This is a genomic window from Nannocystis punicea, assembly GCF_026965555.1.
GTDB lineage: Bacteria > Myxococcota_A > Polyangia > Nannocystales > Nannocystaceae > Nannocystis > Nannocystis punicea.
On the sequence record NZ_CP114040.1, the window covers coordinates 4,655,310 to 4,712,980 of the forward strand.

At 71.6% G+C, this 57,671-nt stretch carries 36 protein-coding genes and 3 tRNA genes (1 of these 39 only partly in view); 17 read left to right on the top strand and 22 right to left on the bottom strand.

Features of this window, described 5'->3' with window-relative positions; translation table 11 throughout:
• A protein-coding gene (locus tag O0S08_RS18045; protein WP_269040413.1) for a LysR family transcriptional regulator crosses the window boundary here: on the top strand, positions 1–744 show its 3' portion. 189 nt of this gene lie to the left of the window's left edge; 744 of the gene's 933 nt are visible here — the last part of the coding sequence; its start codon lies beyond the left edge, outside the window; it ends in the stop codon at positions 742–744.
• 99 nt (positions 745–843) lie between these two features.
• Here the strand turns inward: O0S08_RS18045 and O0S08_RS18050 are convergent, their stop codons facing one another.
• Positions 844–2,721: a serine/threonine protein kinase gene (locus O0S08_RS18050; RefSeq protein ID WP_269040414.1), complete on the bottom strand. Its 1,878-nt coding sequence runs from the start codon at positions 2,719–2,721 to the stop codon at positions 844–846.
• 217 nt (positions 2,722–2,938) lie between these two features.
• Here O0S08_RS18050 and O0S08_RS18055 point away from each other — a divergent pair, with 217 nt between their 5' ends.
• Entirely contained in the window at positions 2,939–3,511 is a 573-nt protein-coding gene (locus O0S08_RS18055; protein WP_269040415.1) for a DUF4269 domain-containing protein, read from the top strand.
• A 231-nt stretch (positions 3,512–3,742) separates the two neighbouring features.
• Complete coding sequence (locus O0S08_RS18060) at positions 3,743–3,928, top strand: DUF1918 domain-containing protein (RefSeq protein WP_269040416.1); 186 nt, start codon at positions 3,743–3,745, stop codon at positions 3,926–3,928.
• Positions 3,929–4,456: 528 nt separating this feature from the next.
• Here O0S08_RS18060 and O0S08_RS18065 read toward each other — a convergent pair.
• Both O0S08_RS18065 and O0S08_RS18070 read right to left on the bottom strand, forming a co-directional pair.
• A complete protein-coding gene (locus O0S08_RS18065; protein ID WP_269040417.1) occupies positions 4,457–5,830 on the bottom strand; it encodes an amidohydrolase family protein in 1,374 nt (457 codons plus the stop codon).
• A 103-nt stretch (positions 5,831–5,933) separates the two neighbouring features.
• Positions 5,934–10,964 (bottom strand): sensor histidine kinase, encoded by a 5,031-nt coding sequence (locus O0S08_RS18070; RefSeq protein WP_269040418.1) that lies wholly within the window; start codon positions 10,962–10,964, stop codon positions 5,934–5,936.
• 693 nt (positions 10,965–11,657) lie between these two features.
• Between O0S08_RS18070 and O0S08_RS18075 the strand changes: the two genes are divergently transcribed.
• Together O0S08_RS18075 and O0S08_RS18080 are read left to right on the top strand one after the other, a co-directional pair.
• Positions 11,658–12,068, top strand: coding sequence for a hypothetical protein (locus tag O0S08_RS18075; RefSeq protein ID WP_269040419.1), 411 nt, complete (start codon positions 11,658–11,660; stop codon positions 12,066–12,068).
• Between the two features lie 129 nt (positions 12,069–12,197).
• Positions 12,198–14,144 carry a serine hydrolase domain-containing protein gene (locus O0S08_RS18080; RefSeq protein WP_269040420.1) on the top strand — a complete coding sequence of 649 codons (1,947 nt, stop codon included), beginning with the start codon at positions 12,198–12,200 and terminating at the stop codon, positions 14,142–14,144.
• A 132-nt stretch (positions 14,145–14,276) separates the two neighbouring features.
• Here the strand turns inward: O0S08_RS18080 and O0S08_RS18085 are convergent, their stop codons facing one another.
• The 3 genes from O0S08_RS18085 to O0S08_RS18095 all read right to left on the bottom strand — a co-directional run bounded on the left by O0S08_RS18085 (position 14,277) and on the right by O0S08_RS18095 (position 19,322).
• Positions 14,277–15,767, bottom strand: coding sequence for an NHL repeat-containing protein (locus tag O0S08_RS18085; protein WP_269040421.1), 1,491 nt, complete (start codon positions 15,765–15,767; stop codon positions 14,277–14,279).
• Positions 15,768–16,253: 486 nt separating this feature from the next.
• Positions 16,254–17,672 carry a DUF4215 domain-containing protein gene (locus O0S08_RS18090; RefSeq protein ID WP_269040422.1) on the bottom strand — a complete coding sequence of 473 codons (1,419 nt, stop codon included), beginning with the start codon at positions 17,670–17,672 and terminating at the stop codon, positions 16,254–16,256.
• Between the two features lie 591 nt (positions 17,673–18,263).
• Positions 18,264–19,322, bottom strand: coding sequence for a hypothetical protein (locus tag O0S08_RS18095; protein ID WP_269040423.1), 1,059 nt, complete (start codon positions 19,320–19,322; stop codon positions 18,264–18,266).
• A 92-nt stretch (positions 19,323–19,414) separates the two neighbouring features.
• Between O0S08_RS18095 and O0S08_RS18100 the strand changes: the two genes are divergently transcribed.
• Complete coding sequence (locus O0S08_RS18100; RefSeq protein ID WP_269040424.1) at positions 19,415–20,389, top strand: polysaccharide deacetylase family protein; 975 nt, start codon at positions 19,415–19,417, stop codon at positions 20,387–20,389.
• A 145-nt stretch (positions 20,390–20,534) separates the two neighbouring features.
• Here the strand turns inward: O0S08_RS18100 and O0S08_RS18105 are convergent.
• The 3 genes from O0S08_RS18105 to O0S08_RS18115 form a co-directional block, all read right to left on the bottom strand.
• Positions 20,535–20,618 (bottom strand) — tRNA-Ser (locus O0S08_RS18105).
• Positions 20,619–20,625: 7 nt separating this feature from the next.
• A tRNA-Ser gene (locus tag O0S08_RS18110) sits at positions 20,626–20,709 on the bottom strand.
• 41 nt (positions 20,710–20,750) lie between these two features.
• Positions 20,751–20,837: transfer RNA gene (locus tag O0S08_RS18115), tRNA-Ser, on the bottom strand.
• 646 nt (positions 20,838–21,483) lie between these two features.
• On the opposite strand from O0S08_RS18115, the gene O0S08_RS18120 reads away from it, so the two are divergent.
• The 4 genes from O0S08_RS18120 to O0S08_RS18135 all read left to right on the top strand — a co-directional run bounded on the left by O0S08_RS18120 (position 21,484) and on the right by O0S08_RS18135 (position 31,023).
• Positions 21,484–25,383 (top strand): serine/threonine-protein kinase, encoded by a 3,900-nt coding sequence (locus O0S08_RS18120; RefSeq protein ID WP_269040425.1) that lies wholly within the window; start codon positions 21,484–21,486, stop codon positions 25,381–25,383.
• Between the two features lie 27 nt (positions 25,384–25,410).
• The gene (locus O0S08_RS18125) at positions 25,411–28,509 is read left to right on the top strand and encodes an NAD(P)-binding protein (protein ID WP_269040426.1); all 3,099 of its coding nucleotides are present in this window, start codon (positions 25,411–25,413) and stop codon (positions 28,507–28,509) included.
• A 23-nt stretch (positions 28,510–28,532) separates the two neighbouring features.
• The gene (locus tag O0S08_RS18130; protein ID WP_269040427.1) at positions 28,533–30,545 is read left to right on the top strand and encodes an FAD-binding protein; all 2,013 of its coding nucleotides are present in this window, start codon (positions 28,533–28,535) and stop codon (positions 30,543–30,545) included.
• Between the two features lie 169 nt (positions 30,546–30,714).
• A complete protein-coding gene (locus O0S08_RS18135) occupies positions 30,715–31,023 on the top strand; it encodes a hypothetical protein (RefSeq protein ID WP_269040428.1) in 309 nt (102 codons plus the stop codon).
• A gap of 27 nt (positions 31,024–31,050) precedes the next feature.
• On the opposite strand, the gene O0S08_RS18140 is transcribed toward O0S08_RS18135, so the two are convergent.
• Both O0S08_RS18140 and O0S08_RS18145 read right to left on the bottom strand, forming a co-directional pair.
• Entirely contained in the window at positions 31,051–31,542 is a 492-nt protein-coding gene (locus O0S08_RS18140) for a hypothetical protein (RefSeq protein ID WP_269040429.1), read from the bottom strand.
• A 59-nt stretch (positions 31,543–31,601) separates the two neighbouring features.
• Positions 31,602–32,489, bottom strand: a complete 888-nt coding sequence (locus tag O0S08_RS18145) for a LysR family transcriptional regulator (protein WP_269040430.1) — start codon at positions 32,487–32,489, stop codon at positions 31,602–31,604.
• Positions 32,490–32,618: 129 nt separating this feature from the next.
• Here O0S08_RS18145 and O0S08_RS18150 point away from each other — a divergent pair, with 129 nt between their 5' ends.
• The 5 genes from O0S08_RS18150 (at position 32,619) to O0S08_RS18170 (ending at position 38,945) form a co-directional block, all read left to right on the top strand.
• Entirely contained in the window at positions 32,619–33,581 is a 963-nt protein-coding gene (locus O0S08_RS18150; protein ID WP_269040431.1) for a carboxymuconolactone decarboxylase family protein, read from the top strand.
• Entirely contained in the window at positions 33,578–34,636 is a 1,059-nt protein-coding gene (locus O0S08_RS18155) for an SDR family oxidoreductase (protein ID WP_269040432.1), read from the top strand. Before O0S08_RS18150 ends, O0S08_RS18155 begins: the two co-directional genes overlap by 4 nt.
• 482 nt (positions 34,637–35,118) lie before the next feature.
• Positions 35,119–36,777, top strand: coding sequence for a metallophosphoesterase (locus O0S08_RS18160; RefSeq protein ID WP_269040433.1), 1,659 nt, complete (start codon positions 35,119–35,121; stop codon positions 36,775–36,777).
• 69 nt (positions 36,778–36,846) lie between these two features.
• Positions 36,847–37,749 carry a lamin tail domain-containing protein gene (locus O0S08_RS18165; RefSeq protein WP_269040434.1) on the top strand — a complete coding sequence of 301 codons (903 nt, stop codon included), beginning with the start codon at positions 36,847–36,849 and terminating at the stop codon, positions 37,747–37,749.
• A gap of 68 nt (positions 37,750–37,817) precedes the next feature.
• Positions 37,818–38,945 (top strand): hypothetical protein, encoded by a 1,128-nt coding sequence (locus O0S08_RS18170; protein WP_269040435.1) that lies wholly within the window; start codon positions 37,818–37,820, stop codon positions 38,943–38,945.
• 109 nt (positions 38,946–39,054) lie between these two features.
• Here O0S08_RS18170 and O0S08_RS18175 read toward each other — a convergent pair whose 3' ends face one another.
• The 8 genes from O0S08_RS18175 to ftsW form a co-directional block, all read right to left on the bottom strand.
• On the bottom strand, positions 39,055–40,428 hold the full coding sequence (locus O0S08_RS18175) for a serpin family protein (RefSeq protein WP_269040436.1): 1,374 nt from the start codon (positions 40,426–40,428) through the stop codon (positions 39,055–39,057).
• 411 nt (positions 40,429–40,839) lie between these two features.
• Positions 40,840–41,394, bottom strand: a complete 555-nt coding sequence (locus O0S08_RS18180; protein WP_269040437.1) for a hypothetical protein — start codon at positions 41,392–41,394, stop codon at positions 40,840–40,842.
• 254 nt (positions 41,395–41,648) lie between these two features.
• Complete coding sequence (locus tag O0S08_RS18185; protein WP_269040438.1) at positions 41,649–42,650, bottom strand: hypothetical protein; 1,002 nt, start codon at positions 42,648–42,650, stop codon at positions 41,649–41,651.
• Positions 42,651–43,378: 728 nt separating this feature from the next.
• A complete protein-coding gene (locus O0S08_RS18190; protein WP_269040439.1) occupies positions 43,379–43,966 on the bottom strand; it encodes a hypothetical protein in 588 nt (195 codons plus the stop codon).
• Positions 43,967–43,981: 15 nt separating this feature from the next.
• The gene (locus O0S08_RS18195) at positions 43,982–45,061 is read right to left on the bottom strand and encodes a hypothetical protein (protein ID WP_269040440.1); all 1,080 of its coding nucleotides are present in this window, start codon (positions 45,059–45,061) and stop codon (positions 43,982–43,984) included.
• A gap of 108 nt (positions 45,062–45,169) precedes the next feature.
• Entirely contained in the window at positions 45,170–46,144 is a 975-nt protein-coding gene (locus tag O0S08_RS18200) for a beta propeller repeat protein (protein WP_269040441.1), read from the bottom strand.
• A gap of 379 nt (positions 46,145–46,523) precedes the next feature.
• Entirely contained in the window at positions 46,524–47,105 is a 582-nt protein-coding gene (locus O0S08_RS18205) for a hypothetical protein (RefSeq protein WP_269040442.1), read from the bottom strand.
• A 92-nt stretch (positions 47,106–47,197) separates the two neighbouring features.
• The gene (gene ftsW, locus O0S08_RS18210; RefSeq protein ID WP_269040443.1) at positions 47,198–48,532 is read right to left on the bottom strand and encodes a putative lipid II flippase FtsW; all 1,335 of its coding nucleotides are present in this window, start codon (positions 48,530–48,532) and stop codon (positions 47,198–47,200) included.
• Positions 48,533–48,743: 211 nt separating this feature from the next.
• Here ftsW and O0S08_RS18215 point away from each other — a divergent pair, with 211 nt between their 5' ends.
• Positions 48,744–49,898 (top strand): hypothetical protein, encoded by a 1,155-nt coding sequence (locus O0S08_RS18215; RefSeq protein ID WP_269040444.1) that lies wholly within the window; start codon positions 48,744–48,746, stop codon positions 49,896–49,898.
• 377 nt (positions 49,899–50,275) lie between these two features.
• Entirely contained in the window at positions 50,276–51,121 is an 846-nt protein-coding gene (gene fghA / locus O0S08_RS18220; protein WP_276082606.1) for an S-formylglutathione hydrolase, read from the top strand.
• Between the two features lie 181 nt (positions 51,122–51,302).
• Here fghA and O0S08_RS18225 read toward each other — a convergent pair whose 3' ends face one another.
• The 3 genes from O0S08_RS18225 to O0S08_RS18235 all read right to left on the bottom strand — a co-directional run bounded on the left by O0S08_RS18225 (position 51,303) and on the right by O0S08_RS18235 (position 57,354).
• Entirely contained in the window at positions 51,303–53,837 is a 2,535-nt protein-coding gene (locus O0S08_RS18225) for a carboxypeptidase regulatory-like domain-containing protein (RefSeq protein ID WP_269040445.1), read from the bottom strand.
• A gap of 1,424 nt (positions 53,838–55,261) precedes the next feature.
• Complete coding sequence (locus tag O0S08_RS18230) at positions 55,262–56,134, bottom strand: hypothetical protein (RefSeq protein WP_269040446.1); 873 nt, start codon at positions 56,132–56,134, stop codon at positions 55,262–55,264.
• Between the two features lie 32 nt (positions 56,135–56,166).
• On the bottom strand, positions 56,167–57,354 hold the full coding sequence (locus tag O0S08_RS18235; RefSeq protein ID WP_269040447.1) for a fibrinogen-like YCDxxxxGGGW domain-containing protein: 1,188 nt from the start codon (positions 57,352–57,354) through the stop codon (positions 56,167–56,169).
• Positions 57,355–57,671 lie beyond the last annotated feature (317 nt).

Below are 57,671 nucleotides of genomic sequence, written 5' to 3' on the forward strand. Positions count from 1 at the left end.
GAGGCGCTGTTCGCAGTGGTCGCGCCGTTCGTCGCCGGGCTGCAGGAGCGGGTCGGGCAGATCCACCGCGCGCGCCACGAGCTGGCCGGGACGCTGCAGATCGGCGCACCGGTCGAGTTCGGGGCCCACCGCCTGCCCGAGGTGCTGGCCGCGTTCGCCCGCGTCCACCCGGCGGTGCGCTTCTCGCTACGCCTCGGCCACCCGTCGGAGATCGTGCCGCTGCTCGAGGAGGGCCGCCTCGACCTCGGGTTCGCCGACCTGTTCGAAGGGCCAGGTTCCGCGGAGCGCCGGCTGGCGGGCTTCGAGGTGACGGAGGTGATGGAGGAGGCGCTGGTGCTGGTGGCGGCCGCGAGCCACGAGGCGGCGGCGCTGCAGGGCAGCCGGGCGTTCTCCCGCCTGGCAGGCCAGCGCTTCGTCGACTACCACCCGAGCGCGCCGGCGGTGCGCGGGTGGTTCCGCCACCACTTCGGCCGGGTGCCGCCGCGGCTCGAGCCGGCCCTGGCGGTCGAGAGCGTGCAGGCAGTGATCGCGGCAACGAGCCACGGGATGGGCTTCGGGGTGGTGCCGGCCCACACCGTGGCGCGCGCGCTGGCCGAGGGCGAGCTGGTGGCGGTGACGACCCGCAAGCGAGCGGTGACCAACCGGATTTCGCTGGTGAGGTTGCTCGACCGGGTGCCGAGCCGGCTCGAGCGCGCGTTCGTGACGTTCGTGACGCAGGCGCTCGGGCGACCCTCGGCGGGGTGAGCTGCCACGGCTCGATTCGAGCTGAACGCGGTGCTCCCTTGGAGCTGCGAGGTGGTGGGGAGGATCGAGGCGCTTGTGCTTCGAGGGCGGCTCAAGAACTCACGTCGTTTCGGCTCGTCGTGATTCGGATTCGGCGCTCATGAGTTCGTAGCGAAGAATCGTCTTTAGTGTCGACAAGTCTCGGGGAGTGGACTGGAGGGTCATGATTCGAGAAAATGTCGCCTTGGCGTGGTGGCTGGCACTGGCCAATTCATCATGAGCCCAGACGATTCGGGACCTCAGTCGGCCGACCTTGGCTTCCATGATCGACCAGAGTTCCTCGGACTCGGGACGATTCTGGCAGGCGGCGATCTCCTGGACCAGGACCCACGACAGGGCCCGCAGACCCACGCCGCTCGTGAGTCGGGTCTTCCGCGGTGACTGAGCCCATGCCACAGGCCACGCGTTTTTCACGATGTTGAACGTTCTCGAGATCGTGTCCGCCAGACGGGCCGCGATGGGAGCCGCCTCCGACATACTCTTCAGCTCTGTTTGGAACAAGGCCTCGAGGAAGCTGCGAGCCACCTGAAACAGGGAGTTGTAGGCGATGGCATTCCGCTCGGCGATAACTCCGGGATAGGCCACGTAGTGGAAGAATGGAGAGTCTGCGAGCTCGAGCACGAGCGAGCGGACGGCGAGGACGACGACCCGTTCTTCGCTCGCAGGGGAGGACGTTCCACGCGATGGGTCCCAGGGCCAGGCGGCCAGCGCAGTCTGCAGCGCGGCCTTGAGCTCCGCGATGGACGAATAACGGCGCTCGAGACGGCGTGTGGTAGCTTTGTAGATCACTGGCGCAATTGCCGGCGGTATCGTCAGGTGCTCGTTCTGCGCAGCCAGGAAGTCCTCAAGATTCAGTTCACGGCCGAGCGCGAGGAACAGCAGCGTCATTCCGACGCTGTACACGTCGGCGCGGGCGTCGACGCGGCTGGCTCCATATAGCGATTCGGGCGCGGCGTAGAGCATGCTGCCGAGGCCAGCGCCCGTGCGGGTGCCGCCGGTCGTGTCGGGGCCGCGGATGAGGTCGAAGTCCGAGAGGTAGGCGCGGCCGTTGCGGTGGAGGAGGATGTTCGTCGGCTTGACGTCGCGGTGTACGTAGCCGCGCTCGTGCGCGAAGGAGAGGGCGTCGCAGATCTCGAGAAGCGCGCGGATGCCTGCGTCGAGCGCCAGCTTCTCGGTGAGCACTGCGCGGTGCAGGCAGGTACCATCGATCAGCTCCATCGCGTAGAATCGATGACCTTCGTCCTCGCAGGGCTCGCGGAACACGCGGACGATGTTGGGGTGGTTCAGCCGTATCATTACGCGTGCGCCGCGAGTGAAGCGATCGCAGTAGCTGCGGTCAGCCGCCCACTGGCCGTGCAGCACCTTCAGCGCGACGACTTGTCGGGTCTCGCGGTCGTGGGCTCGCCACACTGTGGCGAAGCCGCCGCTGCCGAGCGTGTCGAGCAGGCGATAGCGGCCGGCGAGCAGGGATTGACCCGCGCGCAGCTGCGGACCGCGGTACTCGATCCGGCGGAGCTCGAGGATCTCGCGGTCCAGCGCGCCGGTGTCCTCGCCGCGGACGATGCACTCTTCGCGTCGGAGATAGGCCTGCTCGAGCTGGTCGAGTGTGGGGCCAGACCGCAGGGGCACGAGGGGAACCTCGCGACCGAGGGGCCGCGCGTCGATCGAGGCCGCCTGGACGGTGCGAATATCTTTCGCGCGCTGCGGGAATTCGTGGCACAGGCGGTCAAACAGGGCGGCCTCGACCAGTCCACGCTTCAGGAGCAGGTCCACCGCGACATGGACGAGTTCGCTGAGGCTGCAGCTTTCGGGCAGCGACTCGACGAGCGAGTCACCGTCAGGGCCGAGATGCAGGTAGTGCCGCAGCGTCTTGGTGTCGAACAGGCTTCGAAGTAGTTGTTCGAGGGCCGCCCGCAAGAGGTTCGTCGGGGTCGTCATGGCAGACCTCGGTGGATTCTGCCACATCGCGCGAGGAGCGGTCGATCCGGTCCCCGCACGCAACGACTCCCCGTGGGGCACGGCCACCGCCTACGGCCGATGCTTCCGCGAGGGAATGCGGCGGTGCGTCGGCGGCTCGCCCGCCCTCTCGGCGGCGTGCGCGTGAAGGCGTTCGTCAGGCGCTCGTGGGGCGCCGCTTCGACTACACTCGCGAGCCATGCAGCGAGCGAAGACCGACCTCGAGGTGCTGCGGACGGGGGCGCCGCGGCAGCGGCGGGCCGACGCGGTGTTGCAGGAGCTGGCGCTGGACGTGCGGCTGGGCGAGTTTTACCCGGCCCTGGCGGGCACCTTGCCGCTGCCGATCCACACCGACGCGAGCGACCTCGACGTGCTGTGCGAGGTGTACGATCCCGCGGCGTTCGTGCGGGCGTGCTCGGCGTACGCGACGCGGCCAGGGTTCACGGCGGAGCAGGTCGAGGTGCGCGGGGCGCCGTCGACGATCGTGCGGTTCGACGCCGACGAGTTCGCGGTCGAGCTGTTCGGGCAGCCGCAGCCGGTGGCGCGGCAGCACGGCTGGCGGCACCTGCAGGTCGAGGCGCGGGTGCTGGCGCTCGCGGGCACGGCGGCGGTCGCGACGATCACGCAGTGGAAGCGCGAGGGCATGAAGACCGAGCCGGCGTTCGCTCGCTGGTTGCAGCTGCCCGGCGACGATCCGTACCTCGCAGTCCTCGCGCTCGAGGAGCTGGAGGACGAGGCGCTGCGGCGGCTGATGCCGTGGCCGGGAGAGTGACGCGTCGGCGTGCATCGCCAAGCGTGGTGCGCGGGGTGCGTTCGGGCCTCGCTTCGCCGGGCGCGCAATGATTCGTGACGGCCTCAGCAGTACGACGGCCGCTGTGGCCGCGTTCGGTCGCGGGCGCGGCGAAACTCGCGAGCGCGGGCTTGCCGATGGCGTGAACGGCGAAATACACGAAGAGCACGGTTCGCGCGGCGGACCGTCGCCGATTCTCGGAGGAAGAAGGCCATGAACGTACCATTGGGCACGCGTGTCACGACCCCGTCAGGCGAGGAAGGCGAAGTCATCGAAGCCCTGGGGAGGGGCGGCTCGGCGCCGTACCGGGTGAAGTACCCGGACGGACGCGAGTTCGTGTGGACCCCGCCGCCGGACTACTTCGACGACAAGCCGGCCCCGCAGAACGCGCCCGTGTAGGGCTCCTCGTCCATGTTCTGTAGGACATGCTCGATGGGGCATGTCCAAAAGTTCACTGGTTATTGTGCAATCGCTGCATAGCGAGACGCGCCGCGCCCCGGATCTCGGTGGCGCCGCTGCGGCTAGAGTTCGATGACAGGCCAGCGCGACATGTCCGATGGGTCATGCCCAATGAGACGTGTCCTCGAGTTCATCCAGTACGAGCCGCACTGCGAGCAACTTGCCGCCGCGCTGGAGAGTTTTCTTCGATCAGGCGCGGCCGGCCCCGGATCTCGGCTACGCCGACCGTTACCGCCCCAAGAAAGCTCCCGTGGACGGGGGCCGGGGCGCCCTGGGACCGAGTTGCGCAGACCGAGGCAATTTTTGTCGTGAAGCATTTCAGCCCTCACGAGGGTCGAGCACCTGTTTGAGGGCACAGGGCGCCCCGGACACCGGCCTCGCGACCTTCGCCGCGTCTCATCCGGGGCCGGCCGCGCCGTGCGACGTCCCGTGCACACACGTACTCCCAGGCCGTCGCGCTGCAGGAGCCTACTTGCCGGCGGGCGCCTCGAACACCACGGCGCCCTCCTTGACCACCGCGACCACGTTGTGGATGTGCTCGATCTGCGACAGGTCGCCGTCGATCACCACGAAGTCTGCGAGGTAGTCGGGGCGGATCGCGCCGATTCGGTCCTCCGCGCGCAGCAGCTTGGCGGCGTCGGTGGTGGCGGTGGCGAGGGCCTCCATCGGCGTCATGCCGACGTCGCGGACGAACACGTCGAGCTCGCGGGTGCTCTCGCCGAACGCGGTGTAGACCGCGTCGGAGCCCATCACGATGGTCACGCCGGCCGCGTGGGCGGCGCGGGCGGTGGCGATGTTGTCGGCGATGAACGCGTCGAACGCGGCGCGCTTGTCGGGGGAGAAGCGGAAGCGCTCGATGTTGTCGCGGTAGTAGCGGTTGTGATGGATGGTCGGCACGTAGGCGACGCCCTGGGCGCGCATGTGGGCCAGCGTGTCGGGGGACAGGGTGCGCGGGTGTTCGACGCTGTCGGCGCCGGCGCGGACGATGTCGTCGGTGACCGTGCCGAGGGTGTCGTGGACTGCGACGGGGATCCCGTGGGCGTGGGCGATGTCGACGGCGGTCTTGATCTCGTCGTACGAGTACGTGCGCTCGCCGCTTAGGTCGTCGTCGCTGCCGGTCGAGGCCCACAGCTTCACGACCTTGACGCCGGCGTCGATCTCTCGCCGCACCGTCGCGGCGACCTGCTCGACGCCGTCGGCCTGGCCGGGGCGGGTCGACTCCTTGGGCGCCAGCCGCGACGACCACACGCCGTCGCCGGCGCCGAAGATCCGCGGCCCCACCAGCTCGCCGGCCTCGACGCGGGCGGCGGTCTCGAGGTCGAGCTGGTTGTCGGAGCCGAGGTCGCGGATCGTGGTGACGCCGAGCGAGAGCAGGGTGCGCAGGTTCTTGGCGACCAGCGGCAGCAGCTGCGCCTTCGACTGGGCGATCTGGAACGGGTCGTGCGGGGCCCGGTCGCCCCACGCGGGGTCCCAGCAGAAGGTGATGTGCGTGTGGGCGTCGATGAGCCCGGGGATCGCGGTGTAGCGGCCGTGGTCGACGATCCTGGCCCCGATCGGGAGGGGCTCGCCGGCCGCGAGGACGCTGTGGAAGCGCTTGCCGTCGACCACCACCGCGCCGCCCTCGACGACCTGGTCCGGGGCGGTGACGACGCGGGCGAACTTGTAGACGGTGAGGCTGGACGCGGGGATGTCCGCAGGGACAGGTCCGTCGGTCACCGCCTGCTCGGTCTTGCAGGCGAGCAGGATTGCGAGGCCGAGGGCCGCCCGGGCGCACGTGCGCGCGCGCTCGCGGGGCCGGCCGCCGGCGATGTCCGGAGGCCGCAGGCGACCGCTCGAGACCATGCCGGCCGAGGATGCCGGAGGCGCCGCGGGTTGTCGAGGCGACGTCGACGGCGCGTTCGGCCGGGGGCGCGGGGCTGCGGGTGGCAGGGCGTAGGCGCGGGCATCACTCGCGCGGCGCCGGGAGACGGAGGACGAAGGTCGAGCCGCTGCCGGGGACGCTGGCGACGTCGATGACGCCGCCGAGCAGGCGGGCGAATCGGTGGGCCAGGGCGAGGCTGACGCCGCTGCCCTCTTGGGCCCGTGTCGGCGCGTCGTCGAGCGGCTGGAAGGCGAGGAACAGGCGCGGCAGATCGGCGGCCGCGATACCGACGCCGGTGTCGGTGATCCGCAGCTCGAGCCACGGGACGTCGCGGCCGCCGATCGCGGCGAGGCGGACGGTGACGCGGCCGCGGTCGGTGAAGCGGACCGCGTTGTCGACCAACGTGTGCACGCAGTGGGCGAGCATGGCGGGATCGGTCAGGCACACGAAGGCGGCCGGATCGAGCTCGAGCTCGAGCGCGTCGCCGCGCGCCCGCGCCTCGCCGTCGCAGGCGGCCACCGCCTCGCGCACGAGGGCGGCCACGTCGACGGCGACGCGCGCCGGCTGGACCACGTCGGCCTCGACCCGCGAGAGCTCGAGGATGTTGGTGAGGGTGCGGACCAGGCGCGCGGCGGCCCGGCGGATCTTCTCGGTGTCGCCGTCGATCGCCGCGAGGTCGCCCTCGGCCGCCGACTCGCGGATCAGCTCCGCGTAGCCGAGCACCGCGTTGAGCGGGGTCCGCAGCTCGTGGCTCATGTTGAGCAGGAAGCGGGTCTTGAGCCGATCGGCGCGGACCGCCGCGTCTCGGGCGCGGGCCAGGTCCTCGTACAGGCGGGCGTTGTCGATCGAGGTGGCGATCTGGGCCGCGAGGTGGCGCAGCAGCGCGAGCCGGCCGCTGCCGAAGGTGTGCGGCGCGAGGTCGTTGTCGAGGTAGAGGACGCCGAGCAGCTCGCCGTGGCCGAGGATCGGGGCGCACAGCACCGAGCGCACGCCGGCCAGCGCGGGGTCGCCGGCGAAGTCGTGGTCGACCGCGGCGTCGCCGAGGACGACGTCGCGGCGGGTGCGGGCGACGAAGTGGACCACGGACTGCGGCAGATCTGGCTCTTCGGACATGGCTCGAGATTGCAAGACGTCGAGCCGCTCGCGGGCGACGTCGGCGGCGGCGGCGATCTGCAGGCCGCCGCCGCCGCCCAGCAGGACGAAGCAGCGGCGGGCGCCGGCCACCTCGAGGACGGTGCGGACCAGGGCGCGCAGCAGCTTGTCGAGCACCAGCTCGCCGGTGATCGCCCGGGTGCTGCGCAGGAGGGCGGCGACGTCGATCGCCTCGGCGCCGGCGCTCGGCGGGCCGGGCAAGGGGGCGGCCGCGGGGACGGGGGCGGGCGCGGCCAGGCCGGGGAACTCGGCGCGCAGGCGGGCGGCCAGGGCCGGCGCGCCCCAGCGGTCCCAGCGCTCGGCGGCTGCCCCGAGGTACATGTGCGAGAGGACATGTGATTGTCGCGCGGCGGCGTGCCGGCCGGCCCGCTCGAGCGCGAGGGCCTCGATGCGCAGGTGGCCGGCGCGGCGGGCGGCCTCGACGGCGCGCGGGTAGAGCAGGGCGGCCTGGTCGTGGTCGCCGCGGCAGCGGGCCAGCTCGGCCTCGGCGAGGAAGAGCCGACCTTCGAGGTTGTCGGGGCCCAGCGCGGCCCAGCGGCGCAGGTGGCCGAGCCAGCTCCGGGCGCGCCGCTGGGCGTCGCGCGCGAGCGGCTGGCCGCGGGCGGTGAGGACGAGCAGCGCGAGGGTGATCTGATCGACGAGCAGGAGGGTGCCCTCGGCCCGGGCCCACCGCAGCCGCCGCGACAGGGCCAGCGCCTGGTCGATGGCGCCGTGGTGGTAGAGGAGAGTGAGCTTGACGAGGTGGTAGACCGAGGCCAGCGCCCGGCTGTGCGCGCCGAGCTCCTCGACGAGGTGGTCCTCGTCGAAGTCGGGGCCGGCGAGCGAGGTGGGGCCGTCGGTCTCGCCGCGCAGGGCCAGGCCCAGGCGCACGAACAGGAGGTGCCAGTGGCGCTGATCGAAGCCGGGCATGCCGACGCCGATCGAGGCGTGGGCGCGGGCGCTGGCGAGGAGCTGGTCGACGTCGCCGAGGCCGAGCCAGCGGGCGTGGATGATGCCGACCGAGATGTAGAGCGCCATCGAGGTCGAGCCGAGCCGGGTGGCGCGCTCGAGCTCGCGCTCGAGCCGGGCGACCGTGGCTGCGGTCGGCTCGAGCCAGGCGGCGACGTAGACGCCGCAGTAGTTGGCGAGCTGGGGGCCGAGGCGGGGGTCGCCGAAGCGGTCGGCGAGGGCGTAGGCGACGTCCACGAGGGCGCGGGCGCCGGCGACGTCGTCGAACATGTGCACGTGCGCGAAGGCGTAGAGGGCGACGGCGATCGCCGACTCGCCGATGACGCCGTGGCGCAGGGCGAGGGCCAGGGCGCGCAGGCCGTAGAGCAGGGAGAGGTCGGGCTGGTGGTGGTAGGCGGAGACGCAGATCGTGCAGAGGAGCCGCAGGGCGCTGCCGATCCGCGGGTCGCGGACCGGCGGCAGATCGGCGAGGGCGCGCAGCGGGGCGCGGCCGCGGAGCCAGCGGACGGCCGCGAGCTCGCGCAGGATCGACAGCCGCGAGGCGCTGGCCGGGACGTGCACGCCGAGCAAGGCAAGGCCGGCGCGCCCGGCCGCCAGCGCGGCGTGGATGTTGGCGCGGTCGGTCTCGAGCGCGACCTTGAGGTCGTGGACGGCGGCGCGGTCGACGTCGTCGCGGGCGCGCGCCAGCAGCGGGGCGAAGCGGGCGGCGGCGGCGTCGGGGTCGCCGGCGAAGTGCTCGCACTCCATGCAGTCGCGGGTGAGGGCGAAGGCGAGGGCGTAGTGGGTCGACCAGGCGTGCTCGGGCAGCACCGCCAGGCCCTGGCGCTGCAGCTGGACGGCGGTGACGAAGGCGGCGGCGCCCATGGCCTTGCGGCCGGCGGCGAGGTCGAGCGCGGCCAGGCGCAGGCGCTCGGCGGGCGCGAGGATCCGCGCGGCGCCGAGGTTGAGGTGGCCGACGATCTCGAACAGCATGTCCTCGAGGACAGCCGGCGAGGCGCCGCGGAGCAGGCCGCGGCCGAGCTCGAGGTGGAGGCGCTGGCGCTCGCCGGCGGCGAGGCCGGCGTAGGCGGCCTGCTGCACGCGGTCGTGGACGAACTCGTAGACGCCGGCGTCGGCGGGGACGACGAGGCCGCGGTCGATGGCCTGGCCCAGGGCGGCGGCGAGGTCGGCGAGGTCGCGGCCGAGGAGGTCGGCCAGGCGCGCGAGGTCGAAGCGGGCGCCGATGCAGGCGGCGGCCTGGAGGGCGGCGCGGACCTCGGGATCGAGGGCGCCGAGGCGGCGGGTCATGAGCGCGACGATGTCGTCGCCGGGAGTGGCGCGGGCGGTGGCGGCGGCGTCCCAGGCCCAGCCGTCGCGCTCGGCCGACCAGGCCAGGAGGCCCTGGTCGAACAGCCAGCGCAGGTAGGCGCGCACGAACAGGGGGTTGTTGTCGGTGTTGGCGGCGACGACCGCGGCCAATTCGGCGGCCTGTCCTTCGGGCCAGGCGAGCGTCTCGCCGATCAGCCGCTGCACGTCGGCGGGGGCGAGCGGGCCGAGGACGACCCGGACGGCGGCGAGGCCCCGCAGCGGGTGGCCGGCGGCGACCTCGTCTTCGCGGTAGCTGCCGACGAGCAGGAGGTGGTCGAGGCTGGGCTCGCGCGCGAGCTCGTCGTAGAGGCGCAGGCTGGCCGGGTCGGCCCACTGCAGGTCGTCGACGGCGATGACGAGCGGGGCGTGACCGGCGAACACGCGCACGAGGCGGGTGACCGCGGCGTGGAAGCGGGCGGCGGCCTCGGCCGGGGCGGCGACGGTCGGGCGCGGGCGGACGCCGGTGACGAGGGCGAGCGCGGGCAGGACGTCGCCGAGGGCGGCCGCGCCGTCGCCGAGGGCGGCGTCGAGGGCGGCGCGCACGGCCGCGAGGCGCTCGTCCGGCTCGGCGAGGGCGCGTCGCAGCAGCTGGTCGAGGGCCGCCAGCAGGCCGGCGTAGGGGGTGGCCTTTTCGCCCTGCTCGAAGCGGCCGCTGACGAACACGCCGCCGGCCTCGCGCACCGCCCCGGCGAGCGCGCGCACCAGCGCCGACTTGCCGGCGCCCGAGGGGCCGGAGACGAGGGCGAGGGCGCGGGCGCCGGCGCGCACGGCGGTCCAGACGGCCAGCAGGGCGGCGAGCTCGCGGTCGCGGCCGAACATGGTCGCGGACAGCTGCAGGCCCGGCGGGCGGTCGCGGGCGGCCGGGTCGAAGCGCGGCTGCTCGCCGCGGGCGAAGGCGTCGCGGCAGCGGGCGAGGTCGTGCCGCAGGCCGTCGAGGCTCTGGTAGCGGGCCTCGGGGCTCTTCTCGAGCAGGCGCAGGACGACGCTCGACAAGGTGTCCCCGAGGTCAGGTGCGAGCGCGACCGGGGCCGCAGGCACGCGCGCGAGGTGGGCGTGGAGCAGCTCGAGCGGGTCGTCGCTGGCGAACGGCAGGCGGCCGGTGAACAGCTCGTAGAGGGTGACGCCGAGCGCGTAGTAGTCGCTGCGCGGGTCGACGTCGCGGCCGGTGCGGCCGGTCTGCTCCGGCGACATGTACTGCAGCGTGCCCTCGCCGGCCTCGGCGGCGGCGAAGTCGATCAGCTGCACGCGCTCGCCGTCGCCGTGGACGATGATGTTGGCCGGCTTGAGGTCGCGGTGGACCACGCCGGCCGCGTGCACCCGCGCGAGCGCGCCGCAGATCTCGAGCGCGAGGTCGAGGCGGGCCACCAGCGAGAGCGCGCGCCCGTGGCGGAACCGGTGCAGCGAGCGCCCGCCGATGTCGCGCAGGACCAGCACGGGGCAGCCGTCCCAGCGCTCGAGGCCGAGGACCTCGGGCACCGCCGCGCCGGCGCAGCGGCGCAGCAGCTCGGCCTCCCGCTGCAGCCGCGCCGCGCCGGCAGGGTCGCTGTACTCGCGCCGCAGGGCCTTGAGGATCACCGTCGCGCCGTCGCGACGCCGGGCGCCGCGGAACACCTGCGAGGTGCGACCGTCGTGCAGCTGCTCCGCGAGCTCGTAGTCGCCGGCGGCCATGCAGGTGCAGTGTGCCTCGCCCGGGCGGCGAACGGCACGCACATGTCGGGGCTCGCTTCCGCGCGGACTCGCCGGCGGCGGACGCGGGCCGTGAGCCGCGGGCGATGCTCCGGAGCCGCAATCCGTCCTGTCGGCGTCGTCGTGCTCGACCTCTCGGGGTGGTGCGTCGAGTGTGTCGGTCGAGCGCCGTGAGGAACGTCGAGGCCCGATCGCCCACGCGACCCGCGGGCAGGGGCTGCAGTGACGAGCGAGCGAGCGGTGCGCCGCGAGGACGAGCCGGGGCTGAACCAATCCGGGCGGACATGGGACCTCGAGCGGCGAGGTCGGGCCGTCGCGGTCCCGACGGCGCTCGGCCGCGTCGCCACGGATGGCTCGGCTCGTTCACAGGTTGATTTAAAGGACATGTTCTCGAGAGCATGTCCTTGAGAGCATGTCCATCCTCGACCGCCCCGTCGCCGGGCGAGCGGGCCGGCCGCGTGGATCGCGGGCGGTCCGTCGACTCCGGACCCGGTGACCGCGGCCTCCGGAGCTGGGGCCACGAGGTCTCGTCACCCCGGGCGACGCGCTGCGGCGTCCGCACGCGGCGCGGCGCGTGAAGCCGCTGTCGGGCCGCCGGCTGCATCGCGCCGTCGCCGGGGCCGCGGGGTGTAAATTGAGTCGGCGATGGTGGTGGGCTCTCGAACTCTCTGGCTCATGCCTTTGATGATCCTCGTCGCCTGCGGGGGGCAGACCGGCGGGCCGAGCACGACCGAGGCCGACGAGACAGGCGCCGGGACGAGCACGACGACGGGCGCCACGGTGACGGGCACGACGGGCGCCACGGGGACGGGCACGACCACCGAGAGTCCGACCGGCAGCGACAGCGGTGAGACGGCGTCACCCCTGGCCTGCGAAGACGGCGAGTTCCCCGGCCCCGAGGTGCCGCTCCAGTGCGCCATGTGCATCGTGGTGGATGACCAGCCGGGTTTTTGTGCTGACGGTGTCGTGAATCCGGCCTGTGTCGACGGCCGCTGGAAATGCATCGAGGATTCGGTCCCGCACGAACTCTGCCCGTATCCGTCCGCGCCCTGTCAGCTGGACGAGGAGTCGTCCGGCTCGACCTGAGCGACGGGGTGCCGCAATTCTCGCGGTCGCGCGGATCGAGGTTCGAGCGCCGCCGTCGGCACGTAGCGAGTCGCTCGAGACCTGCCGTGATACCCTGCCGGAATGAGTTGGCTTGATGTTCGTGATCCCATGGATGCGAGGCGAGGCGCGGCGCGACGGGCCCTCGCGCTGGGGGCGTGCCTCGCCGCGGCCTGCAAGCCTGCGCCCACGACCCCGCCAGGCCCGGCGGTCGCGGTCGCAGAGAACAGCACGCCGGAGCCGGAGATGCGGGTGCGCCACGACGCGGCGCCGGTGTTCGCCGATCCGCGGCGACGCGAGCGGCTCGCGGCCACGTTCCCCGAGCTGCGGCGCCGCGTCGAGGCGTTCGCGGCCGACGAGGAGCTGCCGGGGCTGGCCGTCGGCGTGGTCCTCGACGGCGAGCTCGCGCTGTTCGTCGGCGTGGGCGTGGCCGACCTCGACAGCGGGGCACCCGTCACCGAACACACGGTGTTTCGGATCGCCTCGCTGACGAAGTTGTTCACTGCGACCGCGATCCTGGGGCTCCGCGATCAGGGCAAGCTGTCCCTCGACGATCCGGCGAGCCGCCACGTCCCCGAGCTCGCGCGCGTGGTCTATCCGACCGCCGACGCGCGGCGGATCACGATCCGCGACCTGCTGATGCACACCTCCGGCCTGCCGCGGCTCGGCGACTTCGACTACACCGATCCGCACGATCCGCCGGACCGCGCCGAGATCGTCGACTCGCTCGAGCAGTTCGGTTTGCGCAGCGATCCGGCCGCGAGTTACTCGTACTCGAACCTCGGGTTCGGGCTCCTCGGCCTGGTGATCGAGGCCGCGGCCGGCGACGAGTACAGGCGGGTGCTCGACCGGACGTTGCTGCAGCCGCTGGGGCTCGAGCACGCGGCGTGGTCGGCCGCGCAGGCCGGCCCGCGCCTGGCCACCGGCTACACGCGCAAGGCCGACCGCTTCGTCCGCCAGGAGCACTGGAACCACGGGGCCAGCGCCGGCGCCGGCGCGCTCTACCTCGACATCGCCGACCTGGCGCGCTTCGCCGCGTTTCACCTCGACGCCTGGCCCGCGCGCGACGGGCTCGAAGCCGGCCCGGTGCGCCGCTCGAGCCTGCGCGAGATGGCCCGGGCGGGCCACGTGATGGGCTTCAAGGTCCACACGCCGACGCCGGAGCCGCGGGTCGAGCTGGGCGCGCAGGGGCTGGGCTGGAGCGTGGTGCAGGACTGCCGGTTCGAGCACGTGCTCGCGCACACGGGCGGCACCGACGGCTATCGCTCGGCGATCCGGCTGCTGCCGCAGCGCGGCGTCGGCGTGGTCCTGCTCGCCAATCGCAACGGGGCGCCGATCGAGCGGCTGGCGGCCGATCTGCTCGCGGTGCTCGACGACACCGGCGCGCTCGCGCGACGCGAGCCGGTGCCGCTGCCCGCGCTCACCGCAACGGTCGAGCGGGTCACCGGGCTGCTGACCGCGTGGGACGCCGAGCGAGCCCGGCCGCTCGCGTCGCTGCACTTCGAGCGGAGCGGCGGGCTCAAGCATCTCGAGCAGGAGCTGGCGTGGGCGCGGGCGACGGTGGGCACGTGTCGCGACTGGACCCGCACGCGCACTCTGGCGCCCGATCTCGCGGGCTACGCCGCGACCTGCGAGCGCGGCGAGCTGTCGCTCGAGGTCCGAATGACGACGTCGCGGTCGCCGGGGATCGGGGGCATCGACGTGGCGGCGCGAGGCGTGCCGGCCGATCCCACGATCGTCGCCGCCGCCCGGCAGAGCGTCGAGCTGCTGACGAAGTGGGATCCGGAGCGCTTCGCCGCCCTGTTCGCCAGGCACTTCGCCCGCGAGGGCTTCCGCCAATTCCTCGACCGCGCGAACCCCGAGCACGCGACCTGCTCGCTCGGCGAGGTCGAGGCCGTGCGCTCGGCGAGCGCCGTGTTCAAGCTCCGCTGCGGGACCCGCGAATTGCGGCTGGTCGCCGGGAAGCTCGACGCCGAGGGACGGCTCGGGCAATTCAGCGTGTCGCCGGCGCCGCGCGATCGCTGCGATCGACCGCGCGAGCAGGTCGAAGAGGAGTGACCGACCGCGACAGCGTCCGCGCCGTCATGGCGGGGCCGATCGCGTCGCGGATGCATCGCGAGTGAGCGCGCTCGCCGATCGTCGCGTCCACAGGCGAGCACGAGAGCGCGCGCTCGCCGGACGCACTGCACATCACTGCGGGAGGATGCTCTTCAGCTGGCCGCCCGTCATGTCGGAATAGACGTAGTGGCTGCCGGGCACCATGACCTGCTGCATCGCCGGGACGTTGTCGGGGTCGATCTTCCAGGCCCAGCCGCCCATGTCGACCAGCCACACGAACTCTTCGATGTCGACGCTGAGGCCGATCGCGGTGCTGCACGGGTTGGTGTTGTGCTGGGCGACGAGGGTGTTGGTCATGCGGTCGACCTGGGCCAGGGCGCACGGCGAGTTGTTGGCGACCCACGTGAAGTTCTTGTCGGCCGTGACGCCGCGCCAGCAGCCGGTCTCGGTCCCGGGGATCGCGGTGTAGGTCTGCGTGTCGGGGTCGAAGCGGGTGATCGGGCCGCAGTTGCCGCCGAACCACGGGTGGCCGTCGGGATCGACGGTGAAGCCGTACGACTGCACGTTGCCGGGCGGGGTGAAGCGGTCGACGGTGATCGGGTTCACGTCGGTGTTGACGCGCACGAACTCGCCGCGCAGCGACGAGAACCACGGCTTGAAGTCGGGGTCGAGCGCGGCGCCGTAGGGCGCGAAGCCGCTGCCGTTCCAGCCGGGCACGACGATCGTCTCCTCGACCGTGCCGTCGACCGCGACGCGCACGAGGTGCACGCTGGTCTGATCCTGGGCCATGTAGCCGATCCACACCTTGGGGTCGACGTACTTGCACTGCACCGGATCCCAGGTGCCGGGGGTCCAGGTGACGCCGCGCGGGCCGTCGTCCCAGGCGCCGCCGTACGGCCACTGGATCTGCCACAGGATGCACTCGTCCTGGCCCCACGGGCGCACGTCGCCCGAGTTCTGCGAGGTGTCGATCATGCCGTTGGCGTTGGTGTCGACGCAGTCCTCGACGTTGGCCGCGAGCATGGTGCTGCGCCCGGTCTGGCGGTTGTTGACGACGACATAGCGGCCGTCGGCGCTGACGGCCGTGCGCGAGGCGCTCTCGCCCCCGGGGCCGATCTTGTAGCGCGCCTCCTCGATCAAGGTCTGGGTGTTGACCTTGGCGACGTCGTCGAGGTTCTCGCTGGGGATGAAGATGTAGCTCTTCTCCGCCATGCCCATGCCGTCGGTCTCGCCCGGTCGACACACGCCGCCGGTCGTCATGCCGGTGCTGTCGGTGCCGGGCCCGGCGGTCGTGTCGGTGGCGGTCGCGGCGGTGGTGGTGGTCGTCGTCGTGTCCGTCGTCGAGGTGGTCGGGCCGGTGGTCGAGGTCGTCGGCCCGACCGTGCTCGTCGGCGTGTCCGTGGTCGACATCGTCATCCCGTTCGTCATCGACCCGGCCGTGACGTCAGTGTCGGTCGCGGTGCCGCCCATCGTCGGCGTGGTGCCCGTCGGCGTGCCCGTCGGGTCGACGGTGCCTTGCGTCATGGTGCCGGAGTCGCTGGCCGTGGTGTTGCCGGAATCACCGCATCCCGCGAGCCCCACCACCACCGGGAGGACGAGCCACCGCCTGGTCTTCGAAGTCATGCAGCGATTGTGGCGGATGCACCCGGCGATCCGGCAGCGCCAGGCCCGTGGTTTCTCGCGATCGGAAGTGAGTGAATCCTCTCTAATTCGGCGCCACGAGGACCACCAGTGAGCGCAGGTACGAGTAGGGATAAACCCGGTACGGCCCGAGGGCCGCCGCATGGACCTGTCTCTTGGGGCCGGACACGAGGATCGTGTCACGAAGGGCTCCTTCGCCCGCGGCCTGTCGGCCCGTGCATTGGGCCCTCGAGGGCGTCCCTGAGGGTCCGGCGATCTCCACGGTCACCAGAGTGGCCGACGACGCGCTCGCAATCGCTCGCGTGGCAGAGTGGATCTGCCCGGGGCGATGGCCGTGGGCGACCGGGTGGGGAGCGATTCGCGCCAGGTGCATCGACGGGGAACTCGGCGGGCGATCCACTGCGGGGCGGCCGAAAGAGCTGTCCGCCAGGGCATGCCCTATCGAGCATGTCCCGGCGGACATGCGGATCACAGGCGCTCGCAGGCAGTGATGCGCGTGTAGGTGCCGTTGTCGGTGCCGTTCCAGTAGGTGCAGTTGACGTCGTTCTGGCAGCCGAGGCAGGGGCCGACGAAGCGGTTGTTGGCGCCGTCGTGGAAGTGCCAGGCGTTGTCGCCGCCGCCGCAGGCAGCGGGGTCGCTGCAGCACATGGGGGCCTGGCCGCAGCGGGTCTCGGTGTTGTGGACCGAGCGGTACTTGGCGATCACGTCGCTGCAGTAGCCCTGGTTCAGCCACTCGTCGTAGCTGATCGGGGTCCAGCCGAAGCAGCTGTCGCAGGCGGTGGCCGAGGAGTTGCCGGGGGTGCAGGTGAAGCGGATGCAGCGGCCGCCGGCGGTCATGCAGCCGCTGTCGCCCCAGCAGTCGTTGCCGCACGCGAGCGTGCAGTCGCCCTCGCAGCCGTCGCCGTCGACGTTGTTGCCGTCGTCGCACTCCTCTTCGCCGGCCTGGACGAAGCCGTCGCCGCAGGTCGCGGTCTTGCAGGCGACGCAGGCGTCGGTGTCGACGTCGTTGTCGTCGTCGCACTCCTCGACGCCGGCCTGGACGAGGCCGTCACCGCAGCTGGCGGCCTCGCAGGTGGCGAGGCAGGCGTCGGTATCGTCGTCGTTGCCGTCGTCGCAGGCCTCTTCGCCGGCCTGGACGAAGCCGTCGCCGCACTCGGCCGCGAGGCAGGTCGAGGGGCACTCGTCGGTGTCGTCGGCGTCGCCGTCGTCGCACTCCTCGACGTCGGCGTGGACGGCCCCGTCGCCGCAGGTGGCGACCATGCAGGTGGCGAGGCAGTCGTCGGTGTCGTCGTCGTTGCCGTCGTCGCAGGCCTCGCCGGCCTGCACCACGCCGTCGCCGCAGCTGGCGAGCGCGCACGTCGCGGTGCAGTCGTCGCCGTCGTCGCCGTTGCCGTCGTCGCAGGCCTCGACGCCCTCCTGGACGATGCCGTCGCCGCAGACCGCCTCGGCGCACACGGCCGTGCAGGCGTCGGTGTCGACGGTGTTGCCGTCGTCGCAGGCCTCGCCGGGGTCGACCTTGCCGTCGCCGCAGCTCGCCTCCAGCGGGACGCACATCTCGTCCTCGCACACGAGACCCTCGCCGCAGGCGCCGCCGTCGCACGGACAGCCCTCGTCGCCGGCAGGACACGCGGGGCCCGTGCTCGTGCCGGGGTCGGTGGTCGAGGTCGAGGTCGAGGTCGCGGTCGAGGTGGTCGCGTCGGAGGTGGTCGGCACCGCGGTCGTGGGCTCGGCGGTGGTCCCCGGCGCGGTGCTGGTGCCGTCGACGCTGGTGGTCGAGGCGTCGGTGGCAGAGGGATCGAGCGGGCCGCCGCCGCTGTCGCTGCAGGCGGCGAGGAGCAGGAGGAACGACGAAATCGCACGAATTCGTGGGGCGCGTAGCAGTCGCATCTTCGCGGTCTATCGGCGCGCTCTCGGGCTGGACAGCGCCCTCAGAGGGGGTCGGCGCGGGCGTGCGTGCGAGTGCGACGATCGGTGGCGCGGCCACGCGCAGGGGCGAAGAGCGCTGTTCTGCCGCACGTGGCGCGCGACGAACTCGCCGAGCACGCGGCGGCGGGCGAGCGGGCGTCTGCCCGCCGACGTCCGCGTCGGCATGGGGGCCAGGCCCGCGTAGGCGCGGACGCGCGGCAGATCGTCCGCGGCCGGCGGACGGCAGCGCGGGGTGGAGTCGTCATTCTCAAAGCATGAGACATGTCTTCAAAGACATGGCTAAGGGGCCATGTCCTGAAGCGCTCGCGGCCACTCCGCGCCGTGTGGCCGTCGAAGGCGCCCCCTGTCGAGGGGACGAACGGGCTGGTCCGCGTCGGCGGCCGTGAGGCGGTGATGGACGCGAAGGATGATGCTTGAAAGGTCCTGTCCTCGGGGACATGTGGCGGGCCGAGGGGGACGCCCGGATGGGCGGCTCGCGCCGGCGGCCAGGTGCCGTGGGCGGGAGTGAACGCAAAGGACATGTTTGAGAGGACATGTCCTCGAGATCATGCATCAGCCGACGGGCGGCGGGAGGGTGTCGCACGACAGCTGGATCAGCGCGAGCGCCTGGTCGAGCGCCTGGGCCAGGTCGCCCTGGCAGATGTCGCCGAGCATGCCGTTCGGGACCATGGAGGTGAAGGCGTGCAGGGTCGGCGCCGGGTCGGCGCTGCCGAACACCGAGTCGCAGGCGGCCGCCTGCGGGCCGGCGATGGTGACGACGACGTAGCGCTCGTCGCCGCCGACGAACTCGTCGAGGGCGGCCTTGGTCTCGGCCGGGGTGGTGGTGCTGTTGTCGACGTCGTCGTCCTCGTCGGTGAGGATGACGATCACCAGGAGCGAGGCGTCGCCGCGGTAAAAGCCCTCGTTGACGCCGCCGGGGGCCAGCTTGGCGAGGAACATCTCGATGGCGTCGAGCGGCCGCTCGCGCCCGAGGTCGGTGCAGAGGTTGCAACCCGCCTTCGGGTCGGGCGCGAGGCAGCTGAAGGTCGGGGCGACCTTCGGGTCGGGGCCGTCGATCCACAGCTTGCCGCCCATGTCGCAGTCGTCGTCGAACAGGTTGTCGCCGTCGAACAGGGCGCCGTCGAGGCCCATGGTCGACTTGCCGGCCTTGTTGGCGACGATCGAGGAGTTGGTGACGCCGAGGCGATAGCCGGCGGCCTCGTTGCTCGGGTCGCCGACGTAGGCGTCGAGGACGTTGACGAAGTCGGGGAAGTTGGCGTCGAGGTTGGTCTTCTCCTCGTTCATCGAGGCCGAGATGTCGACGACGAACAGGACGTCGATGAATTCGCAGCCGACCTCGTTCGCCGCGCCGAAGTCGGCCGAGTCCCCGAGGTCGAGCTTGAGGAGGTCCGTGGTCCCGCCAGCGCTCGTCCCGCTGCCGTCGGTGGCTTCGCTGTCGCCGGCCCCGTCGGTCGGCTGCAGGTCGGGCAAGGTCGCAAGGCCGCTGCCGGGCATGACGGTGGTGATCCCGACGGTGGCGGTCGCGCTGGCTCCGCCGCCGTCGTGGTCGCCGACGCAAGCGCACACGAGCGACGAGAACGACAGGGCGAGCGAGGCGAGGCGAAGCTGCATGCTCTGTTCTTATCGCCGTCGCCGCGGACGGCCACGCGGGCGACGTGCACGACGTCTCACCGGCGACGAGCCCCGCCTGGTATGGTCGCGCGGTGCCGCCGAGCCCCCGTGTCGTCGCCCTGCTCACCCTCGTGATCGCGTGCACGCCGGCGCAGGCGCCAGTGACGGCGCCCACGAGCACGACGACCGACATGCCCGCGGTGGCGGTGACGTTCGACGATCTGATCGTCGGCGGCCGCGACCTCGAGCTCGCGCGCACCGAGGCGATGACGCGCGCGCTGCTGGGTCACTTCCGCGAGGCGGCGGTGCCGGTGGTGGGGTTCGTCAACGCGTCGAAGCTGTCCGACGGGCCAGAGAAGCCGGGGCGCCTGCGGATCTTGCGGCTGTGGACGGAGGCCGGGGTGGAGCTCGGCAACCACACGTTCTCCCACCCGTCGCTGCACGAGACGCCGGTGGCCGAGTACGAGGCCGACATCGTCCGCGGCGAGCCGGACGTCCGGGCGCTCAACGCGACGCTCGGCCTGGGCCTGCGGTGGTTCCGCCACCCGTACCTGCACACGGGCGCGTCGCTGGCGAGCCGCGCGGAGGTCGACCGCTTCCTGGCCGAGCGCGACTACACGGTCGCGCCGGTGACGATCGACAACTCGGACTGGCTCTACAACTTCGTCTACACCGACGCGAAGTCGCGCGGCGACGAGGCGACGATGCGCCGGGTCGGCGAGGCGTTCGTGGCGTCGATGGCGGCGGCGCTGAAGTTCCACGAGGAGGCGACGACGGCGCTGTTCGGCCGGCCGATCCGCCACGTGCTGCTGCTCCACGCCAACGAGATCAACGCCGCATACTTCGACGAGATCGTGGCGATCTATCGCGGCCGCGGCTATCGCTTCATCACCCTGGACGAGGCGTTGACCGACCCGGCCTACCGCGAGCCCGATCACTTCACGGGCCGGTCGGGGGTGTCGTGGCTGTACCGCTGGGACTGGACGCGCGGGCGCAAGCAGGTCGACTGGAAGGCGGAGCCGGAGCCGCCGGGGTTCGTGCAGCAGCTGTTCGAGGCGAGCCAGTGACGGCCGACGACGCGCCAGCGGTGCGGCGGGGCGCACGCACGCGGCGGTCGATCCGCCTGATTACGGGTCTTCGGGCTCCTGAGAAGGGTGGGGAGGACGGCGAGGACGAGGTCCGCGCCGGCGGTGCCGTACTGCTGACAATCGACGGAAGAGACAGGAATCGAACCTGCTACGGTGTTACCCGCGACGGTTTTCGGGACCGTTTGCCAAACCAAATGGCCGCTCTCCCAAATGCGCGGAGCGGGAGGGATTCGAACCCCCGCAGGCGTGAGCCCGCCAGCTTTCCAAGCTGGTGTCCTAGGCCGCTGGACGACCGCTCCGAATGGACGAAGTTGTATTGGCGGCTCGCGGCGGAGATCGACGGAAGGAGCGCGGATCGAACGCGCGCGGGTTTTCAGGCCCGTCCACGGGTTAGCACCCCGGAGCCTTGCCTCTCGGCCATCCTTCCATATTCGCACGAGCCCGCTCCGTATCGCGGGACCCCGGCGCACCCGCGATTCGAGGATCGCAGGAGCGCCGGACGAGCCTCCGCGCGGCCTCGCCGCCCGCTCATGCGCGATCGCATGAGGGAGGGCGAAGGCCCGCGAAACACCCGCGGAGAGGGCCTGTGCCGCCTTTCGAGCCGCCGACGCGTGAGCGCCGAACGGGCGCCCACGCTAGCGTGACGGCGAACTGGAGCGCGCGAATCCGCTGGCGGATCGACGACTCCGGGTCCGGTCGCTGCGACGAGGGAACATGCGGACGATTTATCATGGGTGCGTCCGGCCGTCAAGCGAGCGTCGCATAATTCGTGCGACCTTTCGCCGGCGCAATTGGGGGGAGGGCAATGATGGCTGGGGCGCCGCGCGTACTGTGATGATTCGCGCGAGGCGCCCGCCGGTGGTCGGCGTCGCCGGGGTGCGCACGATCGAGCGCGCCCGCTCGCGGGGCGCGTCGTCGAGTTCGCCGACGGCGCGGCGGACTTCGTGCCGGGCGCGTCACGGTCGCGAATCTCGGGGCCGCGTCGATGGCGGCAGACGCCTGCGTCCAGCGCTGATTTTGCCCCGGGCGCGGCCGTTGACGCCGGCTGGGGCGTTGGGGTACGCATAGGTCGCATGGCAGTCCACGGCGGCGGATCGCCCGGGCCCAGGGAGGGTGACACCGCCGGCGGCGCGGCAAAGCGCGGTGATTTCGGCCACGCGGCCACGGTCGACTCCGACACCGTCGACGGTCCGAGCGCCGGCATGACCGGGGACGGCCCGACCGGCAGGGCCCGCGTGCCCGCGCACCTCGACTCGACGTCGTCGCAGGACTCGAGCGTGTTCGAGGCGCGGGCGATGCCGATGAACATCGGCCGCCACGAGCTGGTGCGACCGCTCGGGATGGGCGGCATGGGCCAGGTGTTCGAGGCGCTGGCGCCCGACGGCACCACGGTCGCGCTCAAGATCATTCGCGGCACCAGCCCGGAGCGGCTGTATCGCTTCAAGCGGGAGTTCCGCTCGCTGTCGGCGGTGGTCCACCCGAACATCGTCGCGCTCTACGACCTCGTGCACGTCGACGACGGCGGCGGCCAGGGCCTGGCGTTCTTCACCATGGAGCTGCTGCGCGGCGCCCACTTCGTCAGCGCGGTGCGCGAGGAGGGGACGGACGAGGGCCCGCTCGACGAGGCCGGGCTGCGACGATTGCAGGACGCCCTGGTCGGCCTCGCGTGCGGCCTGTCGTGCGTGCACCGCCACGGCCTGGTCCACCGCGACATCAAGCCGTCGAACGTGATGATCACCCCCGCGGGCCGCGTGGTCGTGCTCGACCTCGGCCTCGTGCGCGAGAGCCGGGTCGCCTCGTTCGACAGCCTCGGCGAGAACGCGCCGCTGCTCGGCACGCCGCTCTACATGGCCCCGGAGCAGGTCGTCCGCTCCGACGACGCCGGGCCGGCCGCCGACTGGTACGCCGTCGGCGAGGTGCTGTGGGAGTGTCTGGGCGGCGCGTCGCGCCACGCCGGCCGCACCCTGGTCGAGGTGTTCGAGCGCAAGTTGATGGAGGCGCCGGAGCCCCCGTCGCGGCGGCACCCGAGCGTGCCGCCGCACCTCGATCAACTGTGCGTCGACCTGCTGGCCCGCGACCCCGCGGCGCGTCCGAACGCCGGCGACGTGCTGGTGCGGCTCGGCCGCGGCGACCTGGTGGCGATCGAGCTCACGGTCCAGGGCCTCCTCGGGCGCGAACACGAGGCCCGCCTGCTGCGCGACCAGCTGGTCCAGACCGGCCGCACGGGGGCCGTGTTCGTCAGCGGGCCGTCGGGCTTCGGCAAGACGACGCTGGTCGAGCACGTCCTCGACGTCGTCCGCCGCGAGGACAGCGTGGTCGCGTTCTCGGGCAGCTGCTCCGAGCGCGAGTCGATCCCGTTCAAGGCCCTCGACTCGGCGATCGACGCGCTGAGCCTGTACCTCTGCAACACCGACGCCGACGCGACCGCGATCGCCCGCCCCGACGACCTCGCGGCGCTGGCCCGCCTGTTCCCGATCTTGCGCACGGTGCCGGCGATCCGCGCGGTCGACGACGCGCGGATCGAGACCTGCGACCCGATCGAGGTCCGCCGCCGCGCCGCCGACTCGCTGGCGGAGGTGCTGACGCGGATCGCCGCGCGCCGGCCGGTGGTGCTGGCGCTCGACGACCTGCAGTGGGCCGACCTCGACAGCGTGCTGTTCCTCGAGGCGGTGCTGCTGCGCAGGCACCCGCCGCCGATCACGCTGCTCGGCAGCCACCGCGAGGGCACCGAGGCCACCCGCGCCCCGCTGGCGCACCTGTGGAAGAGCCTCGAGGCGGCCGACCACATCGGCCTGCGCCGCGTGCTGGTCGGGCCGCTGTCGGACGAGCAATCGGTGGCCCTCGCGGCGCGCCTGCTCGGCGGTCCGGTCGACGAGCCCGTGGCCACGCGGATCGCCCGCGAGGCCGGCGGCAGCCCGTTCTTCATCGGCGAGCTGGTCCGCTACGCGCTCGCCCACGGCGGCCTCGACGACGGCCTCAGCCTCGACAACCTGCTGCGCACGCACCTGCAGCGCCTGCCGCTGTCGGCCAAGCGGCTGGTCGAGGTGCTCGCGGTCGCCGGCGGCAGATTGCCGCGCGGCCTCGCGGTCGACATCGTCGGCGCCGCCGCGGGTCCGGTCGATCGCGGCACTTTGGCCCGCCTGCGCGCCGAGCACCTGATCCGGATCGCCGATTCGTCGCAGGACGACGTGCTCGAGACTTATCACGATCGCGTGCGCGAGGCCGCGGCGCAGGAGGCCGCCGAATCGCACGGGTCGCAGCTGGCGGCGATCCACCTCGCCATCGGCGAGGCGCTGCTGCGCACCGGCTCGGCCGACGCCGCCACTCTGGCGCACCACTTCCGCGCCGCCAACGACGCCGAGCGGGCCACCCAGTTCACCCTCGCGGCCGCCCTCGAGGCCGCGCGCGCGCTGGCCTTCGATCAGGCCGCCGAGCTGTTCCGGGCCGCGCTGTCGATCGGGGGCATCGACGCCGCCACGGCCACGCACACGCGCGCGCACCTGGCCGCGGCGCTGGCCAACGCCGGCCGCCTGCACGCCGCGGCGCGCGTCTACACCGACGCCGCGCACGCCGACGACACCATGGCCAGCGAGGCCCAGCGGACCGAGTGGTTGCGCCTGGCGACCGCGCACTTCCTGTCGACCGGGCACCACGACGAGGGCAGGGCGGTGCTCGAGGAGCTGCTGCCGCGCGTGGGTCTGTCGCTGCCGCGCGGCACCGCCTCGACGATCGCCGCATTGCTCGGTCAGCGGGCGTTGCTCGCCCCGCGCAAGCTGGTGCTGCCGGCGCCCGGCGGGCGGCGCCTGTCGGAGCTCGACGCCCAGCGCCTCGACGTCTGCTGGACCGCCACGCGCGGCCTCCTCTACAGCGACGGCATCAGCTCGGCGCTGTTCCACGCCCGTCACCTGCGGCTGGCGCTGTCGAGCGGCGATCCGCTGCGGGCCGCGCGGGCGATCGGCTACGAGGCCTACTTGCGGGCGTTGATGAAGGGCGGCGCCGCCGACGCCGAGGCGACCGCGATCTTCGACGGCCTCGAGGCCGCGGCGGAGATCCGGGCCAGCGCGTACGTCCGCGGCATGCTGGCCCAGTACCGCGCCGGCGCGCATCAGATGCTGTGCCGCTTCGAGCCGGCGATGGCCTCGTACGAGCGCGGCATCGCCATCCTGCGCGATCAGTGCACCGGCGTCATGGACGAGATCGCCCAGATGGACGCCCATCGCATGATGGTCCTGCTGTACCTCGGCCGGATCGGCGAGCTCGGCGACGTCGCGTTCCGCCTGCTGCGCGAATGTGCGGAGCGCCCCAATCCTTATGTCGAGGGCTTCGCCCGCGGCGTGCTCGGCAACCACGTCTACCTCGCCCAGGACCAGGTCGACGCCGCGCACGAGCAGCTCGAGCTGTACCGGCGCCACGCGCCCAAGCGGTTCGAGGCGCACTTCTTCAATTGCGCGTCGAAGCAGACCGAGCTGCTGCGCTACCGCGGCGAGGCGGCGGAGGCGTGGCGGCAGAACCAGATCGACTCGGCGGTGGTCGAGAAATTCCCGTTCTTCCGCGTGCCGTTCGTGAAGGCCGAGTTCTACCGCTCGCGGGCCGCCAACGCTCTGGCCCTCGCCGCGCAATCGCAGGACCCGGCGCCCTTGCTCAAGATCGCCCGCACCGCCGCCAAGCAGTGCTTCCGCGTGCCGTTGCCGATGTCGGACGCCTACGGCCACCTCACGCTCGCCAGCGCCGCCGCGCTCGAGGGGGCGAGCGAGCTTGCGATCTCGGAGCTGCGGCACGCCGTCGCCGTCTTCGAGCGCCTGGCGATGGCCAGCGACCTCGCGGCCTGTCGCCGGCGCCTGGCAGTCTTGCTCGGCGGCGACGAGGGGAGCGCGCAGCAGCACGCCGCCGACGCCTGGATGGCGGAGCAGGGCGTCGTGCGCCCCGATCGATTCACCGACATGATCGCGCCGGGCTTCGACCGGCAGACGTAGACCACAAACCAGGACTGGAGCAGTGCGATGCAGGACCTGTCGCGAGCGCGTGAATTGGCCATTGCCCTCTCTCGGAACCCGGGCGGCACCGACGCCCATGCGCGCGCCGCCGCCCTCACCGGCGAATTGGCGTCGCTGTTCAATCACCCCAACGCCGGCCCCGGCTCGGCCGCCGGCTACGAGGCCAAGGGCAACCTCGACGCGCGCGTCGCGGTGCTCGTATTGCCCGCGGACCAGGTGCGGCGATTGTTGCCCGCCGGCCTCGAGCTGGCGCCGCAGCCGGTCGTGCCCGCCGAGTATCACCCGGTCTACCTGTTCTTCTCCCACGAGATTTTCCGCGCCTGGTTCGGCACCATGGACTACGAGGAGCTGCTCATCGGCGTCCCGTGGGTGCAGCTGAAAGATCCGAAGGCCACCTATCCGGGACCCTTCATCTACATGCCGCGGCTCTACCTCAACGAGCTCGTGCCGTGCGAGCTCGGCGTGCACATGTACGGGTGGGAGAAGCAGATGGGGACGCTCAACGTCGTCGGCGACGGCTCCCCGAAGGTGCAATTCACCGTCACGCCGAAGGGCGCGAGCACGCCGGCGGCGACCGGCGAGTTCACCGAGATCCCCGGGGTCGGTCCGCAGTCGTCGGCCGACGTGAAGAACTTCCTGATCGTCCGCCAGCTGTTCGAGCAGCCGACGATCTCGCAGGCGCTGCACATCGTCGATCCGAACTCGTTCAACTCGCCGATCCCCGGGCCGTTCCTGGCCGCCAACAACATCCTCGAGGCCGACCAGCCGGGGGCGACGATCCAGCCGCTCGCGGCCACCATCACGATCGGCGCCTCGCTGACGCCGCAGGGCATCCCGCCGGGTACGTATCGCGTGCCGAGCCTGCTCGACTCGGAGCTCGGCGCGTTCCGGATCCGCTGCCCGCAGGGCATCTCGTTGCCGGGGTCGTGCGCTCATGCCGACTATCCGCGGCCGCCGGCCACGCGCAAGCTCAAAGTCGCGGTTTTCGGCGGCGGGCCGTCGGCCTGCGTCACCGCGCTGTACCTCGCGCGTCAGACCGATCGCTACCAGGTCTCGCTCTACACCACCGGCTATCGCCTCGGCGGCAAGTGCCAGTCGTGGCGCAACCCCGGCAAGGCCTGGCGGGTCGAGGAGCACGGCCTGCACGCGCTCCTCGGCTTCTATCACAACGCCTTCACCGCGGTGCAGGACGCCTACCACGACGGCTTCGCCACCCCGGAGATCGGCGAGGCGCTGTATCAGCACGCGTTCTACCCGGAGAATTACAACGGCCTGATGGTCCATCACAATGGCGAATGGTCGTACTGCCCGCTGCCGAGCCTGTCGGCCGCGGCGCCGCTGCCGTCGCCGACCGCGTCGTCCACCGGCGGGCACGCGCTGCTCATGGCCGTCGAGGCGCTGGCCAAGCGCGTGCTCGATCACTTCAAGGTCATGTCCGACGCCCACGAGGGCCTGGCCGACGCGCTCGACGGGCACAAGTCGGTGCTGCAGCGGCTGCGCAGCGCGGTCGTCGGGCTCGTCGCCCACGCGGCGGAAGACCTGGCGAAGGTCGGCCTCGGCGGGGTCGACGACCTGTTCGCCGGCGAGGTCGAGAAGGTGCGCGACGACCTCGCGGCGAGGGTGCAGGCGGACACCTCGCTGTCGACGTATTTGTGGTTCCTGTGGACCGGCGCGGACACCATGCTGACGATCTTCGTCGGCCTGCTCAAGAATCCGGTGAGCAGCCTGTCCGAGCTCGACGGCTGGGATTTCCGCGCCTGGCTCAAGGCCAACGGCCTGCACGAGCCCGCGGGCCAATCGTGGGAGGTCATCGACCAGGTCTACGAGACCCTGTTCTCCCACCAGAACGCCGACCCGCACAAGGACGCCTGCAAGCTGCTCGACACCGACGTGCGCCCGGCCAACCTGGCGGCCGGCGTGGCCACGCGGTGGTTCTTGCTCGAGAGCCTCGGCTACCGCGGCGCGCCGGCCTTCCGCTTCGAGTACAGCTGCGCCCAGACGATGATGACGCCGTACTACCTGGCGCTCAAGCGGCTCGGCGCCGAGGTCAACTTCTTTCACACCGTCACCGGCCTCGAGCTCGACGGCAGCGGCGAGCACCGCCGCCTGGTGCGCGTGCACTTGCAACGACAGTGCGAGGTCAAGGGCGGCCCGGGCGCCTATCAACCGCTCGTCGCCCGCGACCTCGCCAACAACCCGCCCGAGCTGCACGACTGGCCGCGCGATCCGGACTGGTCGCAGCTCGTCGACGGCGACTGGTACCGCGATCGGCACATCGACTTCTACGACTCCTGGCGCGCGAGCGAGAACACCAGGGCCACCCCCGTGCGGCTCGAGCAAGGGCAGGACTTCGACCTGTGCGTCCTCGGCGTGCCGGTCGGCGCGATGCCGCTGATCGACTCGCCGCTGACGCAGCCGGCGCGGCCCGACGCCGATCCGGCGTGGAAGCGGATGATCGACAGCACCGCCCTGACGCAGACGCTGTCGTTCCAGCTGTGGCTGAAGCCGAACGCCGGGGCCCTGATCGCCGGGGCGCAGCGCGGCCTGCTGACCTGCTTCGCCCAGCCCGAGCCGAGCTACGGCGACTTCACCCCGCTGATCGCCCACGAGGAGTGGCAGCCGCCGGGTCCGCGCCTGCTGTCGTACTTCACCGGCGCCTCCGTGGCCGGCAAGCCGCCGCTGCCGCCCGACTGCGGGTCCGACTACCCGCAGCGGATGCAGACGCAGTGGGTCGCCAAGGTCACGCAGTGGCTCGGCGACAACTACCAGAAGTTCTACGACGGCACCCGCACGCCGCGCAGCTTCGCCGGCTTCCTCGACGACCTGGTGGTCGAAGGCGAGCCGCTCGAGGGTCCGGCGCGCCTGGCGTGGCAGCACTTGATCGCCGACGTCGAGCCGTCGAACCTGTACGTCCTCAGCCAGCCGGGTTCGACCGCGCTGCGCCTCGGGCAGGCCGAATCGGGGGTCAAGGGCCTCCTCCTGTGCGGCGACTGGACCCGCACCGATCTCAACTGCGGCTGCGTCGAGGCGGCGACCACCTCGGGCATGCTGGCCGCCCGAGCGATCAGCAACGAACCGCGCACGGTGTGGCGGCCGGGCTTCTGAGCTCGACGAAGGAGGCATTACCCATGACCGACGATCGCACTGCCAACGAGCTCGACACCGCGACCGAGGCCGCGGCCTCGCCCTCGACGACCCAGACCAACTGGTCGGACACCCTCACCTTCACGCCCGCGATCGCCGTCGAGCCGCGGTGCCTCACCGAGCTGCGCCAGGTGGTCCGCCTGGCCCACGCCGGGCACAAGCAGGTGCGCGCGCGCGGCAGCGGACACTCGTGGAACCCTGCGATCGTCACCGCCGATTGCTCGGTGAACACCAGCCGGCTGACCCCCGAGAACAAGAACGCCTGCGTGTGCAACGTGGTCGGCGGGGCAGGGGCGGCCAATTGCATGGAGGTCCGCCACGAGGCCGTGACGGGCGCCGATGGCCGCGCGTACCTGCGGATCAGCGTGCCCGCGGGGATGTGTCAGGGCGACTTCGCCAACCTGGCGCAGCAGCTCGGCGCGCCGCTGCCGACCCAGGGCCCGGCGCCCGACATCACCCTCAGCGGCTTCGTCGCCAACGGCTGCCACGGCACCGGCTGGTCCGAGCCGACGATCGCCGAGCTGGTCTACGGCCTCGAATTGGTGGCACCCGACGGGACGGTACTGACATTCACCGCCGACGCCAGCCCGCCCGGGTTCGAGGCCCTCGGCCTGAGCCCGGCCGAGCTGATGAACGTGGTGCGGGTGAATCAGGGCGCGCTCGGCGTGCTGGCGCGGATCGTCTTCCAGCTGCCGGCCGAGCCGTTCAACCTGCGCGTCTCGAACGCGTTCGTGAAGGTCACCGACGTGTTCGATCGCGCCGACCCGGGCAAGCTGCAGCGGCTGATCGAGGGCCACGATTACGTCGAGCTGTTCTGGTTCCCGTACAACGCCTACAAGATGCACGGCCTCACCCCGGTGCCGGCCGGGCCCGAGCAGGACACCCTGTGGGTGATGATGTTCGATCGCACCAGCGATCCGGTCAGCGGCGACGCCACCTTCGTCAACCTGTGGAACGACGCGTTCGGGGTGCTGGCGCTGGCGGGCGGGGCGATCGGCCCGCTCATCGACCGCCTGCCGAAGGTCGTGCCGGCGATGTCGAGCTTCGCGCTGAGCACGATGAAGTGGAAGAACCTCTTCAGCGATCCGGTCGTGCTCACCCCGCCCGACGGGTTCCTCTATCAGAAACGCTACTTCCGCAGCTTCCTCGACCTCGAGTTCACGATGCCGATGGGCGGGGCGCAGGGCTTCGCCGACATCGTCGCCGCGTTCTATCAGCTGGTCGATCGCATGGAGGCGTGGCGCAGCGGCAGCGAGGGCGACATGCCGTACCCGGTCAACCTCAACGCCCACGCCCGCTTCGTCCGCAACAGCCAGGCGACCCTGTCGCCCGCCTACGCGCCGGCGGGCTCGTCGCAGCACACCTGCTACTTCGAGTACCTCAGCTACTCCCACGGCGACCTGACCGACACGTACCTGGCCTTCAACCGCGAGTTCTACAAGCCGGAGCACGAGCTCGGGTGGAAGAAGTGGGGCGGGCTGCCGAATTGGGGCAAGTACCTCGACAGCGTGCCCGGCATCGACGAGTACGTGCATTCGCTCCTGACCGCGAAGACCGGGGCGCAGCCGACCCGCCTCGAGCAATTCCTGGCGGTGCGCGACCGCATCGACCCCGACGGGGCGACGTTCACCAACGAGTACCTGCGCGGCTTCTTCACCGGCCACGCGGCGGCCCGGCAAGCGCTGCGCGGGGCGCCGGCCGGCAACTTCCCGGAGATGCCCGCGCAGCCGCCCCGCAGGGCGTTCCCACTGGCCAACGTCGAGCACGCGGCGCCGACCGAGCCGATGCAGGTCGACGGCATGGAGCTGTACCACGACCTCGCCGCCGGCGCGGCCTTCCTCGTCAACGAGCACGGCGAGGTCAACCTGCTCGCGCTCGAGCACGACCCCGCCACCGGGCAGCTGCACTACGTGCCGGCGACGCCGTCGCAGCACCTCGGGTTCGAGGAGATCCTCGACCGCGTGGCGCGGTTCCACCGGCGCCAGCGGGCGGATTGAGGTGAGCACCGCGAGCGCGAAAGGACATGGCACGAGAGACATGTCCTTTCGCGCTCGTCGCATGATTGCGAGCAGGCCGACGGGCCGGGCGCCGGCGAGCGGGCGGCGCCGCTCGTGGCGGGCTCGACCGGTCGAACCTTCGGCCGCGCCGGCGCGTTCGAGCGAGGGCATGCCCGCCGTCCGCGCCGCGCTCCTCCTCGCCCTCGTCCTGACCGCCTGCGGCCACACCTCCGGGGCCCGAGAAGTCGCCGAGGCGCCGGAGCCGGCAGAGCCGCAGGGAGGGCCCACGGAAGAAGTCGAGGTCGAGGCCGAGGTCGCGGCCACGCCCGCGAAGCCGGACCCGAACGCGCAGGTGATCACGTTCAGCGGCGACGACGCAGACCCGGAGCCGCCGACGCAGATCCGCAGCCCGCCGAAGCGCCCGCCGATCCCGAGCTTCCAGCTGTTCGGCACGCGATCCAGCGACGGGCCGCGGTGAGGCGGCCCCGGTCTGCCTGCACCGCGCTCAGGGCTCGCCGAAGCCGCTGGCGACCCAGCGGCCCGCGCTCGCGCTGCTGAGCTTGAAGTTCGGCGCGACCCGCCGCTCGGCCAACTTCTCGCCGATGGCATCCCACGCGGAGAGCATCGCGTGCGGGTCGTCCTCGTCGGGGGCGATGTCCAGGTCGACGCGGATCGAGCTGCCCTCGCCATCGACCACAGTCACGCTCCGGTGACGCATGGCCCGGGCGTGCGCCTCGTGGCGAGCGACGACGTCGAGCGCGCCCTTGAGCAGGGTCTTGAAGTCCGAATGGTTGAGCGGCTTGGGATTCTTCTTGTCGCGCCCCATCGTCCATGGGCTGGTGAGGACCGGCTCGGAGTCGCCGTCCCGCGTCATCGTCACCGCCCAGCCCTCGTCGTCCTCGTTCTTGATCACCCGGGCAGTGAAGCCGCTGGCGACCCACGTGCGCTCGTCGCCCTCGTTCTCGCTCTCTGGTTGCTCCGCCGTGTTCTTCGTCATGACGCTCCGTGTCCTGCTCGGGCCTGTGCAAATGTATAGCATTTCGTTCGGCAGCGCGCCTACTTGCGCCCGAGGGCCCGGACCAGCGCGTCGAGCACCGCGCGGGTCTTCGGCGGCATCTTCGGGCCGGCCGCCACGAGCGCGTGGATCGGCGGGCCCTGGGCCTCGGTCCCCGGCAACACTCGCTCGAGCCGTCCGGCGGTCACGTGCGGCTCGGCCACCTTGTCGAAGATCTGGGCGACGCCGAGGCCCTGCAGGGCAGCGTCGACGAGGGCCTGGCCGTCGGTGAGGATGATGGTCGGAGTCGGCGTGACCTGCTCGCGCCCCATCGCCCACGCGCGCAGCTGGCCGCTCGGGCCGCGGAACACGATCGCGTCGTGCGTGAGGAGCTCCGCGTCGTCGGCGGGCCGGCCGCGGCGGGCGAGGTAGGCCGGCGAGGCGTAGAGGCCGAGGCGGAGGGTGCCGAGCTTGCGCGCGGTCAGGGTGGTGTCGCGGGCGAGCTCGCCGATCCGCACCACCAGGTCCCAGCCCTCGCCGACCGGATCCGACATGCGATCGGCGAACGAGAGCTCGAGCGAGAGCTTCGGGTGGCGCTGACGCAGCTCGCCGAACGCAGGCAGCAGGAGGCGGCCGAACGCGGCCGGCAGATCGACGCGCACGCGGCCGGCGGGTTCGGAGCGGCGGGCCGCCAGCGCTTGCTCCGCCTCGCGCAGGCCCTCGACCGCGGCGCGCGCCGCCTGAAAGTACGTCTCGCCGTCCTCGGTCAGCCGCACCGCGCGAGTGGTGCGCTGCAGCAGCCGCGTGCCGAGGCGCGCCTCGAGCCGCTGCACCGCCTTGCCGACGTTCGACTTGCTGGTGCCGAGCTGCTCCGCGGCGCGGGTGAAGCTGGCGGCCCGGGCCACGGCCACGAAGACCTCGATGTCGCTCGCGTCATTGCGCTCGGCCACGGTGCGTCGACTATGCCGCATTGTCGCCGCCCGGGCGACGCAGAAGCGCCGCGGCGAGGCCTACTCGCCGCGACGACGGACGCCATCCTGTCCCGCGAGCCACACGCGGCTCGCACAGGAGAGAGCATCATGAACGCGAAGCAAGAGACGCAGCACTTGTCGGCCAGAGACCGCGAGCTGGCCACCGTCGCGGCCCTCGTGGCGCTGGGCGAGGTCGGTCGCGGCCACCTTCCGCAGCACGTCGACGCGGCGCTCGACGCCGGGGCGAGGCGCCAGGAGATCGTCGAGATGATCGGCACCCTGTCGCAGGCCTCGGGCACGCCCACGGCGGTCAATGGGATCGCAGCCGCTGCGAAGGTGTTCGCGGCGCGCGACGCCGCCGGCAAGGCCCTGCCTGGCGAGGCGGTGCTCGAGCCGGGCGACGCCCCGGTCGCGGAGGGCAACGACGCGCGCTACGAGCGGGCCAAGCAGGTCATCCAGCAGGTGTATCCGGCCGGCCCGACCGACGACACGTACACCAGCGTCGAACGGATCGCGCCGCACTTCTGGCGCAACATGGCGACCGTCTTCTACAACGATCTGTTCCTGCATCCGGGTGCCACCATTGCGACGCGCGAGCTCGGCATCTTCGCGGCGTACGTGGCGATGAGCACGGTGCCGTTGCAACTGCGCTGGCACACCCACGGCGCGCTCAACAACGGCTGGTCGCCCGATCAGCTGCGCGAGGTCGTCCGCGCGCTCGAGCCGTACGTCGGCCACGCCAACGCGTACCAGTCGCGGCTGGCGCTCGAGGAGGTGGTGGCCGGCCGCTCGGCGGTCGGGGCCCCGCGGGCGACCGAGGCGCTGCCGCTGGCGGCGCTCGAGCCGGCCGCGCACTTCTCCGCCCGCGAGCGCGCGCTCGTGACGCTGGCCGCCCTGATCACGCGGGCCACCTCGCCGGAGCTGCTGCGGCTGAAGATCGCGGAGGCGCTGGCCGCCGGGATGGCGCAGGCCGACGTGTGGAACCTGATCTCCGGGCTCGAGCGGGTCGCCGGCAGCGCGGCCGCCTCGCGCGCCCGTCTCGCGGCCGAGTCCGCGCTGGAGGCGTCATGAATCGCACCGCCCTCGTCGTCGGCTCCACGGGCATCGTGGGGCATACCCTCTCCGAACACCTCGTCGCGCGCGGCTGGTCCGTGCTCGGGCTGGCGCGCGAGCCGGTCGCCACGCCCGGTGTCACGCCGCTGGCCGCCGATCTGCGCGACGCGTCGGCGGTCCAGCGGACTCTGAAGGATCTGCGACCGTCGCACGTGTTCTACGCGACCTGGTCGCGGCGCCCGACCGAGGCCGAGAACATCGCGGTGAACGGGGCGATGATGCGGAACCTGCTGACGGCGCTGCGCCCGGACGCGCCCCGGCACGTCGCGCTCGTCACCGGGCTCAAGCACTACATCGGCTCGTTCGACAATTACGCCAAGGGGCCGCCGCCGCCGACGCCGTTCCGCGAGGACCTCCCGCGGCTGCCGGAGCCGCAGTTCTACTACACCCTCGAGGACGAGCTGTTCGCGGCGGCTCGTCGCCACGGCTTCGGCTGGAGCGTGCACCGCCCGCACACGATGCTCGGCTTCGCCGAGCGCAACGTGATGAACATGGGCACGACCCTGGCGGTGGTCGCGACGCTGGCGCGGGAGACGGGGCGTCCGTTCGTGTTCCCCGGCAGCGCCGCGCAGTGGCACGGGCTCACCGACATGACCGACGCGCGGATCCTCGCCGGGCACCTCGAGTGGGCGGCGACGACCCCGGCCGCCCGCAATCAGGCGCTCAACGTCGTCAACGGCGACGTGTTCCGCTGGAAGCGGATGTGGACGCGGATCGGCGATTGGTTCGGGCTGGCGCCGGCGCCGTTCACCGGGGAGGGCGTGCCCCTCGAGCGACAGATGGCCGCCGCGGCCCCTGCCTGGCGCGCCCTGGCGGCCCGCCACGGCCTCGCCGAGCCCGACTTGGCGAAGCTCGCCTCGTTCTGGCACACCGACGCCGACCTCGGGCGCCCGTTCGAGTGCGTGACGGACATGTCGAAGAGCCGCGAGCTCGGCTTCCGCGAGTACCAGACGACCGACAAGGCGTTCTTCGCCCACTTCGCGGCGCTGCGGGCGCGGAGGCTCATCCCGTGAGCGCGTTCGGGTGCTCTTCAAGACATGTCACAATGGACATTCTCGAAGAGACATGGTGATGAGGTCATGCTCGATCGGTCATGTCTCGAGGTTCGCTCACGGTCGCGTCGGGTCGTCGGCGGGCGGCTCGCGCGGGACACGCAGGGCGGCGACGGCGGGTAGACGAGGCCCATGCCGCCGGCGCGAGTCGCCTGGCGCTGCGATGGCGATCGACGACCTCCTGGCGGGGCCCGCCGGCACCGGCGGGGCGTCCGCGGCGTCGCGCGTGGCTGCCTGCTTCACGGGCGGCCGCGGGGCGAAAATCCCCACCATGTCGCGAAGTAACCCGGATGGACGCGGACGACGGGGCCTGGCCGGATCCGCCCGCGTCGCCGCGGCGAGGGAATGCATTCATGGCACCCGGCAATGCACGTGCGGCCTGCCGATGGTGACGGCCGCGAGCGGCGGGTAAAAACGGCGGCGGCTTGTGTATGGTGGCCTGGATGTTCGCGCGTCGCCTCGCCTCGGTCCTCGCCCTGCTCGTCGCCTGCAACTCGCCCACGGCCGGCGAGACCGACGACGCGAGCGGCGGTGATTCGACTGGCACGACGGCGCCGACGACCACGAGCACGTCGACGACCACCGGCGGAGAGCCGACTGATCCGACCACCGGCGGCACCACCGGCGACGACAGCACCACCAGCACGAGCGAGCCGCTGCCCGAGCCCTTGCCGCCGCTCGAGGGGCCGGTGCCGCTCACCGACGAGGTGCTGCGCACGCCGACGCACCCCGTCGATCCGGAGAAGGTGCTCGACCTGCGGCTGCCGGCCGACGTCGAGACCGCGCTGGCCGACGGCTACGGCGACGTGATGCTCGGCCCCGGCGAGCCGGTGTTGCCGCGCACCCTCGACGACTCCGAGCCGCCGGCGCCGGGGGCAGCGCCGAAGCTGCTGGTGCGCTTCGTCCACCTGGCCGACACTCAATTGGCGGACGACGAGTCCCCGGCCCGCCTGGCCTCGTTCGACGAGGTGTCCGGCGGCGCGTTCCGCCCGCAGGAGGGCCACGTGTGCCGCATGCTCAACGCGGGGGTGCGCACGATCAACGCCCTCAACGTCGACGCGCCGCTCGACTTCGTGCTGCTCGGCGGGGACAACACCGACAACGCGCAGACCAACGAGCTCGAGTGGTTCCTGGGGATCCTGAGCGGCGCGCCGGTCGAGTGCGACTCGGGGGTCGACGACGATCCGCTGCCCGGGCCCGACAACGACCAGAAGGACCGCTTCGCGCCGGTCGGCCTCGACGTGCCGTGGCGCTGGGTGGCCGGCAACCACGACGTCCTGCGCCAGGGCACCTTTGCGATCCTCGACTTCAGCGAGCCGATCGGCGACGACTCGGTCGGCGGCACGCGGGATTACGGCCAGCCGGGGGCGCCGATCGTCAAGGGCATGGTGCCGGCCGATCCGGCGCGGGCGTTCCTGACCGAGCCGGAGCAGCTGGCGATCGTCGCGGGCGACGGCGACGGCCACGGCCTCGACGCGGCCGTCGAGCTCGGGCGGACGTTCTACACCTTCGACGTCGCCGGCACCCCGCTGCGGTTCTTCGTCTTGAACACGTCGTCGCTGACCGGCTCGAGCCAGGGGCTGATCCGGCCGGGTGATCTCGAGACGATCATCGCGCCGACGCTCGATCAGGCGCTGGCCGACGGCAAGTGGGTGATCGTGACGTCGCACCACCGCTCCGGCAGCCTCGGCAACGGCCAGGAGTTCGGCATCGGCACCAAGTACGACGACGCGCTGACGCCGGTGCAATGGCAGGAGTTCCTCGGCGGCTACGACAACGTGATCATGCACCTCGCCGCGCACACGCACCGGTTGATGGTCGAGCCGCTGCTGCCGGCCGGCGGCCACCCGTACTGGGAGATGGTGACGCCCTCGCTCAACGACTTCCCGTCGCAGATGCGCGTGATCGAGGTGTGGGACCAGGACAACGGGGCGCTGTCGATCAAGGCGCGCGCGTTCGACATGATCACCGACGACGACCCGCTGGCCGAGCTCGGCCGGACCCTCGCGGTCGCCGACTTCACCTCGGGCTGGGAGAACGACGGGCGCGGGACCGGGCCCGACCAGCGCAACGTCGAGCTGTGGATCGACGCGCCCGAGTGAGCGCGTCGAGAGGCACGGATCAGCGCCTTGACCGCGTCGGGCCCGGCTCCTACGGTGCCGGGCTACTTCATGTCGACGCGATACTCCCTGGCGTTCCTCTCCTCCTGGATGATGGCTTGCGGCGGCGGCGGCATGGACTCGGCGTCGAGCAGCACGAGCAGCACGAGCAACGCGACGACCGAGCCGGGCGGCGAGCCGACGAGCACGAGCGGCGCGCCGACGACTTCCGGGACCTCGACCGGCACGGAGGGCAGCGACAGCGACAGTGACGGCGCGTCGTCGACGACGGGCACGAGCACGACGAGCACCGGCGGCGTCGAGACGACCACCACGAGCGGCACGAGCACGACGAGCACGACCACCGGCGACGGCACGACCGCGCCGATCGATCCCTGCGACCCCGATCCCTGCGCCGCGCCGCAGCACTGCCAGGACGGCCAGTGCCTCGATCCGGAGCCGCCGGGCGAGGGCCAGGTGATCGTCGTCGAGATGATGATCGATCCGCAGCTGTCCGACTTCGACGCCGAGTGGTTCGAGCTGCTCAACGTCAGCGACGACGACCTCGACCTCGACGGCTGTCATCTGGCCGATCTCGGCGTCAACGACGACGACCATCCGATCGACGCCGGCGGCCCGCTGGTGCTCGGTCCCGGCGAGCGGATGGTGATGGCCAAGACGGTCGACTCTGCCGTCAACGGCGGCCTCGAGGGCGTCGCCTACGCGTTCGCGCAGGGGTTCTCGCTGACCAACACCGGCGACGCGTTCATCCTCCGCTGCGGCGACGTCGACGTCGACGTGGTCGAGTTCGAGCCGATGACCTGGCCGTACGACACCGGGGTCGCGATCCAGCTCGACCCCGGGCAGGAGGAGGCGCTCGCCAACGACGTGCCGGGGGCCTGGTGTGCGGCCACAGCGGAGTATTTTTCGCTGCACACCGGCAGCCCTGGCGCTGCCAATCCGCCGTGTCGCTGACGGCGACCCACGTCGGCGCGGATCGACTGGCCGGGGGGACCTGCGAGTGGCACCCTGGGATCGTCGACATGCGAGTCCTGCACGCCATCCGCACCCCGTGGGCGCCGTATTCGGTGATGTTCTCGAACGACGGGACGCGGCTCGCGGCCGGCGGCGGGGCCTGGTACGGCAACGGCGGCGTCGCGCTCGCGCGGCTGTCGACCGGCGAGATCGCGGTGACGCCGATGAGTCCGCAACGTCAGCCCGGCTACCCGACGGATCCGCCGACGGTCGCGGGCCTCTACTTCTCCGCCGACGATCGCCACCTGGTGGCCGCGACGCGGGGGTCGAGCCTGAGCCCTGGCCCGACGATCCTGTTCGGGGTCACCGATCTGGCGATCGCCCGCGAGGCCGCGTTCGTGCCCCGCCACGAGCCCAGGCGCAGCCGCGGGTGCGCCACCGGGGTGATGTTGACGGGCGAGCTGGCGCTCGTCCGTCACCACACGTCGTCGCTCGATGAGCTCGTGGCGGTGCGGCAGTTCTCGGAGCGGCTGGAGTGCCGCGGCGACGACACGCGACATCCCCTGACCCACTGCGGGATGGTCGTCCGCCGCGGATGGGTGTTCACCGGCGGCGGTGGCTCGCTCGGCCTGGCGGTCTGGCGCCCCGAGACGGGGGTTCGTGAGGCGGGGAAGGCCGCCGACGGCCTGGTCGCGGTGCCGCTGGCGAGCGACGAGCCGATCCAGCGCGTACACGTGCGAGGGGGCCGGCGAGTCACCGCGATCGCGGCGCTGCCGGGCGAGGACGGCTTTCTCACCGGCGGCCTCGACGGGGAGCTCGATCGCTGGTCGTTCGCGGAGACCCTGCAGCAGGAGCGGCTGCCGACGCCGGAGGGTCCTCCGGGCAGCATCGAGCCGGAGCTGCCGACGACGCCGGAGGTGCGCCAGTCGGTGGCGGGGCTGGCGTGGGCGACGTACTCCCGCGACAGCGTGGTCGGCATCGTCACGCTGTGCGACGGGGAACGCTGGGTCAGCGTCGACGCCGGCGGCCGGCTGCGCCTGTGGCGAGGCACGACCCTGCTCGGCGCGTGGACGCTGCCGGCTCCGGGGACGCCGCGCTCGCTCGCGGCCCACCCGACCGAGCCGTGTGTCGCGGTGGGGATCAAGCAGGGCGGGTTCGGCCGCCCGAGCTCGCTCGTGCTCGTGCTCGAGTGCTGAGGCGACGCAGGCGTGCCTGACGGCGGCCCTCGGACGAACATGTTTGAAAGGATATGTCCATTCGGTCATGCCCCGACGCGCATGACCGAAGGGGCATGCTCGTTCGGCCTCACGCGGGGTCGACGACGCGCCCGTAGAACAGCAGGACGCCGCTGCGGACGTCGCGGATGTAGAAGATGAACGGGCGATCGGCGATGAACGGGATCGGAGCGGTCTTGGCGTCGCCGACCGAGATCTCGATGGCGTTGGCGGCCGGGGCGTCGGCGCCGTGCTCCCCGACGGTGAGGCGGGCCCGGTGACGCACTGCCGACAGCGCCAGCTTCTTCTCGCCGGTCATGCCGCCGAGCTCGGCGCGGCGGGCGTCGAACACCCGCGCCGCCCCGAGCTTGTAGACGAACGGCGCGAGGTCGAGGTCGCTGTCGAGGCTGAAACGGGGCAGCTGCAGATCGACGGGGGCCGGCTTGGCGGCGTCGAGCCAGCTCTGCAGCCGCTCGAAGTCGAAGCCCTTCTCGACGTCCTCGAGGCCGCCGCGGGTCGCGGGCAGGAGGAGCACCATGCTGTACTCGCCGCCCCGGTACGGCAGCTCGACCAGGCGCAGCTTGCCGGCCAGGCCGAGGGTGGTGGACACGCGCTGGACGCTGCGCATCATCGGCACGGGCTCCCTGCGCTCGTGGCCGTAGAACATCACCGGCGCGGTGGCGGCGGGGTCGAAGCGCTCGAGCCAGTCGGCCTTGAAGGCGGCGGCGTCGGTGACGAGCAGGCGCGTGCCGGCGTCGACGGCGTCCGCGGCGACGATCTCGCCGATCTCGGAGCGGGTTTGCTCGCGCACCCAGCCGTTGATCTGCTCGCGCGCGCCGGCGAGGTCGCCCGCGAAGTCGAGCGGACCGAACGGCGCGGCGAACACCTTGCGCGTGAGGTCGAGGTACTCGGGCTTGAACTCGTACTTCTGATCGCCGAACAGGCGGCTCGCGGTCACCAGGGTGACGTGGTCGTGCTCGTGGTTCCAGCGCGCGGCCAGGTGGGCGAGCGCCGCGTGGACGTCGCCGGTCAGACCGTCGTGGTGCAGCACCTCGGCGAGCTCGCGGGCCGTCGTGCCGGTGCTGCCGGCCTGCAGCATCGCCAGCGAGACCGAGAGGCTCATGCCCGAGACGAGCAGGTTGCCGGGCTGCTTGGCGAGCTTGCGCTGGAGGTCGATGGTGAAGTCGTTGATGCTGCGCCCGAGCGCGTGCTTGAGCTCGCTGCTGGCCTTGCCCGCCGGCGGCGCGGCCTTGGCCGGCTCGGCCGGCTTGGCCTCCGCGGGCTTGGCCTCGGCGGCGGAGGCGGCCTTGTCGGCCGGCGCGTGGGTGGGGGTCGGCGGGGCCGTGGGAATGGCGGCCGAGGCTGCGACCGTGGCGATCGGGGCGGGCTCCGATTTCGTCGCCGTGGCGTCGCAGCCGACCAGCGCGACGCAGACGACGAAGGTGCGGGGGACTCGCTGCGACATGAGGAGGGATGGTGCCGCAGATCGCCGCGCACGAGCGCGCCTGCGCAGCGCTGGGGCCCGCCGACGTCGCCGCGGGGGGCCGCGCGCCCAGGGCCGCGGCGCGGCGCTCCCGATCCAGCAGACTCAGCCGTGGGCCGAACCAAACCGTGGGGGCATGCGCCCACGATGACCGCTATTGCGCGCGCGGCCGCTGCGCCCGCCCGCGACCGCGGCGTGGCCGATCTGGGTGATCGCGTCGCGAGGACCTCGTCTGCAAAAATGTCTCTTCGGACATGTCGTGCGCGTGCGCGGCGCGTGGAGTGGCCTGTCCTTTGGAGCAGGCGAGATGGTGGCCACCGCGGAGCGACGGACTGGCCTTCGGGACAGGCGAGAGCGCCGCGTGAGCAGCGGGCTCTCGGGCCAGGTTAAAAACTACTCGCAGTCGCCCCAGACCATGTGCGTGTGGCCCTGGGCCTCGGTCGACTCGAGGTCGAACTGGCCGCCGTCGTCGATGGCGAGGAAGAGCTCCGGCGTGAGGGTGATCGTGTGGTCGTGATCGGCGGCGCCCTGGATGCCGTAGGTGCGCAGCTCGCAGGCCTTCACGTCGCTGGTGGGGATCACGAGCTCGTGCGGGGCGTCTTCGTGGTTGTCCTTGATGACGACGTTGATGAAGTCCTTGGCCGCGCACCAGCCCTCGCCGCACACCTGGCCGGGGTCGGTGGTCGTGCTCGTCGCCTCATGCTCGGTGGTCGCGGTCGATGTGGTGAGCGAGCCGGTGGGGAGCGCGGTGGTGGTGATGTCGCCCGTGGTGGCGTCGGTCGTCGTACCGGTCACCGGGTCGGGTTCGCTCGCGGCGGTGGTGGTCGTCGAGGCCGAGGCGCCGGTGCTGTCGGCCTGGGTGGTCTCGGCGGTGGTTTCGCCCGAGTTCGGGCCACAGGCGAGCACGGCACAGACGAGCGCGATGCGAGCAATGTCAAGCGTAGGCATGCGAGGCAGCGTAGCTCGTGCGAGCCACCTCGGCGGACGGCTTGCTGCAATCCGGGCGCCCGTCGGGGGGCGGCGGTTGGCTGCTCGCGCTTGCAGGCGCGAAGGTGTCGCTGCCGTCGCGGCTCCGCCAGCGACGCTCGTGCGCCAAGACAATCGCGTTCGCGCGGAGGCGTGGCGTATCCCGGAGATAAGGGGAGCGCGGATTCACGGGGACGCCGCGGGTCCTGCGATCCGTCGCCGGCGCGTCGCCTTCCTTAGAAGTGATAGTCGAGCTGGTACGGCACGCAGGCGAGGTTGTCCGGGGTGTCGACGCGGATCCACAGCTTGGCGCTGTCGTCGAGGCCGCCGCAGTTGAGCTTTGGGGCCACGCTCGTCGGGCTGCAGCAGCCCTTCTGGCCCAGCGGGGCCGTCGAAGGGGTGGCGCCGTTGCAGTTGATGCTGGTGCTGCCGCTGCTGCACTGGATGTAGACGCAGACCTGGCCGCCGCTGCCGTTCTGTTGAAACAGGCTGCGCACCGGGTCGACGTAATTGAGGAAGGCGTCGTCGCCGGCGAAGGTGTACCAGTCGATGTCGTTGGCCCCCCGGATCGTGCCGCACACGAAGGAGCCGTCGTCGTCCGCGTCGGTGATGGTGCCGAGGTTCTGCGCGGTCTCCTGGTTGTCGTGCGGCTCCTGGCCGTAATCCTCGCAGGCGTCGGTGACCTGCTTGCACGGGCGGCAGGCGGCGTCGGTGTGGCAAAAGTGGGCGTCACCCGGGCCGCAGGCGGTGTGCATGGCCTTGGGGGTGTTGGTCGGGGTGCCGTCCTCGCAGGTGTCGTCGGTGCAGTCGTTGTCGTCGTCGGGGACGTCGGAGGCGTCGAGCATGACGACCGCGTCGCCCTGGTCGCACACGAACCGCTGGCAGTCTCCCGGCACCTGGTTCGGCGGGTCGTCGGCGAGGACGCTGTCGAGGCCGCCCTGGCCGTCGCACACGTCCTGGCGGCAGTCGCCGGGGGTGCCGGGCCAAGCTGTCCCTTCAGGCAGGTCGGCGACGCCGCAGGCGCCCTCGACGCAGGTGATCTGCTTGCACGGGCCCGGGTAGGGGCAATTGTTCGGGCACTGATCCTCGCCGGCGGTCGGGACGGCCTCGGTGGTCGAACCGGTCGAGGTGCCGGTGGTGGTGGCGGCGTCGGTGGGGTCGGTCGGATCGTGGTGGAACAGACAGGCGCCGGCGAGCGCCGTGATGATGATGCCGATCGCCGCTGGCCTGCCTCGCATCGCCACACCTCCCGGATCGTCGAGGATGCCCGCGAGGCCGGGCCGACGCGAGGGCCGCGTCGGGGGACGGCCGAGAGCGTGGCCGCGCGCGCGACGGTCGGGCCAGGTGGTGCGCCGCGGCGCCCGCCGCCTCGCGCTGGGCCTGCTGCTCGCAGGGACGGGCGCGAAGGTGGTGCTGGTGGGGCTGCGCGCGCTCGACGGGGCGGCGGCGGGGCTAACGACGCCGTGGGCGCTGCCGGCGATGCTTTTGAGGAGGTGTGGGCGGCCCTGGGCGCGCTGGCGATCGCGGCGGTGCTGGCTCGCGTGCGCGCGCTGAGGTCGGCGTGGGCGCTCCACGAAGTGGCGGGCTGAGCATCGCCGTCAACGTGCCGATCGCGCCGCTGACGTGGGCGTTGGTCGAGGCGACCGGCGGGGCGCCGTGGGACTGGAGTCGCCTACGTGACTGCCGGCAACGCGGCGGTGCGTGCGGTTGTTCGAGCTGCCGGCGAACCGGGGCGAGACGCGAGACCTGGCGGCAGGGCAGCCGGAGCGGCGCAGGCGTGCCTGCGCGACCTGACCGCCTGGGCGGCGAACAGCCGCGCGGCGCTGCGCCGGAGGACTGACGAGAGGGCGACGCGTAATCGGGGTTCGGTGCAAAGATCAATATGTCTCGAAGGACATGTCATGATGGTCATGCAAGATGGCGGCGATGACGGAACCGACGTCGAGGTGCCGGTCGGCACGACGGGTCAGAACACGAACAGACCGGCGAAGAAGCCCAGCTGCGTGGTAATTCTGCCTTCAAGGACGCCGATGACGCGCGCCTGGCCCCCGAGGATGCCCTTGACTCGGGTGCCTCGCTTCACGCCGAGGACGACGCCCAGGCGAGCGTCTGCCTCGAGGGCGATCGGCGTCGTGCGCCAGAGGAGGAGGCCGCCGCCGAAGTTGTAGAACAGACGATCGTGCGGGCCGCCGTATCCGAGCGCCGCGAAGTGGTGGCGATGGTACGCGAGCCCGTACTCGCCGCCCCAGCTGTGGAACGCAGTGAAGAAGTCGGCGCCGCCGACGCTGGCGCTCAACTCGTATCCGAGCGCAGTATTCCAGGCGAGACCGCGGGGGTCGAGGCGCGGGCGCAGCGAGCCTCCGAGGAACAGCGAGACTTCGCCGGACGGGACCCTCGCGCCGCTCAACACGCTCCAGTCGAGGCCATAGAGATTCGCGAACACGAGCCGGCGCGTCCGCTCCGGCGTCGTCTGCTCCGCGGGGCAGGATGGCGGCGCGGCGCCAGCCTGGGCCTGTCCCGAGACCATGGCCGAGAATGCGAGTACGAGGGGCATGAGCGAAGACACCATTCAGAGCACCGCGAGCGTCACGTTCACGTCGTGCCCCTCGTCCGACCATCCATTGACGCGAATATAGTACCGACCGCGCTTGAGGTCGAGGTGCAGCACTTCGCCGTCCTCTGCGAGCACGTCCGCGTCATCCCAGGGGCACCCGAAGCAGGGGCCCAGGCGAGCCCACTCCTGCCCGGAAGTGAAGAGCCCGAACACGTACCTGCCGTCCTGGGGCACCTCCACGGTGACCACCCGCGCGCTCGGCCAGGCCCCTCGCGGCCCGATCCCCCCGATGACACCCGGCGCGTCGCACTCGGTGCTCGCGGCCAGGGTCCACTCCCAGGGCTTCGACCACGGGTGCAAGGGCGCAGAACACTCGAGAGCCTGAAGGGCAAAGTCGTCCGCAGCGCACGGCGGCGAGCCCTGCATGAATTCCGCGACCTCCTCGTGCAGGTCGGCGGCAAAAGCCGCGCGAAAACTGGCCGCGATCCGGTCGGTCGTGAAGGGCCAGGACAGGGAGCGGTAAAACTCGCGGAAGCGTGCGGGCCCGTGACGGGTCAAGAGGTACATCACGAAGAGCCCCGCGGCCGCATAGTTTACCGAGGCGGAGCCTCGTGCCGAGAGGGTCGAGAGAGGATTGAAATCGGGAGAGATCGATCCTGTCACATAGCGGGAGCCGGTATTGGTGAGCGGAAACCAGTCCATGGCCACCGCGATGCCTTCTTTGAAGAAGGGCGCCGAGCTGTGTCCTCCGACCACGAGGTGCACCAATTCATGCGGAAGGATCGGATCGAGGCTCCAGGCGTAATGCGTACTGACAGCGTATCCTTCGCGGATCTCGCCCTCGTCCGTCGCGTCCGTGGCGATGATGTCTTCGGGCGCCAGCCAGGCATAACGCAGCGGTTCAGGTGCGGTCGCAAGCAAGTGATCTTCGAGGAACGGGATGAGCCGGTCGAGGTACTCGACGTTTCCTGCGCACGGATGAAGTGATGCGCTGTGCTCGTAGAGAATGCGGTCGCCCTGGATCTGCTCGAGCTCGGGCAGGCATCCAGCGCTGAACAGGAGGGTGGACAACCAGAATCGCGTTCGTGCCCACATGGCGCGAATGTTAGCACGACGGGCTTCGCGTCGGGGTACACGCAACGAGCTCGGCCGCCGCGCAAGGCTCCCGAGCGAGCCCGTGCGCGGTGCGTGCAGTGCGAACCGCTATTGCCGGGTGTGGGCGACGCCTCGCAGCTCGAGGGTCAGCGGCGGGGTGACGGCGGTCCAGGTGAGGCCGTCGGGGCTGTAGGTGATGTTGCCGCCGACGCCGACGGCGACGTGGCGCTGGCTATCGCTGGCGACGTCGTTCAGGTTGGTCATGAACGGGGAGGGCCGCGCGATCCAGGTGATGGCGTCGGCGGAGGCGAGGATCTGGCCGCCGCCGCCGACGGCGATCCAGCCGCCGGGGCCGTACGTCATGCCGCGGGGGTCGGCGGCGAGGTTGAACAGCGGGGTGTAATTCCAGGTCAGGCCGTCGCCCGAATAGGCGCTCTTGATCGGGCCGAGCATGGCGAAGTTGGGGGCGCCGTGGCCGAGGGCGCTGTAGCGATCGCCGGTGGGGCTGCCGTCGACGCGCTGGACCCAGCCGACGCCGTCCTGCCAGTTGAAGGCGCCGAAGTTCATGACGTCGGCCTGGTAGTTGCCGATGGCGACCAGAGTGACGCCGTCGCCGGCGAGGTCGACGAGCATGTGCTTGGGCATCGGCAGGTCGGGCCGGGTCCAGGTGATGCCGTCCTCCGATTCGAGGGTCTCGGCGCCGGCGCTGTAATCGCCGCCGACGGCGATAAAGCGCGTACCGTGCCAGCGCACCGCGTAGAGGTCGCGCGACGAGGGGCTCGAGGAGGCGCTCCATTCGCTGCCGTCCTCGGAGTGGAGGATCTTGCCGGCCTGGCCGACGGCGACGTACATCTCGCCGCCGTAGGCGACGTCGTTGAGCGCGGTGGTGATGCCGGACGTGGAGATGACCCAGTCGGCGCCGTTGGTCGAGCGCACGATGGCGCCGCCGTCGCCCACGGCGATGAAGAGGTCCTGGCCCGCTTGCGTGCCGGTGTCGCTGTCGCTGTCGGTCTCGCCCGCGGGCGGGAAGAAGATGCAGCCGGAGACGGCGAGGACCAACGACGCGACGACGACACGGAGCATGGCCCGGCAAAGCTAGCCGCGCGGGCTGCGAGTGTCGAGGCGCGGCTCGGCGCGCGGGTCGCCGCCCGCTCGCGCAATGCTGCGAGCGTGCATCGCCGCGATGTGAGGCGAGGGGTCGATGCGGCCGGGAATAAGGGCGGAGGGACGCCGGTGGGCGCGGCCGCACGAGCGACGGCGAATTCCCGATCCGCGACAGCCTACGAGCGGCGACGGGGGGCGGGGAGGTTGTCCGGTCGGGCCGCTCCGAGGTCGAGGCGCAGCGCTTCGCTCGCGCTCCGCCCGAGGTTGCGACGCGAGGCGCTCACGCTCCGCCCGGGGCGGCGGCTCGCGGCGCATCGGCCTCGCTCCGTCGCGGCGGCTCGCGGCGCGACGCCTGGTCCTAGCCGGTGGCCTGGGGGAGGCGGCGGGGGCGGCGGTAGGGGGTGTTTTCCAGCGGGTTCTCGCCGACCAGAGAGGGGCCGAGGAGGTGCTCCATCAGGTTGAGCAGCTCGATGCGCTCCTCGTCGGTGCCGCGGGCGCGGGCGAGGTCGTAGATGAAGGCCGGGACGGTCAGCGCCATGAACATGGCGACGAGGCCCAGCTTGGCGCCGGTGATGCCCGTGAGGCCGAGCCAGGCCAGGCTGGTGGCCCACATGATCCAGAAGCTGGCCTGGCGGGCGAACGGGCCGCGCGTGAAGCGGAGCTGCACGGCTGTCCCTTGGGGCATGGGGACGAGCTCGGCGTCGAGGGTCATGCGCCGCATGACGGCGGGCCCGGTGTCGACGGCCCCGGCGGTGAGGTTCTGGCAGACGCGGAAGTTGCGCGGGCCGAGCTCGGCGAGGAACCGGCGGCGGGTGCGGCTGCGGGCTGGATAGCCCTCGACGACCTGGATGTCGGCGTCGCCGCGGAGCCGCGCCAGGACCTCGGCGGGCGCGAGGTCGACGCGATAGGTGAGCGCTTCGGGCAGGGCGCGCAGGGGCACTTGCGCGGGAGTATTGGCGATTTCTCCGGCGCTCGCCACCCGCCCGGCGCCGGCGCGCGGACAGCGGGCGTGCGGCCGCGTGCGCGGACGGCTCAGGTGCGCGCGACCCGGGCGTTGCGGCGCGGGCCGGCGGAGGCGGCCGGGGCGCGCTTCCACGGCCACCACGACTTGCGCGGGGGCTCGGCGGAGCGCTGGCGGCGGTCGGTCCGCGCGGGGCGCTCGGGGGCGGGGGCGCGGCTGCGCTGGTCGCTGATCCGCCACGGGCGCGGACGGCGGGAGATCGAGAGCAAGACCCCGGTGGCGCCCATGCTGACCAGCAGCGAGGAGCCGCCGTACGACAGGAAGGGCAGGGTGATGCCCTTGGCCGGGATCACATCGAGGACCACCGAGATGTTGATCAAGGCCTGGAAGCCGAACAGGGCCGACAGCGCGACGGCGAGGTAGGTGCCGAAGCGATCCGGTGCGCCGCGCGCGGCCACGAGCCCGCGCCAGACCAGCAGGCAGAACAGGCCGATGACCGTCCACACGCCGACCAGGCCGAGCTCCTCGGCGATGCTGGCGAGGATGAAGTCGGTGTGGTTCTCGGGCAAAAACCCGAGCTTCTGCCGGCCGGCGCCGAGGCCGAGGCCCCACGTGCCGCCCGAGCCGACGGCGATCAGCGATTGCTGGATCTGGTACGACTGCTCGCCCGAGAGGAAGTCGAGCAGGCGGCCCTTGCGGAAGCCGACGCCGACGATCTGCGACCAGGCGAGCGGCGCGGCCAGCATCATGGCGGCGACGACGTAGGTGATCCGCGTGCCGGCGACGAACAACGCGGTCAGCGTCACTGCGCCGAGGAGGATGGTGGTGCCGAGGTCCTTCTCGAGCAGGACCAGGACCATGGTCAGCGAGGCGACCAGCAGCGGCGGGAGGAAGCCGGCCTTGAAGCGGCGCACGCGCTCGCCCTGGCGCGCGAGCATGGCCGAGAGGAACATCGCCAGGAACACCTTGGCCAGCTCGCTCGGCTGGATGTTGATGCCGGGCGCGCGGATCCACCGGCGGGCGCCGTTGACCTCGTCGCCGACGGCGAGCACGGCGAGCAGGCCGAGCAGGCCGATGCCCATCAGGTGCGGGGCGAAGCGGCGGAAGATCCGGTAGTCGAGCCGCGACGTGAGCACCATGACGCCGGTGCCGAGCGCGAACAGCACGCTCTGGCGGCCGAGGAAGTACTCCCAGTCGTGGTAGCGCACCCGCGCGGTGTAGACGCTGGCGCTGTAGACCATGACGAGGCCGAGGCAGGCCAGCGACATGGCGGCGAAGAACAGCCACGGGTCCATCGCCCGCCGCTCCTCGCCGCCGTCGGCCGCGACGAGCGACGGCGAGCCGTCCGCGGGCTCGGCGACAAGGTCGCCTCCCGGGTCCGGGGCCGCGGTCTCGTTCGGGGTCACGCCCAGGCCCTCGCACATGTGCGCGCGCGAGGCGAGTTTTCGGCGCAAACCGGGGGGGGCGCAGGTGCGCAGCGCCAGGTTGACATCCTGGCGTGTCAACTTGACCTCCGCGCGTGCCCAAATGGCGCCGGCGCGGCCCTGGAGGGGCTTTTTGACGATGAACACGGGGCCTTGCGCGAGCCGGGGGGGTCGCGTCATCCTCACGAGGTCCATGCAGCTCCCGCGTCGTCCGCTCCACGGCCTGTGCGTCGTGCTCGCAGTCTCGCTGATCGCGCCGCCCGTGGCCGCCAAGCCGGCGAAGAAGCAAGACGCGCCGGTCGGCACCGCGAGCACGAGCCGCCCGATCGACCCCGACATGCCCGACGCCGGCGACGAGGCGATCCCCGACGCGCCGCTCGAAGAGGGCCAGGTCGCGCCCGGGGCCCGGGCCACCTCCGGATCTGGCCCGAAGAACAGCTCGGGCATCACGATGTCGCGCAAGCCCAACGTCGGCAGCGACACCCTGGCCCTCCAGTTCGACGCCGAGGCGTCGGCCCGCTTCGACGAGGGCAACTACCGCGAGGCCGCCCGCATGTGGGTCAAGGCGCTCGACGCCCTGTCCGAGAACGAGTCCAACCACTCGGTCCGCTCGGCCATGCTGCTCAACGCGGTCACCGCCTACGAGCAGCTGTACGTCGAGTCCGGCGAGGTCGAGATGCTCAAGCGCGGGCAGCTCATCATCTCGGACTACCTCCGCTCCTGCAAGAAGCGCTACGGCTCCGCCTGCGACCGCTACCAGGAGACCATCGACGCGCGCAAGCGCCTCGAAGAGGTGATGAAGCGGATCGAGGAGGCCCAGCCGAAGATCAAGAAGATCCCGCCCGAGATCGACACGGCCCCCGGCGGCCGCCCGTACAACCGCGCGATCGTCCAACCCTCGGCCCCGGCCTGGATCGGCGCCTCGTTCGCGGTCGGCGTGGCGATGATCGGCGGCGGCGTGGCCCTGGCCTACTGGTCCCGCACCAACCCGAAGTTCAAGGAGTCCGAGGAGGTGCCGGTCGTCAGCGAGTCGCAGCGGATCCGCTTCCGCGAGGAGGGCGATACGGGTGACACGGGCGATACGGGCGACACCGGCGACACCGGCGACAGCGGGACCGGCGGCGCGACGATCGGCGGGACGCAGATCGAGCTGGCCCCCAAGGTCCGCGGCGACCTGGCCCTGGCCGCCGGCGTCTTCCTCGCCACCGCCGGCCTCGGCCTCATCATCATGGGCTCGGTCAAGCTGGCCAAGCACCGCAGGATCAACCGCGAGCGCGCGTCGAGGCTGTCGCTGTTCCCGACGCTGAACTACGGCGGCGGCGGGCTCGGCCTCAGCGGCAAGTTCTGAGGCGGTCTTCGCGGGGCGAGGGGCTGTCCTCCCGGACAGGTGCGAAGGGGCATGTCCTCGCGGGCAGACGAGTTGGCTGTCCTTCGGGACAGGTGCGAAGGAGCATGTCTTCACGGGCAGGCGCGGGGCGCGGCCTGGCAGACGTGTGCTCTCGGACGGGTGTGAACGGTCCGTCGCGGCGGGGCTCGCCGGCGTGTTCTTTCAGACATGAACGAGGGCCGTCCGGGCGGCGGGGCCGTGCTCGGCACGTGCTCTCCAGAGCCGTGCGAGGGCCGTGAGGTGTCGCGGCCGCCTGCCTGGCTCGATGCGGCCAAGCCCCGGCAGAGGCCGCCGGGCGGGCTTCCGCGCGGCGCGGCCCGGTGCTAGCTTCGCGGGCGATGGAACTGCGGACGATCAGCGAGAGCCGCTGCTTCGGCGGCGTACAGGGGACCTACAGCCACGCGTCGGCGACGACCGGGACGGAGATGCGCCTGTCGGTGTTCGTGCCCGAACAGGGCCGCTCGCGCGCGCTGCCGGCGGTCATCTACCTGTCCGGGCTGTCCTGCACGGAGGAGAACTTCACGGTCAAGGCCGGCGCCCAGCGCTACGCGGCCGAGCTCGGCCTCATCGTGGTCGCCCCGGATACGAGCCCCCGCGGGCCCAACGTGGCCGACGACCCGGCGTACGACCTCGGCCAGGGGGCAGGCTTCTACGTCGACGCGACCGAGACGCCGTGGGCGCCGCACTTCCGCATGTACTCGTACGTGGCCCAGGAGCTGCCGGCGCTGGTCGCGGCCCACTTCCCGCTGCGCCCCGGGGCGCTCGGGATCATGGGCCACTCGATGGGCGGCCACGGAGCGCTGACCCTCGGGCTCCGCGAGCAGGCGACGTTCGCGTCGGTGTCGGCGCTGGCTCCCATCGCCACGCCGTCGCAGGTGCCGTGGGGGATCAAGGCGTTCTCGGCGTACCTGGGGCCCGAGACGCAGCGCTGGCGCCCGTACGACGCGACGGCCCTGGTCGAAGACGGGCACCGCCGCGCCGATACGATCCGCATCGATCAGGGCGAGGCGGACAAGTTCCTCGGCGAGCAGCTCCGCCCGGAGGTGTTCGCCGAAGCCTGCGCGCGCGCGGGTCAGACGGTCGAGCTGCACCGCCACGCGGGCTACGACCACGGGTACTTCTTCGTGGCGACGCTGATCGGCGAGCACCTGCGCCATCACGCGGAGCTGCTGGCGCGCCGCTGACTTCGCTGCTAGCGCGGGGTCTGTCCGATGGGACAGGCCGCGCGGCAGCGCTCGAAGAGCCCTGGCGACGAGGTGAAGGTGCGGCCTGTCCGAGCATGGGCCGTCATGTGGTTGCGAACGTAGGAATCGGGAGACTCACGAGCGATACCGAGGTCCTCGACCGGCGCAGGTGGCCGGGGGTTCACGGCACAGAGAGCACCACTTCGGACGGTTTATCCGCAGTGACCTGGACCGTCGTGCCGCGGGCCAGCAGTTCATCGCGGTCTGGAAAAGGGCCCGGAGCGATCGGGATGACGGTGAGCTCACCCGCCGGCGCACCCGCAAGGGTGAAGGCTCCAGCGGCGTCGGTGTAGAGATTCCCACCGACAAGCCGGCCGGTGGCGTCCAGGACCCAGACTTTGAAGCCGGGCCGCGGCTGCCCGTCGCCATCCTGCACGCGGCCGTGTAGCGAGGTCCGACCGGCGAAGGTCAACGCCACTTCGGGAACATCGCCCGTGGTAGTGACGCGGGCGGCGCGGCGGGCGGTGCCGAAGCTCTGGCTGCGGGCGCTGAAGGTCCGTGCGCCGACCGGGACGCGGTCAAGACACCAGCGCTCGGTCCCACTGGCGAAGGTCTCGCCGCCGCCAGCGTCGGTGTCGATCGTAAAGTTCTCTGTTACAGGTACATCGGCCTTCACCACGCCGCAAACGCGCCGCGTCGCCGGGAACCGCAGCGTGAGTGGTTCTCCGGGCTTCACTTCTGTCTGCTTCAGCACTGCGCCGTTCCGGGCAGTCACCTGGACGGTGTAGGCCGTGCCTCCCGGGACTTGGACGGTGAAACGGCCGTTCTCGTCGGTGAGCGTTCGCTGGCGCTCGAAGCTCACCATCGGATTGGTCACGGTGACGAGCGCGTCTGGTTCGGCGCTCGCGTCGTCATTCTCGACCCGACCGGTCAGCGGAGCGAAGCCCTCAAGATCGACGACGAAATCGGCTTCCGCATTGTCGCGCTCGCCCAAGTCGACGACGAGGCTCTCCGCGAGTTCGCCGGCACTCGCGCGCTCGCCCAGGCCCTCGGAGCGCTGGACGACTACCTCGTGCGGGATGCGTTCGAGGCCGGAGAGGGTGTAGCGGCCGTCCTCGTCCAGGTGCGCGGTCTTGGCGGCAAAGTTGCCGATCGCTCGAGCCACGACCGTGAGGCCCGGGGGCAACGCGCCAGTACGGGCTCGCACGCGTCCGCTGACCACCCCCCCGCCGGACGCCGGGAACTCAAGTACTACCGGCGGGGGGTCATTCTTCTCAGAAACTTCCAGCTCGAGCTTCGTGCCGTTTGTATGCTGCGGGTGATAGGGCACGAGCGAGGCGACGCCCGGTTGCACAGTCGCCGCAAATTCACCGCGATCGTCGGCGTCGGCGCCAATGTGCCCCCACTCCCCCTTGAGCTCCACATGGGCCCGCGGCACCGGGTCGCCGCGGTGGTCGCGGATCACGCCTCGTAACGTCCGCCCGACCTCGACCTCCCAAACCGCCTCGAGTTTCATCTCCTCACCCAGTACCCACGGCTCCGGCACGCGCTGGATATGACCGGGGCAGCGGATACGCACCTGGTAGACTCCAGGCTCGACGCCGCTGAGGCTCGCAGTACCGTCCGCATCAGTCATCGCTCGTCGCTGGATGTCTCCAGCCACGTCGAGGAACTCGATCTGCGCGGAGGCGCAGGACCCCCCTGAAGGCCGCACCCGCACCTTCGCTGTGAGTGTGCGGCAAGGGCGAGCGGTGATCGTGATGGGTTCGGAGGTCTCGCCGAGGCCGAGCGCGACGATCGGCTCGGCGCTGCCGCACCACCCATCGCTACGGACGTAAGGCTTGTAGCGACCGGGATCGAGCCCGCGAAGTTCGAAGCTGCCGTCCGTTGCAGTCTCGGCGTCGGGGATCCCTTCCTCGTGCAGATGCAGCGCCAGCCCTGCCAGGGGCGCCCCCGTATCGCTCCTGACGACGCGCCCACGCAGCACGGACTCGGGCGAGAGCCACAGCGTCAGCGGTGTCTGTGGCGGAAGGGCGTAGTTCGAGTCGACGGTGTAGCCGTTGGCGAACGCAGAAACGAGGACGGACGACTGCGGCGGCGCCCAGAGCTTGAAATTGCCGTCCTCGTCAGTAAGCGCGCGACCGCCAAGGTCGTCGATCACCAAGGCGCCGCTGATCGTGCCGCCGGCGACGTCGCGCACAACCCCACGTACTGGCACCCCACGGACCTGCAACGTGAAGTCGAGCCCCTCGCGTACCTCCCCAAGCCGCAGCGAGATCCAAGGTTGCGTCGGCGTCTCGCGGTGCTGGACAACCAAGTAGCCCTCGGCCCCGGCGGACACCCGGTAGCGTCCCGGCATGAGGCCATCAACGCGGTACTTGCCATCCTCCGAGGCAGCAACACAGCGCTCGAACAGCTTGAACAGTGACACCCGTCCCCAGCTCTTGCGATCCTGTATCAACTCGGCGGGCTGGACGCACACCTGAGCCGGCGGCAACGCGCCGGCCCCGACCGCCACGCGTCCGCTGATCGCCGCCGCCTGGAACAGTTCGGTGGCCCCACTGTCTGGCGGGGCCGCCGTGCCAGGCTGGACGCGTGCCTCACTCACCGTGTCCGGCGTCGTGCCGTCCGGCACGCCCTCCCGCTGGCCCCAGACCCAGTACGAGAGAGCGAACAGAACGAGCGCCCCGACGAATACTCCGAGCTGCTTACGCACAGGTCACGGCCCTGAACAGGTACCGTTGATACACGCATCTTCGTCGTTTGTACCGTGGCACGTGAAATTGCCGCCGGCCGCAATGCACGCGGCGATCAACTCGTCGCAAGTCTTCACGTCGGTGCAGCGCTCCCACGCCCAGGCAGTTTGAGGTGCAGCAAATCCAGCCGCAATTCCGGTTATGGCAGCGAAGACGAGAAGGGACCTCTTGAATCTGAACATGGCTCATGTTCCTTCGGCCTGCCGGCGCCGGCAAAACGGTTATGCCGGACATTACGACAGGGGCTGCCCTTACCGATCACCCACTTGCACACGACGTGAGAAGGTTCGCCAGCGGCCGCGGTGAGGAAGTTGCCGAAAACCTGCACATGCGAGCAACGTCACGGGGCGATACTGCCCTGCAAGGCGTCGGCGCTGACGATCGCCCCAGCGCATTCGCAGCGAGCTCGACGCGGTTCGGTATGCAGCACGGCGGGCAGTGCGAGCTGTTCGCGCCGTCGAGCTTCAAGCGGCGACGCAGGCGCGGCCATTCCACGAGCAACGCACGCTCTTCCACGGCGGCGGCTTCGGCGAAGGTGGCAGCGTCGAGCTCGACGGCGGGCCCGCCTCGGCCGGACACCTTGATGCTCCCGGCCGCGTCTGCTCGAACAGGACATGGGCGGCGTCGGTGCCGAGGATCCAAAGCCCCGGCCGGACCTCATCCAAGGTGGCCTTTTTCTTCCGCGTCGCGCCCCTGCGCTCGCGACGGGCGGGCTTCGGCGGGGCAGAGGCGGGCGGGTAGGGCGGCTCGTCGCGGGGGGCCGTCTCGAAGCGGCGATCCTTCCTCCACATCTGAACGCGAGCGCGCAACGATCCTCAGCCATGCCTGTCTCATCGGACAGGACACACCTTCACCTCACCGCGAGGGACGGCTAGTGGTTCAGGCGCGAGCGGGTCCCGGAGCTCGGCTTGGCCGACTGTCACCGCCATAAGAGAGCTCCCGGAGGACGGGGGCCGGGGCGCCCTGGCACCGAGTTTGCGCAGGACGAGGCAACTGCAGTCTCGAAGCGCGCCAGCCGTCACGAAGTCCGAGCAACTGTCTGAGGGGACAGGGCGCCCCGGACACCGGCCCCGCGACCCTCGCCGCGCATCCATCCGGGACCCGCTCGCGCCGTGCGACGCTCGTCGCGCATTGATTGGGTGCGACGCTCGTCGCGTATCGAGCGGGTGCGAGGCTCGTCGTGCATCGAGCGGGTGCGAGGCTCGTCGTGCATCGAGCGGGTGCGACGCTCGTCGTGAATCGATGGGGTGCGACGCTCCTCGTGCATCGATGGGGTGCGACGCTCGTCGCGTATCGATGGGGGCCTGCTCGCGGCGTGTGGCTCACCGGCGCCGCGAGCATCTGTCCCATCGGACAGGTCTCAGGACAGGCACGCGCGCTCGGGTCAGACCGGGCAGCCGGGCTCGCCCATGTCGCAGCAGAGGCAGACGGACGTGCCCATGTCGTCGCCGCAGAAGCCGTGGTCGTAGAGGTTCATCATGGCGTCGCCGACCTCGGTGCACTGGACGAAGCAGTCGAACGCGGACAGCTTGCCGTAGATGCAGGTGTTGAGGTTGGTGTCGTCGGCGCAGGTGGCGGGGTCGGTGTTCTCGCAGGCGGTGCCGGGGCCCTCGCCGCAGAAGAATTCGACCGACTTGCCGTTGTCGATGCAGCCGTAGGCGAAGTCGTAGCCGTCGAAGGTGCAGCTGTCCTTGGCCAGGTTGGGCTCGAGGATCCAGTTGCCGTTGTCGCAGCGGTAGACCTCGCTGCCTTCGGGGCCGCAGGCCTCGGTCATCGTGCACCAGAACTGGCCGTTCTGGCAGCGCTCGTCCGGCGGCGGCTGGGGCCCCGTGCACTCCTCGCCGCCGGTGGTGGTGCTCGTGCCCTCGGAGGTCTCGGCGGTGGTGCTCGTGCTCTCGGTGGTCTCGGCCGTGGTCGAGGTGGTGGCCGGGATCGTGGTCGCGTCGCTGGTGGTGGGGCCGGTGGTGGTGGTGCTCGGCTCGGTGGTGGTCGGCTCGAGGGTGGTGGTGCCGACGCTCGAGACCGTGGTGGTGTCCTGGACGGGACAGCAGGACAGGTCGTTGGGGTCGTCGGTGCAGTACTCGAAGCCGTCGTTGCAGTAGCAGGTCTCGCCGTCGAGGTACGAGTTCGGGTCGTCGCACACGAACTCGCCGGTGTCGGAGTCGGAGGTGATCGTGGTGTTGCCGCCGGTGATGATGCAGGCCGGCGAGAGCGCCAGAAGGGCCAGGAGCGCGATTTTGCGAGGTAAGCGAGCCATGGCGAAATAAATGACACAACCAGCCGCGCGCGTCAGGGCAATTTATCGCCCGTGTCGCACAGGAAGCGGAAGCTGTAGCCGCCCGGCTGCGGCAGGGCCTTGTAGCTCTTCACGCTGCCGTCCTGGTTCCACTGGTAGAGCATCGAGCAACCGGAGCAAGCGCCGATCACGTCGGGCTCGCCGACGCCGACGGCGACGTCGCTGACGTACCAGGCCGCGTCGTCGCCGGCGCGCCACTCGGGGCAGTCGAGCTGGTTGAGCGGCGCGTCGGTGCAGCTCTCGCCCGGCGTGGTCGGATAGATCCCCAGGACCTGCAGGTACTCGGCGCCGCTCCACACCGTGCCGCCGCCGACCGGCTCGAGGTTGTCGCCGGTGGCGACCTGATAGGCGACGTCGAGGTGCGCCGGGCTGCGCGGGACGAGCAGCTGCATGCCCCAGTCGGCGCAGGCCGCCTCGGCGGCGCTGGCGGTGGCGGGGCTGGGGTTCATGTCGCCGGCGATGTCGACCTTGAGGAAGGTGTAGCCGCCGCCGTCGCTGCTGGCCTCGAGCGCGCACCAGACGTCGATCGGGCTCATGACGCCGTCGCGGCGGATGGTGTAGACGCCGCTGGCGGCGTCGGGGACGGCCGCGAGCCACTCGAGGCAGCTGTGGGCGTACTTGCAGGTGGGCAGGCAGTCGGGGCCGTCCTCGCAGTCCTCGAGCTCGGGGTCGACCTGGCCGTCGCCGCAGCCCGGGGCGGCGGCGCTGCAGTCGACGGCGCAGCTGCCGTAGCTGCCGTCGTTGACGCCGTCGTCGCAGACCTCGCCGGCCTTGAGCAGGCCGTCGCCGCACACGCCGAGGCGACAGCCGAGGGTGCAGTCGCCGTCGTCGGCGTTGTCGGGGCCGGCGTCGCACTCCTCGGCGGCCGGGTTGACGAGGCCGTCGCCGCAGGTGGCGTTGCGGCAGCTGGCAGTGCAGTCGGCGTCGTCGGCGTTGGCGGGCCCGAGGTCGCACTGCTCGTCGGCGTCGACGAAGCCGTCGCCGCACACGGGATCGGCGGTGGTGACGGGCGGGGCCTCGGTCGGGTCGCTGGCGCTCTGGCCGGGGACGCCGGTGGTGTCGGTGGGGTCGGTGTCGCCGGTGACGGTGCCGCTGCTCTCGGCGGCGTCGTACGGGTCGAGGCAGGCCGGCAGGGCGAGCGTTGCCGACAGCGAGAGCGAGAGACGCGACGCGGTGCGCATGGGCAGGACCGATTTGTCCACGAAGTGCCGGCGGCGACAAGGGCGAAGCGGCGCCGCGGCGGCCTCCGTTTCGCGGGGCGCGCCCGCGCGGGGCGTGAGGTCGCGGCCATGCCGGTGTGGTGAGCGAGCGATCGAGGCCGACGCTGGAGCCGCTGGCGTGGACAGGACCGGCGCGCAGCCGAGGGGGCCGGGGCGCGTGCCTCGTCTGCACGGCTCACGATCTCCACAGCTCGCCGAGGCCATCCTGTCCGTCAGGGCTGCCGTCCTCCACGCTGCCTACGAAGCCCATCCCCGAGCGCTTCGTCCGCGGGCACCCG

Coding starts and splice junctions, on each gene's coding strand:
- O0S08_RS18125 (WP_269040426.1), top strand. CDS start 25,411: ATGCAGGACCTGTCGCGAGCGCGTGAATTGGCCATTGCCCTCTCTCGG.
- O0S08_RS18150 (WP_269040431.1), top strand. CDS start 32,619: ATGAACGCGAAGCAAGAGACGCAGCACTTGTCGGCCAGAGACCGCGAG.
- O0S08_RS18235 (WP_269040447.1), bottom strand. CDS start 57,354: ATGCGCACCGCGTCGCGTCTCTCGCTCTCGCTGTCGGCAACGCTCGCC.
- O0S08_RS18170 (WP_269040435.1), top strand. CDS start 37,818: ATGCGAGTCCTGCACGCCATCCGCACCCCGTGGGCGCCGTATTCGGTG.
- O0S08_RS18075 (WP_269040419.1), top strand. CDS start 11,658: ATGCCTTTGATGATCCTCGTCGCCTGCGGGGGGCAGACCGGCGGGCCG.
- O0S08_RS18090 (WP_269040422.1), bottom strand. CDS start 17,672: ATGCGACTGCTACGCGCCCCACGAATTCGTGCGATTTCGTCGTTCCTC.
- O0S08_RS18160 (WP_269040433.1), top strand. CDS start 35,119: ATGTTCGCGCGTCGCCTCGCCTCGGTCCTCGCCCTGCTCGTCGCCTGC.
- O0S08_RS18065 (WP_269040417.1), bottom strand. CDS start 5,830: ATGGTCTCGAGCGGTCGCCTGCGGCCTCCGGACATCGCCGGCGGCCGG.
- O0S08_RS18085 (WP_269040421.1), bottom strand. CDS start 15,767: ATGACTTCGAAGACCAGGCGGTGGCTCGTCCTCCCGGTGGTGGTGGGG.
- O0S08_RS18155 (WP_269040432.1), top strand. CDS start 33,578: ATGAATCGCACCGCCCTCGTCGTCGGCTCCACGGGCATCGTGGGGCAT.
- O0S08_RS18080 (WP_269040420.1), top strand. CDS start 12,198: ATGGATGCGAGGCGAGGCGCGGCGCGACGGGCCCTCGCGCTGGGGGCG.
- O0S08_RS18130 (WP_269040427.1), top strand. CDS start 28,533: ATGACCGACGATCGCACTGCCAACGAGCTCGACACCGCGACCGAGGCC.
- O0S08_RS18070 (WP_269040418.1), bottom strand. CDS start 10,964: ATGGCCGCCGGCGACTACGAGCTCGCGGAGCAGCTGCACGACGGTCGC.
- O0S08_RS18050 (WP_269040414.1), bottom strand. CDS start 2,721: ATGACGACCCCGACGAACCTCTTGCGGGCGGCCCTCGAACAACTACTT.
- O0S08_RS18215 (WP_269040444.1), top strand. CDS start 48,744: ATGCAGCTCCCGCGTCGTCCGCTCCACGGCCTGTGCGTCGTGCTCGCA.
- O0S08_RS18200 (WP_269040441.1), bottom strand. CDS start 46,144: ATGCTCCGTGTCGTCGTCGCGTCGTTGGTCCTCGCCGTCTCCGGCTGC.
- O0S08_RS18195 (WP_269040440.1), bottom strand. CDS start 45,061: ATGTGGGCACGAACGCGATTCTGGTTGTCCACCCTCCTGTTCAGCGCT.
- O0S08_RS18165 (WP_269040434.1), top strand. CDS start 36,847: ATGTCGACGCGATACTCCCTGGCGTTCCTCTCCTCCTGGATGATGGCT.
- O0S08_RS18190 (WP_269040439.1), bottom strand. CDS start 43,966: ATGCCCCTCGTACTCGCATTCTCGGCCATGGTCTCGGGACAGGCCCAG.
- O0S08_RS18135 (WP_269040428.1), top strand. CDS start 30,715: ATGCCCGCCGTCCGCGCCGCGCTCCTCCTCGCCCTCGTCCTGACCGCC.
- O0S08_RS18120 (WP_269040425.1), top strand. CDS start 21,484: ATGGCAGTCCACGGCGGCGGATCGCCCGGGCCCAGGGAGGGTGACACC.
- fghA (WP_276082606.1), top strand. CDS start 50,276: ATGGAACTGCGGACGATCAGCGAGAGCCGCTGCTTCGGCGGCGTACAG.
- O0S08_RS18095 (WP_269040423.1), bottom strand. CDS start 19,322: ATGCAGCTTCGCCTCGCCTCGCTCGCCCTGTCGTTCTCGTCGCTCGTG.
- O0S08_RS18060 (WP_269040416.1), top strand. CDS start 3,743: ATGAACGTACCATTGGGCACGCGTGTCACGACCCCGTCAGGCGAGGAA.
- O0S08_RS18185 (WP_269040438.1), bottom strand. CDS start 42,650: ATGCGAGGCAGGCCAGCGGCGATCGGCATCATCATCACGGCGCTCGCC.
- O0S08_RS18055 (WP_269040415.1), top strand. CDS start 2,939: ATGCAGCGAGCGAAGACCGACCTCGAGGTGCTGCGGACGGGGGCGCCG.
- O0S08_RS18140 (WP_269040429.1), bottom strand. CDS start 31,542: ATGACGAAGAACACGGCGGAGCAACCAGAGAGCGAGAACGAGGGCGAC.
- O0S08_RS18230 (WP_269040446.1), bottom strand. CDS start 56,134: ATGGCTCGCTTACCTCGCAAAATCGCGCTCCTGGCCCTTCTGGCGCTC.
- O0S08_RS18180 (WP_269040437.1), bottom strand. CDS start 41,394: ATGCCTACGCTTGACATTGCTCGCATCGCGCTCGTCTGTGCCGTGCTC.
- O0S08_RS18175 (WP_269040436.1), bottom strand. CDS start 40,428: ATGTCGCAGCGAGTCCCCCGCACCTTCGTCGTCTGCGTCGCGCTGGTC.